The organism is Pseudoalteromonas luteoviolacea S2607 (genome assembly GCF_001625575.1).
Classification (GTDB): domain Bacteria; phylum Pseudomonadota; class Gammaproteobacteria; order Enterobacterales; family Alteromonadaceae; genus Pseudoalteromonas; species Pseudoalteromonas luteoviolacea_E.
Window position 1 is genome coordinate 1 of sequence record NZ_AUXV01000067.1, and the last position, 57,671, is coordinate 57,671.

Below are 57,671 nucleotides of genomic sequence, written 5' to 3' on the forward strand. Positions count from 1 at the left end.
CCCTGAAGCTGGGTCCCATCGCGCATCCATACGCTCACGTCCTCATGCTGCGAAACTTTGTTTCGGTCATTCGTCACCCTTGCGCAAAGGAAACGCACTCACTGCGTTCGCCGTCGCTAACCTGACTTTAGCGCAAGGTGAAGTAAGCAGCTTTCACTTGCATTGAGAAGGACTCTCTTAGCATCATTTTAAAGTCGTTCAAAATTGAAACTTGTGGGTCACCAACCCCTCATCAGTTATTAAACCGGCTCACTTCACCTTGCGCAAAAGAAGCGTACTCACGACGTTCGCTGTCGCTAACCTTTTGCACCTATCTTGCGCAAAGGAAACGTACTCACTGCGTTCGCTGTCGTTAACCCTTTGCACGATGCTTGCAATTTTCGCGCAGAATAAAATCTCTTTATAAAAACCTACTATAAGCTGTAATCCCTATCTGTCATGACAAATTGCCAGTTAAATTATGAATGAACACAAAATGTTAAGAAGATCATTGCGCTTTTAATTGAACTGTATATACTCACAGTAAATGTACTGTATGGAAAACCAGTTATATGCGACCTTTAACTAAACGACAAGAACAAGTTTTTGAACTCATCAAGGTATTTATCAAAGATACTGGCATGCCCCCTACGCGAGCGGAGATCGCCGACTCTTTAGGGTTTCGTAGTGCAAATGCTGCTGAGGAACACTTAAAAGCGTTGGCTAAAAAAGGCGTTATTGAAATGGTTCCTGGCGCTAGTCGTGGTATTCGTTTAGTCGAAGCAGAAGAGCCTGAGCAGCTAGGTTTACCGCTGGTTGGTAGAGTTGCGGCAGGTGAGCCGATCTTGGCTCAAGAGCATATTGAAAACCACTGTAAAGTAGACCCAAGTATGTTTCAGCCCAATGCAGATTATTTGCTGCGTGTTAATGGCATGAGTATGAAGAACATAGGCATTATGGATGGAGACCTATTAGCAGTACATCGCACGCAAGTTGCAAATAATGGCCAAGTTGTCGTCGCTAGAGTCGAAGAAGATGTAACCGTTAAGCGTTTTGAAAAGGTCGGTAAGAAAGTCTTTTTACATGCTGAAAATGAGGATTTTTCACCAATAGAAGTCGATTTAGAGCAAGAGACTTTTAATATCGAAGGTCTTGCAGTAGGTGTAATAAGAGGCAATTTGTAGTATTTTAGCCTATCTGTTTGGGCCGTTTCAGGCCCAAAATGACAACCACTCCCTTTTCTTCTTTTCCCGCTCCAAAACATATAAAGTCAAAATTTTAGTTAGTAAATACGACTAAAGCTCAGTAAGTTAGCTATGCTATAAGCGCTAAACTAAAAATTCTAATTATTTTTGCACTATTTAAGTTAGCTAAGGTCTTAGCTACTCGTCTTGGTATGTAGTCTTCATTAAATGTGTAATTTTGAATTACATTTAATATCAAATGAGAACAAAGCCTATTTGGGCTATGTGATACAACCAAAGGATTACTAATAATTATGGAGCTGACAATGACTTTGTTGCGCACTTTATTGATTTTACTCGCTGTATGTTTCGTCACTGCTTGCAGTTCAACTGGTAGAAATACACAATCAGGATTTTTGCCAGACTATCAGAGTCTTAAGCCCTCTAATGAATATCAAGATACCAATCTATATGTTGATAACTCATTTGGGAAAGACGCGTTGTCAAAGGTTGAAACCTTGTATTTACCTCGCTTCGAAGTCTGGGTAAATGTAAAGCAAACTGAGTTTTTGAATATTAACCCGCAACATGTGGCCAAGTTAAGTCATTACATGCAGTCAGAAATGATCAATAAACTGAAAGGTCATTATGCAGTTGTAACAGAACAACCAGACAAATTAGATAATACTGTTTTGACGATTAAAGGTGCATTTACGGATGTTGAGTTTGAGTCTACAGAGCTGGGTGTTAGAGATTTTGTGCCAATTCGCTTGGTTTACAATGCTGGCAAATCAGCTTACTTAGCGGCAACAGAACAAACAGAAGCCGTCACACATGTTTCCCTTGAGTCAGCTTTCTACCTTGGCGATAAGAAAGCGCCGGTGGTAATGATGACAGCGCACAAGGAAATAGACACAGTAGTTAAGGTTGATGGCACCGAAAATATTAAAGCGGTTAGAGAAATTTTAGATATTTGGGTAAATAACTTCGTTACTGCGATGATAAAACATCGTGATACAGGGCAAAATTAAGGAGCTTTCATGAAAACAATAAAAATTAGGTCGTTTGGTGTAACAGCTGTTTTCTGCGCTATATTGGCTGGCTGTGGAGAGCCTCAGTCTAATGCAAAAGAGTCTGAGCAACTGCGACCTGTTAGAACGCTACTTTTGTCATCACAAGTGGATGGCCCTATGGTCGAGTTTCCTGCGGTTGTAGACGCCGCATCTTCAGCAGACCTATCTTTTAAAGTTCCTGGAGAAGTGACTGAATTATTAGTGAAACAAGGAGAAGAAGTTGAAGTTGGCGATGTGATTGCAAAGTTAGATGCGACGGATTACCAGCTTTCCCTTGATGAAGCACAGGCAAATTATAATAAGGCTCAAGCAGATTTTAATCGTGCTAAACAGTTAATTAAATCTGGGACCATTTCGCAATCTGACTATGACCAATTACAGTCTCATTTTACTAGCGCAAAAAGTAAGTTAGCGAATGCACAAAACAATCTGTCGTATACGAGTTTAAAGGCATCTTTTTCGGGTGTTGTTGCCAGAACTTATATTGAGCGCTATGAAGAAGTGCAAGCGAAGCAAGTCATTGCGACATTACAGGATATCAAACACATCACTTTAAAAGTTAATGTGCCTGAGAGCCTCATGATAAAAGTATCCAAAGATGCGCCTAAGCATATCATTGCTGAGTTTTCAGGGATCCCAGATAAGACCTTCCCGCTGGACTTTGTCGAAGTAAGCACACAAGCGGACGAAGTTACAAAGGCCTATGAAGTGACACTGAGTATGACGCGTCCGGAAAACTACAATATTTTACCGGGCATGACTGCAAAGGTTCTAGCTAAGGGGGCTGACGTCAATAAGAGTGGTTTGTACCTGCCAATTAACACAGTACTCAAGGATTCGACTGGTAATTACGTTTGGACTGTTGACTCTGTGGGTAATGGTAAAGGTGAAATCTCCAAAAAATCGGTTGTCATAGGTGAAGTGTCAACACTGGGCTTTCCAGTTATCAGTGGTGTGAATGAAGGTGACTATATTGTCACAGCGGGCATGAGCAAAGTCAGCGAAGGTCAACTTGTAAAGTTTAACAAGGGGGCACAGTGAACATAACCAGACTTGCATTAGAAAACAACCGTACCACATGGGTATTGATTGCCGCTTTACTCTTTTTTGGTATTGCATCTTTTGACAAAATGCCTAAAGACTACGACCCAGGGTTTATCATTCGTACTGCTCAAGTTGTCACTTATTTTCCTGGTGCCAGTCCACAGCGAGTTGAAGAATTAGTAACCGATCAGATTGAGAAAGTTGTTCAACAGATCCCTGAGTTAGACTTTGTGAGCAGCACGTCTAAAACGGGTGTGTCCATTGTCAGCGTAAATATTAAAGAAAGCTATAAAGAAATGCGGCCAATTTGGGACAACCTAAGGCGAAAAATCCAAAGTATTGAACAAGATTTACCTAGTGACGCTCAAACCCCCATTGTTAATGATGAATTTGGAGATGTTTTTGGCATCGTAATTGGCTTGACTGCTGAAGGGTATAGCTATCGTGAGATGGAAGATGTAGCAGAGCAAGTCAGAGATACATTGCTGAGGCTACCAGAGGCTGCAAAGGTTGAAATATACGGAAATCAAGAGCAACGGGTGTTTATCGAATTTGAGAATGCACGCCTAGGTGCCTTGGGAATTTCTCCTAGCCAGCTTAAAGAACAACTTGCTGCTCGCAACATCGTAAACCCAGGTGGTTCTATTTATATTAATGACGAAACACTGGCGCTAGAGCCAAGTGGGAATTTTGAGTCAGTAGAAGATATCGCCAATACAATAATTAATGTGCCGGGCAGTGAGCAAGTGTTGTTGCTGTCCGATATTGCCGTTGTTTACAGAGACTATGTGGATCCAGCGAAATCCAAAGTACGAGTTGGTCAGCAAGAGGGGCTAACTCTGGCCATTTCTATGCGTTTAGGTGGTAATAATATTGCACTGGGTGAGCAGGTACTTGATACTCTGAATTACCTAGAGAGTGTTTACCCTATCGGTGTTGAATTTAAGTTGCTGTCCTTTTTACCAAGAGAAGTTGAACAAAAGGTCAGTGATTTTGTATCCAACCTACTTCAAGCCGTGTTAGTGGTAACATTGGTGATGCTGTTTACTCTTGGTTTGCGTACCGGCTTGATAGTAGCAAGTTTGATCCCGATGAGCATGGTGTTTGGGATACTCGTGATGTCATTTTTCGATATCAGTATCGATCAGATCTCCTTGGCCGCACTGATCATTGCACTTGGGATGTTAGTCGATAATGGGATCGTCATGTCGGAGAACATCATGGTTCAAATGGAGCGAGGAAAAGCAGCAGTTGATGCCGCGGTAGACTCTGCCGATGAGCTTAAAGTTCCATTACTGGTTTCGTCTTTGACAACCGGTGCTGCTTTCTTGCCTATCTTCCTAGCTGAATCATCAACAGGGGAGTATACGGCGTCGTTATTCAAAGTTGTGACAATCACATTGTTGTGTTCATGGTTATTGGCGATGACGATGATCCCAATGCTATGTGTGTACTTTACACGTGTGAAATCGCAAGCAGCAAGCTACGACTCTGGCGTCTATCTAGGTTATAAAAAGCTGCTAACTGTAATGATACGCTATCGCTGGATGACTATTTTAGCATGTGTCGCCGCGTTCTTCGTGGCTCTGCAAGGGATGAAGTACATTCCAAAGGTATTCTTTCCCCCTTCAGATCGGGACTATTTTAAAGTAGAGCTCGAATTACCAATAGGGACGCGGTTACAAACTACTGAGGCCATGGTTAAAGATATTGAAGCTTTTTTAAATCAGGAGCTTCAAGTCTCTAATGAACGCTCTGAAGGCGTAACTGAGTGGGTAAGTTATGTCGGTAATGGTGGTCCGAGGTTTTTGCTGACACATAGCCCAGAGCCTACCAGTGCTAACTATGCATTAATGATTGTGAGCACAACGTCTTATCACTTAATCGACGGTTTGATGAAAGACATCGAACGCTATGCGTTGAGTAGACATCCAGACCTTTTGATTAAACAAAGAAAGATAGAAAATGGCGCACCGATTGCTAACCCTGTCGAGATCAGGTTATCGGGTGACGACAAGGAAACATTAATGCGCATAGTTGATGCGTTAAAACAGCAAATGCATGCAACACCTGGGCTTAAAGCGGTAAGTGATGATTGGGGTCTACCGAGTAAAAAAGTACAAATCAAAATCAACCAAACGCGTGCAAGGCGTGTTGGTGTCTCTAGTAAGGATATTGCTAGCTCACTACAAACCGGGTTCAGTGGATTGGAGTTAACCCAATATCGTGAAGGAAATGAGTTGATCCCAGTTACTTTGCGCTCCGTAGCCGCAGATAGAGATGACATAGGTAAGCTGGAAGCAATGATGGTGTACTCACAAGCTACAGGCGCGTCTGTACCACTAAAGCAAGTTGCTGATATTGAGATTGTCTGGGAAAGTGCACAGATCTTAAGACGCGACAGATTAAAGTCGGTTGCTGTAGGGGCCCAATTAGATGGTATAACAGCAGACGAAGGGTTTGATGCGTTAGTTCCATGGCTTGAAGAGCAAAAGAAAAACTGGCCATTTGGTTATACATATGAACTCGGTGGTGAAGCTGAGTCTTCCGGTAAAGCTAATCAGTCGATTGCAGATAAAATGCCGATTGCAGTGTTTATTATTGTTATCTTGTTGATTGGCCAATTTAACTCAATTAGAAAATCAATAATTGTTCTGACTACCATTCCGCTGGGATTTATTGGCGTGATCCTCGGTCTACTAGTAGGGCAATCATTTTTTGGCTTTATGACCTTGTTAGGTATTATCTCACTGGCAGGCATCGTGATAAACAATGCCATAGTGTTGCTAGAGCGAATTAAGATTGAGCTCAACAATATGCCTGAGAATCCAGTAGAGGCGATTGTAGTAGCTGCACAGCAGCGTATGAGGCCAATACTACTCACTACAGCAACTACGGTATTTGGATTAATCCCATTATACCTTGGAGGCGGTGAGATGTGGGAGCCAATGGCGCTAGGCATTATGGGGGGACTACTGTTTTCGACCCTTTTGACGCTTGGTGTTGTACCAGTTTTGTATGCATTATTCTATCGAATAAGGGAACATGAGAGCGCCTAATTGGCGCTCCTAGTGGTTATAAAGTGATCACGAGTAAAAGCCTGTAAAGGGATGTAACCCTTAAGTTTTCGTTCAGCGATATGAGCAGATTATGAGCATACAGGCCTACGAGAGGAGTTTATTATGAAATATATCAAATATGTGATTGCAGCGATGTTCCTTCCTATGACGGCAAGTGCTGCTGAAGTAAATGTAACTTGGCTAGATTTTAAAGAGTATCGTGATGTTTTCCCAGCAAATGAGACTCGAGGCGGATATCACAAGCGTATCGCAAAAAAGTTTGAGCAGCATTTGAACAAGTTGGCTGCGGATATGCCAGCTGGTTACACGATGTCGGTCACCTTTGAAGATGTTGATTTAGCCGGTGATGTTAGGTTTAATATGAATGATATTCGAATAATTAAACCAATTTACTTTCCGCGTTTAAAGATGTCCTACAGTGTGACTGATAATACGGGAAAGGTGATAACAGAAGCTAAATCTAAAGTGTTAAAAGACTTAGGTTTTATGGATAAATTAAAAATGGGTCGAGACTCCGAATTTTATTACGACAAACGCCTTTTGAGTGACTGGTATAAAGACGAAATTGCCCCAGCCATCTGAGTAAAAAGGAGCGCATTAGCGCTCTTTTTATTTGAAAGTCGCGAGCAATTGGAGTAGCTGTTGCAATTTAAAGACGGCCTTTTTAAGTTGCTCTTCGTCTAATTGCTCAGACTTGCTCAGCGCATCGACATCGGCTGCCACATCCAATACATATGGTTTAAATCGTTTGGCTTCAAATTCAAACCCTGCGTCCTTTGTGAATAATGCGGCAAATTTTCCATGACCTTGTTGTTGCAGTTCATCTAATTTTTTATCAGCATCAAGTGCCTGACGGTAAACAACTTTTAAGTTTTCGTTGAGCTTTTCGATGATAGCTTGCATATTTTTCCTAAAGTCTGGTGTGATTCGGTCGATATTTTACTTGGATCCATCAAACTTGTCAGGTAAATGCCTATGAATATTTCCGGAAGTAACCTTCCTGCTATGTCTGGCGCCGGGCCGGGTGGCGAAGTATACAGCGCTTCTCTGGCTAAAAAGCAACAGCAAGCAGATGGACGAGCTGCCCTAGCGTTAATTGAATCAGCTGGTAACACTGCCGCAGCGCAGACGCCCGCTAAATCAGTCACAGCGTCTTTGGGTAATAACATCAATGTGTATGTGTAGTACACATTGATGTTTTGCATTTGAACTTAGCTCAAGTGCAAATCAATCGGCGTCTTACTCTGTTTGCCGCCGATTTCTCTTACCAACTTTGGTACGAGGAATCCCGGTAGTGCGTCTAGCATCTCAGTAACTAGAGCAACAGCCTCTTCCTGTGCTAAATCATAGTGACTCGCGCCTTCAACCTTGTCTAGCAAGTGTAAGTAATAAGGTAAAACGTCACTTTCAAATAAAGCCTCGCTTAATTCAATCAATGCTTTGGGTGTATCGTTGATCCCTTTTAATAACACGGTTTGATTAAGTAATGTAACACCCGCATGTTTTAATTTTTGCATAGCATGTGTGAAGTGCAGATCGATTTCATTTTGATGGTTAATGTGATTGACTAGAATCGTTTTCAATCGACTTTTATTGAGAAGCTCGCATAACTCAGTGGTGATCCGTGTAGGGATTACGATTGGTAAGCGGCTGTGTATCCTTAGTCTTTTAATTTGTGGCAGTTGCTCTAGTTTATCTAAAAGCCACGCAATCATGTTATCTTTAGCCATAAGTGGATCGCCACCACTTAAAATCACTTCATTAATTTCAGGATGATCGACGAGGTAATCAAAAATAGGCTGTAGTGTGCGCTTATTTATCTGGTTTTCCTGATAAGGAAAGTGACGCCTAAAGCAATATCGGCAATTGACGGCGCAGCCTGTTTTTAGCATCAGTAAAACACGTGACTTATATTTATGTAATAAACCTGGCACGGGCGCATCCTGCTCTTCAAGCGGATCTTTATTAAAGCCACTGGCAGCTATGAACTCTTGATGTAAGGGCATCACTTGCAATAGTAAAGGGTCTGAGGGATCGCCAAAGCGCATCTTTTCAACAAATGGACGAGGGACTCGCAAGGGGAATAGACGCTTTGCGGCTAGGTCTTTGGTATTGAAATGCCCTTCTAATCCCAGCATTTTGATGAGTGTTTCTGGGCAAGTTATGACATTTGCCAATTCTTTTTGCCAGTTAGTATGCAAATTTACTTCATTTATTTGTATCATTAGCAGGTTTATTACTCGAAATACGATGATTAGAGGATACGATGGCGAATTATAGCACCAACGAGTTCAAGGGCGGCCTAAAAATTATGATGGATGGCGAGCCTTGTACGATCCTAGAAAACGAAATGGTTAAACCAGGTAAAGGCCAAGCTTTCAACCGAGTTAAGATCCGTAAGTTGATCTCAGGAAAAGTATTAGAAAAAACGTTCAAGTCTGGCGATTCAGTTGAAGGCGCAGATGTAATGGAAACTGACTTAGCGTATTTATACGCAGATGGTGAGTTTTGGCATTTTATGAACAACGATACATTCGAACAGATCGCTGCTGATGAAAAAGCAGTTGGCGAAAACGTTAAATGGTTAGTTGAAAATGATGTGTGTACTATTACGCTATGGAACGGAAACCCAATTGCAGTGACACCACCAAACTTTGTAGAACTAGAGATCACAGATACAGATCCTGGCCTTAAAGGTGATACTGCTGGTACAGGTGGTAAACCTGCAACGCTTACTACAGGTGCTGTTGTACGAGTGCCGCTATTCGTTCAAATTGGCGAAGTGATTAAAGTAGACACGCGTACAGGCGAATACGTAAGCCGCGTTAAGTAAGTCAAATTTAACGAATACAACGTGAAAAATCTCGGCTCTTGCCGAGATTTTTTTATTATAGGTATAGCTAACTAGGTAAGAGTAAAGATGAGTAAGGCACTGTGGGCGCCGAGTGCGCAAATTGAGACGCTAAAACAAAGGGCTAGTGTACTGGCCAGCATAAGGGCTTTTTTTGCTGCTCGCGAGGTGATGGAGGTCGAAACACCTTGTTTAAGTCAAGCGTCTGTCACTGATGTTCATCTTGCTACATTTGCAACCGAGTTTATTGGCCCTAGCTACGCAAAGGGCCTGCCTCTGTATCTTCAGACCTCCCCTGAGTTTGCCATGAAACGTTTACTTGCGGCGGGGAGTGGCGCTATTTTTCAAATTGGTAAGGCATTTCGTAACGAGGAATCGGGACGCCACCACAACCCTGAATTTACAATGCTTGAGTGGTATCGGCCCGGGTTTGATGAGTTTGCACTCATGGATGAAATAGATTGCTTGATGCAAGAAATACTTTCTTGTGAACAAGCTGCACGCATTAGTTATCAAGATGCGTTTAAAACTTATTTGGGCGTCGATCCTCTAGCCATCGAGATCGACGAACTAAAATCGCTATGTGCTAAATATGGTTATGAAGAAATTGCGGCGACAGAGCAGTCCATTGATCCACTGCTACAATTATTATTCTGTATGGAAGTCGAGCCCCAAATAGGCAAAGATGCTCCGTGTTTTGTTTACCACTTTCCAGCCTCACAAGCGGCACTTGCACAGTTGAATGATGCAGATCCTCGTGTAGCGGGACGTTTTGAACTTTACTACCAAGGTATGGAGCTTGCGAATGGTTTCAATGAATTAACAGATGCAAGTGAGCAAAGTAAGCGTTTTGACGAAGATAATAACAAGCGAATAAAAATGGGGTTGCCCAAAGTCGACAAAGATCAACGCTTCTTGGCTGCACTTGAGAGTGGCTTGCCAGCATGTGCAGGTGTTGCATTAGGTATTGATCGTTTAGTTATGTTGGCAACGGGAAAAAGCTCGATTAAAGAGGTGATAGCCTTTGATGTGGAACGGGCTTGATTGAGTCTATAGGCCCAGCAGAGGCTGGGCCTAGTCCTATACAAATCGCTGTAATTCTTTTTGCGTGGTCGCAGTGAGCTGGTGGGCATGTTGGCAATCATGCAGCGCGGTATCTAATTGCGATTTAGCCGACTGGCCTAATGCAACAATTTGTTGAACCGCTTGATGCGTGTGGTTTTGCGTATCTTCTAATTGGTGTACTGCACTGACGATTTCTTCGAGTTGAGACTGATTACGCTCGAAGTCTTCACTCATATCTGCAAACCCTTTTGATGTGTCACTAATTGCTTTTTCAGCGCTGCTAGAGTGCGAAATCAATTGTTCGGACTCTTGGTGTGTTTCACTGACTAAATGGTCCATCTGGTTAATAAAATCACTTATTTGGCGAGTTGCGTCATTTACTTTGACTGATAGATTACGGACTTCATCCGCTACTACTGCGAAACCTCTACCAGCCTCACCGGCGCGAGCTGCTTCAATAGCCGCGTTGAGCGCGAGTAAGTTGGTTTGGTCTGAAAACTCTTCGACCATTTTTAGGATATTACGGATATTGTCGCTGTTTTCTTTCAGGCCTGATACGGTTGTCGAGAAGTTACCTAACAGGGCAGTTATTTGTTGCACTTCATCGACTAGTGTCATCAAGGACTGTGATGAACCTCTAACAAAGTGCAGGCTTTCGGTGTTTGCTTGGTAAACGTGATCCGTATTACTGACAATACTTTGCAGGCTATGTGTAACCTGATCACTGGCCGCAATAATATTATCACCTTGGCTAATTTGCTGCTCACCCGCAGTAACGGTGTTGGTCATAGAGTGCGTGACCTGTTGATTACTGAGAGTTGCCGCCTCTGCACTTTTATACGTATTGCCTAATAGCTCGCTTAGGTGCATTGTGAAGGTGTTGTATTGGTCGCTGAGCTCTCTGAATTCATCGTAAGTAAATTGAGGCAATCGAGCATTGAGGTTGCCATCTTGGTGATTAACTTGCTCTAAGGCGTCTCGCATCGCTTGCACGGGCCTGACGATCAAGTATCGCATATAAAAAAAAGTGAACACAAATGCAAATACAGAAGTAACGGCTAACAGCCAGAAGCCACCTAACTCAGTACCTGAATCAGAAAGGTGTGTGTACAGCCACCCTAAAGTAAGGAGCTGGAAAACAAACAAAAAGCCAAGATTGCCGAAAATTTTTCTCGTAAGGGTAAAAAAGAGAGATTCTTCAAGTAAATTATATATGCGCATGTACAAACTCATCATAGGCTTATCACTCGCCAGTTAATGTAAACGCGAGAATTGGATTCCAAGCAATTCTCACAATTTACGTCAATTACTATTAAAATATACCATTTAGTAGAATTATTTAAGCAATCCAATCGGTTTATCGCGAAATAGCTAATTTGTCAGAACCAAAGAGAAAAAATACTCACTAGGCTCCTATCGTTTCATTGAGTTTATTAATTGCCATTTTGGCATGGCATGGGTAGTTGCTAAAAATCCCATCAACGCCCATGTCGAGTACTAACTCAATGTCCTTTTGTTTATCTACTGTGTAGGCGTATACGTTCAATCCTCTCTGCTTTGCATCCAAAACAAACTCATGATTGATAAAATTTTTATCCATATGAATACTATAGGCATGCAGCTTTTGTGCAAAATCAGCGTAATTGAGTGGAATAGATGCGGTCAAGGCGCCGATCTTAACCCACGGCAATTTTTGCTTTAGCCAAACGAGCTGGTGGTGGTCAAAAGAGGAGAGGATGATCTGGCTCCGTTCAACGACACCTGCATTGACGTTTTTTTCGATATATTGAACAAACTTGTCTAAACAATAAGTATGTTTTAGCTCTAAATTAATAGTTGCTTTTGTGCCTATGAGGTTAAAAACATCCTGCAATGTCGGTATGCCCTCACCGTTGCCCGCATCAAGGGCGTTTAACGCTTGTCGAGTCGCATCTCTGACCATACCACGGCCATTAGTCGTTCTGTCTAGCCATGTGTCATGGATGATTGCGTAGTCATCACGACAGCTTTGTACATCAAGCTCAATACCGTCCACACCTACATCTAAAGCTGCGCTAATTGCACTTAGCGAGTTTTCAGGGTGATTTCCGCTTGCACCACGGTGCGCAAATACTAGGGTCATCGTTTGTTCCTTGTTATTGACCACGTTTCAAAACAGGCTGCACTTACAACTAAAATGCCGCCAATCAGTGTTGTCATACTGGTTGTCTCTGATAACAGCATATAAGCCAAAACAGTGCCATACAAGGGTTGTAAACAGGAAATTAACCCAGCTGTTGTAGCGCTTAAGTAACGCAAGCTATTCGCGAACAGAGAGTGAGGTATAGCGGTAAACACGATGCCAGCTAAGATCAAATAGTACATATCCTGCAAAGGCAAAGCTTGAGGTGGTGTGTCAACAAAAATGGACAGAACGCATGCCGCTGTCAAAGTTTGATATAGCATTGTGTGTGGACCACCGTAACCAGAAAAGTATTTTCTTTGTAGTAGGTTACGAGAAGCAAAGAAAACACCCGAAATCACCCCTGTAAAAATGCCTAGGGTGACCTGGTTACCTAAGTCTGCATCGGGTACCATCAGATAAATACCTAAAATGACAACGAGTGAATTAAATAGGTCGGTGGGCTTTAATTTGGTGCGGTTAAACAGTGGTTCGAGTAATACTGTTACAACTGGGTAAGTAAAAAATGCAATAATCCCTGTAGCGATACCTGCCATTTGCATTGCGGCAAAATAGGTCACCCAATGCATACCAATGATGACGCCAAGACCCACAACAATAAAGTAGTCTTTGAGATGATTGAGGCGTAAGTGCTTCTTTTGTAGCTTCAGAATAACGGCGATTGCTAGAAACGCGATTGCTGTTCTGTATACAGTAATATCGAGAGCAGACAAGGCAATAAGTTTAGAGAATAGCGCCGTGCCACCAAACATGAGTACAGCGATATGTAATTGTATAAGCGCAGATTGATTTTGTTGCATAGTCGTTTTTAATTGTGAGAGCAGCAAGTATCGTATTTTATTACATGTTAGGGTGACACTTGTCACTGCGTGATTGATGCTGTTCATGGTAGGGTAAAACGATAAATAGAGATAGGCCTTTTTAGGCCCTAAGAGAGAACCCGATGAGTAGTGTGACACATACCATGCAGCTGGCCAGAAAAGGAAAACACTTTTTTTGGAATTATGGCCCGCTGGTGTTTTCTGTATTCTATTTTTTCCCCATGATACGCAACTATGGTACGTATTCGGTCTCTGAAGTTGTCATCCAGTTTTTAGCTTATATCGGTTTTATCTTTTGCTATCACAAAGCGTCAACTAAGCCGGCCAAAGACGCGACCAACTTTATTGCGCTCATGCTGCTAATTTGTGTCCTTATGACGCAGGTGACTTCAGGAACAAGTACGCTATTTGGTTATGTTGGGTACTTCATTGGATTTTGTTTCTTGGGCACTGTGCGCTGGTTGATGTTAGCTGTGTTGATGTGTGCGATTACTTTGGTGGCAACTTTGCACATTTCCCCGAACTATTGGCCTTACTTTATTGGCCCGGCTGCGGTCATTTCTCTCGGATTATTTGGTTTTGGTGTGGTCGAGTATAAAGAGCGAATACATCGCAATGAGTCAAAACAAAGTAGAGAGCAAATACGCCAATTAGCGAAAATTGCGGAACGAGAGCGTATTGCTCGTGATCTACATGACTTACTTGGCCATTCGCTGAGCTCTATATCATTAAAATCGGAGCTCGCTGGCAAATTCATTGATGCCGGGTGTCATGACAAGGCACGACACGAAACTCAGGAGGTTGCAGAGTTAGCAAGAACAGCACTGTCTGAGGTGAGAGAAGCCGTATCGGGTATGAAACAGTTAGGGCTTTATGCACAATTAGAGGTAATGGCATCGAGGTTGAAAGACAAAGGCTTACTGGTTGAGCCTGATATTCAACAGCTAACACTCACACCTGAGCAAGAGAGTTGCCTATGTTTTGTTGCAAAAGAAGCGATTACTAATGTGCTTAAGCATAGTACCGCCAGTAAGGTGTCCATCTCACTAGGTGCAAATAAGCAGTATCATAAGCTTGTCCTTAGTGATGATGGCGAAGTACACAAGGTTGTATGGGGCAATGGTTTAAACGGCATTAAGTCGAGAATTGAAGAGTTAGGCGGCTCTTTTAATCTACGAACAGAAAATGGACTAATGCTGGTGGCATTGTTACCTCAAAAGGAGATATAGAAAGTGAAAGTACTAGTAGTAGAAGATCAAGCCCTAGTTAGAAATGCCATCGCAGCGTTATTATCATTGGAGCCGAATATAGACGTTGTCGGTGAAGCCGAGGACGGTCAACAAGCTCTTGAAATGTTAAACCATTGCGATGTCGACATAGTATTAAGCGATATAGAGATGCCTCACATTACTGGGCTTGAACTGGCACAAATCGTTGAGACACGGTATCCACATATTAAGTTTGTTATTATGACTACATTTTCACGAGCAGGGTATATTCGTCGTGCTATGGAGTCCAGTGTTAAAGGGTTTATTCTAAAAGAGGCTCCGAGTGAGTACCTGATTAATGCATTGAAAAAGGTCTCTGTTGGACAAAAAGTCATTGATCCGGAACTTGCCATGAATGCGCTTGATGAAAAAGATCCGCTTTCAGATAAAGAGCGTAAAGCCTTGAGATTAGCAAGTGAAGGGTTGAAAACGAGTCAAATCGCTCAGCAGTTATTCTTAAGTGATGGCACAGTGCGAAACTATCTATCAGAAGCCATTGCTAAACTTAATGCAACAAACCGAGTGGATGCTGCGCGTATTGCTAGGCAAAAAGGGTGGCTATAAGCGCTAATTTTTCTTAGTAAGTGTATTTCCCTATTTATTCATGTATACAGTTAGTAATATAATACTAGTTAATGATTAACATATTGTAATCTTTCTTGATGGGCGACCCAAAACTCCTACTCAAAATATTGGCATTGACGACCTGTGTATGTGCTGTGTTTATGATGGTAAATTGGCTGATACATAAGCGGATAGCTGGCACGCGATTGTGGTTTGGGTTTGTGCTAAGTGCTGCTGTTGCCTGTATCTTTCAGTCTTCGCAGACGCTGTCTCCTGTTTGGTCAATTATGATTCCTAACACATTAATTTTGTTAGGGTTGTTTATGTTAACTCGCGGAGTTGAAAGGTTTTTTGTTGTGCGGGCACACAACTGGCCTTGGTATTTGCTCGCATTTGTATTCTTTCCCAGTTTTATTTATTTCACCTTCTTTGATGCCAGCTTTTTAGTGCGTGTTGTTGTTAATTACCTTGTCTGGTTATTGGCTATGACGCTATGTTTACGTGCGCTTTGGGTTGGGCAAGGTAAATCGTTTACGGGCTTTTCGCCTGCACATTGGACTTTTGCACTGGCCTGCATTTCATTATTGAGCGTGTTTACTTTGCGACTCAGTATGCTTGGTAATTATGAGCACAGTGACACGTTAGGGACGAACAATTGGATGAACCAATTTTTTTCGTTGTCTGTTATCGTGATGCCACTCATTTTGTGCTTTTCTTTATGTTTATTGTGTAGCTGCAGAAAAGAGCAATTACTGGCCAATGTGACTCAAAGAGCCAAAGAGGAAACACAACAAAAAGAACAGTTTTTAACCCTGTTAAGTCATGAATTAAGAACCCCGTTAAATGCCATTGTGGGGCATGCAGAAATGATTAAGCAAGCGCCGCGAGAGCCACAAAAGTATGTGCAGTATTGTGATGTGATCATCTCAACGGCCATGTCACTGGCTGATTTAGCTAATCAAGTATTACTGAATGCGCGTGGTAAGGCATCAAGACAAACAGCGACGGCATTACCTGATTTTACCGAACAATTAATAGGACAGTTTAAGCCACTCGTACAAGATAAAAATGTTGTGCTTGAAGCAAGGACCACCGGTGTGACGCCGGCAGCACAGTATTTGGTCGACCAAGATACGCTAGGTTTGGTAATCAAAAATTTATTATCAAATGCCATTAAATATACACACCAAGGCAAAGTAACACTGGCAATAAGTTTGCTGCGCAAGAAGCCTCAAAGTGCAGTACTGAGATTTGAAGTCGCGGATACTGGTGAAGGCATGAATAAAACTCAAATTGAGCAACTATTTAGGCCATTTGATTCAGCAGATCCCGCACTTCCTATTGCTCAAAGCGCTGGAGTGGGGTTAGTGCTATGTCAGCAATTGCTGCAGACATTAGACTCAAAGCTGGGGGTGAAAAGTGAGCTTGGGCAAGGTAGTTTGTTTTATTTCGATATTGAGCTTTGTAATGTGTCTGAGCAAGCAATGGAGCAAAAGCCAAAAGGGCGTGAGCAACTGCCAATTTCACAACTTTCAGGAAATATATTGGTCGTAGAGGATAATCTCTTAAATCAAGAGATCATCAAACATTTTTTATCTTCATTGACGTTAAACTATCAGATTGCCTCGACTCTTGCGGAAGCCGAACAGGCATTGAAGGTTATGCACTTTGATCTGGTTTTCTTGGACATGCATTTGCGTGATGGCCATGGGTTAGATTGGTACCGACAAGTGTTTAAACCATTGAATTTACCATTTCCACCGAAGGTAATAGCCCTGACCGGAGATGTGGATGAGCAGGCTCAGCAAGCATATTTTTCGTCAGGGATAGAGTACTTTTTAGCTAAGCCTATTGTTTTACCACAATTAGAAAAGCTGTTGTCTAATCTTCTTCTACCAGCCAAGAGCGTCATGACAGAGCAAGATTTGCTAGACCTTGCTGTTATTCAGCAGTTAGCTGGGACTATAGAACCGCAAATACTCGCCACAAAGCTGATGTATCTGAGCGATCGATTAGACTATGAATTTGCGCAACTAAGAGGGCTGGCAGACATTCAAGCGCTGGAAGCGCTGGAAGAGAAGCTAATTCACTTAGAAGAAGAAGCTTCTACCTTAGGAATGCGCGCACTGCATGTGGCATTACAAGATGTGCGCTTATCTATGTTTGATTCGACCAATATTGACTGGCAGGCGCTACATGGCATAGCTAAGCAAAGTGCGAAAAGGTTATCTGAGTATCATTCTAAAGTTGTGGCTTAAAGATTTAGGCATAAATAACAGTATTTTAATTGGCAAGTACTTGAGTCTTGTTTATGGAAGCAAAGTCATCATACAACAAGCACCCTCCGCTTTTTCAACGGCTTACTTCAGGCCGCGTATTTTTTGATTTATTAAAAATGGTGCATTTAATTGCAACTTCGGTCAACTGTGAGCGAAAACTGAACTAGTCATTGGTTAGGTGATTTCTGGAGATATTCAGTGACACACTTGACTAAGGTTATAAGCCAGTCTGACAATCGTTGCAGCTGATAAAATTGAGCGTCGTATCGTGACAGTGATTGTTGATGCAGATTTAACTCATGCAATCCGCTTTAAAATAACCCTCAAGCGGGCGGTAGAGTGTCTTGGGTAAGATGCTTTTCGAAGTGGATCAATACGACATGATAGATCCTGCCAATGCTGATCTAGACAATATCACTGTCAAATAAGTGGTTTTAAATAAGCTTGATCTGGTGGTAGATCTTACGCGAGTTTGACGTTACTAACTTAATAGGATCTTATGCTGGTGGCTATATTATCATACGGATCATTAAGTGATATTGGCATTTGATCAGGTGTTAACAGCAACACCGTCAAAGTATTGCTTGCACGGATCCAATATCTGAAGTCTGTTTTACCGCATGCCCAATGGTGAAGAGTATGGTATCAAGTACTTGTCGATTTCAACCGCGGTGGCGATCTTCAAGACAGTAACTTTGCGATCGAAGGAATTATGCACTGACTAAGTCGTCAGGATCTACCGTGGTGAAGCGGTTGATCTTATTACGAGAACTGATGACAAAGACGCATTTAAATTTATAGATCGACTTTTGCTTAGCGAGTTGACGATATGATCATGCGCGGCAATAGGCTCCTTGGTGATAATATCAGATCTAGTTGGCTTTCAAATTGAGATCAAGGGCTTCTTTGCCAGAATTATCTCAAACAGAAGCATCATTTTTTGCCCAGCAGCTACACGCTGGTGCGAGTCTAGAGATTGGTTTATGCAGATAGTAATATCAATGGTATTTGGTTTGTCGACGAAAGTGGGCTAGAACCTAAGTTACCCTGCGTTGATATGCCAAAAAATAGAGACACGGAAAAACAAGCAAGAGATCCTTACTTTTACAAACTTGGTTGACCAAGTGTTAGTGAACTTGGAAAGGATCTTCTCTGGGCACTGGGTGACAAAATGTGTGGTCATACGGTGTCTTTTATAAGCTTTTAATCTTAAAAATCGCGCCTTTTGGGGTTAGGTCATTATGCTGTTTTGCGTTAGAATAAAGCTATAACTCCTTTACACAGATAATGCATGCCAAAGCAGGATCCCTATCTCTCAAGAGAACAAGAAAAATACGATAATCCGGTACCTAGCCGTGAATACATACTCGAACACATCAAAGCCAGCACCAAAAAAACCAGCTTTAGTCAGCTGTGTCAGGCACTTAATGTGTTTGACGAAGAAAGACAGATTGCCTTTAAAAGGCGATTACGCGCTATGGAACGAGATGGTCAACTGCACTTTAATAAATTTAAGTGTTATGTCATTCCCTGTGATGACGGTCTTGTTAAAGGCAAAGTAATTGGTCACAGAGATGGCTTTGGCTTTTTAGAAGTGGAAGGTGAGAAAAAGGATTGGTTCATCACTCGTCATCAAATGGACAAAGTGCTTCATGGCGATCTTGTGCTTGCCAAAGCCGCTAGCCGCGGCTCTGGTGGTAAAGTAGAGGCACGCATTGTCAGGGTATTAGAAGGCGAACGGGCTCCGATTATCGGGCGCTACTTTGTAGAGCACGGCATGGCAGTTGTGGTGCCAGAAGACCCGCGTATAACACAAGATATCGTTATTTTGCCGGGCAGTGAGAAAGGTGCTCGCCACAATCAAATGGTCCAAGTGCAAATTACCCAGCGCCCAAGTAAACAAATGAATGCAGTGGGCAAAGTAACCGATGTGATTGGCGATCATATGGCACCGGGTATGGAAATTGAGGTCGCACTGAGAAACCATGATATTCCTCATATGTGGCCACAAGCTGTTGAAGAGCAAGTCAGTAAACACGGCGAGCAAGTATGTGAAAGTGATAAGCAGGGTCGTATTGATCTGCGTCATCTACCCCTGCTGACGATTGATGGTGAAGATGCCCGTGACTTTGATGATGCGGTTTACTGTGAGCGAAAACGTGCTGGTGGTTGGCGTTTATGGGTTGCGATTGCAGATGTATCTCACTATGTGGAGAAGAATAGCCCACTCGATAAAGAAGCGATTGAGCGTGGCAACTCGGTATACTTTCCTGAGCAAGTGGTACCTATGTTACCAAAGGTACTTTCAAATGGACTGTGCTCATTGAATCCAAAGGTAGATAGGCTCTGTATGGTGGCAGAGATGACGGTGTCTGAGGCGGGGCGTTTATCAGGTTATCGCTTTTATGAAGCTGTTATGAATTCGCATGCGCGAATGACATACACCAAAGTGCACCATATTTTGCAAGGTGACGAGAAGCTGCGAAGTGAATATGCTGAAGTGGTACCGCACTTGAGCGAATTACACAATATGTACATGGCGCTTAAATCAGCTCGTCAAGTGCGTGGTGCCATTGAGTTTGAAACATTAGAAACGCGTTTTGTATTTAATGCCTATCGCAAAATTGAGTCTATCGTCCCTGTGGTGCGTAATGATGCCCACAAACTGATTGAAGAGTGTATGATCTTGGCTAATGTCTCTGCGGCAAGATTGTTGGAGAAACATGAAGCAAGTAGTTTATATCGTGTGCATGATGAACCAGATCCTGAAAAACTTAGCCACTTCAGACAGTTTTTACAAGACTTAGGAATTGAGAGCATTATAGGGCATGAGCCGACCCCACTGGAACTTACAGAAGCATTAAATGCACTGGGTGAGCGCCCAGAAACTGAGCTGATTCAAACCATGCTATTACGCTCAATGAAACAGGCAGTCTATCAACCCGATAATATTGGTCATTATGGATTGGCATTAAAAGCGTATGCTCACTTTACCTCGCCAATTAGACGTTACCCTGATCTAGTTGTGCATCGTGCAATTAAGGGCATTTTAGCGAAGCAAGGACAGCAAGTTTCTGGTGCTTATGTCTATTCTGACGATGAAGCAGATCAGTTGGGTGAACAATGCTCTATGACAGAACGTCGTGCCGATGATGCAACCCGCGAAGTTGCAGATTGGCTTAAATGCGAGTTTATGCAAGATCACGTCGGTAATGAATTTTCAGGGGTTATTTCGTCAGTAACCAATTTTGGGTTATTTGTACGCCTAGATGACTTGCAGATTGATGGCCTCATCCATGTCAGTAATTTAGGTCATGAGTATTTCCACTTTGATGGCGCAAAGCATTGTTTAGTGGGTGAGCACAGTAAAACGGTTTACCGCTTAGGCGATAAGCTCAGTGTTGTAGTGGCATCAGTGAGCTTGGACGAAAGACGTATTAACCTTGCTTTGGCAGACGAAGCTGAGCCAGATCGTTACGCGCGTCGACGTAAAAAGCAGAAGCTGGAAAAAGCTGCCAATGGCAGTGTGCGTACCCAGTTAAAGGCAGGAAAGATACCGAACGAGAAGCCTGCAAAGTTAGAAGAAAGAACAGAAAAAGAGAGTAAAAAAGCGAAAAAACGCAAAAAGACCACGCCAAAAGGGGTGGTGAAAAAGGGTAAAAAAGCGAGCGCCTCAGGTGTGAAAAAGGCGACGAAAAAGAGCGTAGGCAAAAAGTCTACAAAAGCGAAACGACCTGGGAAAAACGCCCGCAAGCGACAAAAGAACAGTGCTGGAGCATAAATTTTGAGTAATGAATTGATTTTTGGGTTTCATTCTATCGAAGCTATTTTGGCAAAAGAGCCAGAGCGATTTTTAGAGATCTACGCGCTTAAAGGGCGAGATGATAAGCGTTTAAGTGCTGTCGTTAATGAAGCACGCAAGTTCGGGATCTCTGTGCAGTTTATGCAGAGAAAAGCGCTAGACAATAAGGCTAAAGGTGAACAGCACCAAGGTATCATTGCCAATGTTAAGGCGCCAAAAGCGCTGAATGAAAATGATTTAAAGGCCATTATTGAAGCAAACAGTGCACCATTTTTTCTGGTATTAGATGGCGTTACTGATCCTCATAATTTGGGTGCATGCCTACGCAGTGCTGATGCTGCTGGTGTACACGCTGTGATCGTCCCTAAAGATAAATCAGCGAAGCTTAATGGCACAGCACGTAAAGTGGCATGTGGCGCTGCAGAAACGGTACCGCTTATTCAAGTAACGAATTTAGCGAGAACATTGCGTGAAATTAAAGATGCAGGAGTATGGGTTGTCGGTACTGCAGGTGAGACAGATAATGAAATTTTTACGTCTGATCTGAAAGGACCTGTTGCTATCGTGATGGGTGCTGAGGGAGATGGAATGCGCAGATTAACCCGAGAGCACTGCGACTTATTAGTCAAAATTCCTATGGTTGGCACAGTCTCTAGCTTAAATGTCTCTGTGGCAACGGGGGTGTGCCTGTTCGAAGTGCTTCGTCAACGTAGCCTTTAAACCTTAAATACTACAGACTCTAGCTAAGTAGGAGAGTCTGTAGTGCATTCAATGAATTTACCTGATAAGTCGGTTTTATATCTTCCGGACACACTTGCCCTTCGTGCTGTAACCAGCAACTATCTATACCAAACCGATTGGCGCCCAGAATATCGCTTTTTGGTGTGTCACCTACCATTAATACCTGATCTTTATTTGGATTACCTAGTAGTTCAATAGTATGTTCAAACACTTTCGGGTCTGGTTTAGCTACGCCTACTTGCTCAGAGATCACCACTTGGTCAAAGAAATGGCTGAAGCCTGTCTTATTCAAACGCTTTTGTTGTAGCGCGCTAAAACCATTTGTAATGATGCTCATAGAGGTTTTTGGGTTTAATGCTTTTAACAGAGACTCTGCACCTGGAAGTGGTTTGCAGATCTGTGCCATTGAATTTAAAAAGCCGAGGTTTAGGGTTTCAGGTGATACTGAGAGTTTATCCCCCCATGCTGTAAAACGTGTAACCTGTAACGTCTGTGCGTCAATTTTCCCTTCTTGATATTGAAGCCATAAGGGCGCATTTACTCTCTGGTATTCATTGAAGTCCGTACGAGTGAATTCAACATCATACTCAGCAAAGAGCGTTCTAAGCCCCTGATAAGCATCGAAATGAAACAGAGTTTCATCCGCATCAAATAGTATGTGTGTGTATTTCATGATTTATATAATTCTTGATGTATAAAAGGAGCCATTGCAAGTGTGAGCGCTTGTGTATATGAGCTCTCTCGCGTTGCCAGATTATTTGTCAATAAACCGATAGCCCCTCCTTTTTGTTTGATATTGGTAGTGTTAAAGACTCGGTCCATGACATGACCTAACTCTTCACCTTGCTCAAGCGCATCATAGATTTTAGTGGGTAGTGGTAGGTTACAGCTGCGCCCCACAATCGACTGCTCGTGATTTGCAATCACCACAAATGCGAATGTGGCTGCACCATAATCGAATTTAGCTGCACCGCCTTCCATCGCGCAATAGTAGTCTGCGATGTGGTTAGCTTTTAGATATGACACCCGATTTTCAGCCCCCGCCCGTGTATCGGCTTCGCCAAGGGGTTGATCTGCGACGCCACTTGGTGCATGTAGACCTTCACAATGAATTTCGCTGGAGGGGAAATAGCGTTGGAATATGGTTTTAGCAGCGTTTATTTTTACAGGGTTTTTGGAACCTACAAGCACCTTAATCATAGCGTCTTCTTATATTTCTATTTTGATCGCTAGTGTACTGATCTCTGCAATGAATACGCAAATTAAATTGGTAAATCTGTTGGCGCTAAGTTTTCGTATGCGCGTTTTTTAATGAGCAGATCTTTGATCAGTGGTGTTAAAACTAACTCCATGGCGAGGCCCATTTTTCCTCCAGGTACCACAAGGGTGTTAACCCTAGACATAAAACTCCCTTCAATCATTTGTAAATAATAAGGAAAGTCCACATCATCGATGCCTCTAAAGCGAATTACTACGAAGCTTTCATCTAATGATGGAATGTCTTTGGCGCTAAATGGGTTTGATGTATCAACCGTTGGCACTCGTTGAAAATTGATATGGGTACGAGAAAACTGTGGGGTAATATGATTGATATAATCGTCCATACTCCGGACAATCGATGTCATAACCGCTTCTCTTGAATGGCCTCTTTCATGGGTGTCGCGAATTAATTTTTGGATCCATTCCAAATTAATAATGGGTACCATGCCAATAAGTAGATCTACGTGTTTGGCAACATTATGCTCTTCAGACACCACACCTCCATGTAGCCCCTCATAGAAAAGCATATCTGTATTTTGCTCTAGATCTTGATACGGTGTGAAGGTTCCGGGTAATTGGTTGTAGGGCACAGCGTCATCAAATGTGTGTAAGTACTTACGTATCCTTCCATTTCCTGTTTGTCCGTAGCTAGAGAATAACGATTCTAAGGCCTCAAAGTCGTTAGCTTGCTGTCCAAAATAGCTCAGGTGTTTGCCTTCTTGCAGTGCTTCTCGTTTTAGCTTATCCATTTCAGGACGAGTATAGCGATGAAAGCTATCCCCTTCTACAAATGCTGCTTTGGCATCAAGACTTCGAAATATGTGTTTTATCGCATTGGTTGTGGTGGTTGTGCCCGCGCCAGAACTTCCTGTAATCGCTATTATGGGGTGTTGTTGTGACATCGAAACCTCAAAATTTATCAAAAATGGTTCTACTTTAGGTAGTTACATACATTCTCTAAATACATATCCGGATGAATGAGGGGCGTGTGAGTCGTTGTTGTCACACAACCATCGCCTTTCGATGTTACTGGAAGGGGAGAAATTCGCAAGCGCTTTGAAAAAGCCCTTAGTGATGTCTTCTCACTTAAATTACTAAAAGGTACGTACAAATCATTGGATTTATGCTTTGGCCTAGGTAAGATCAAAAATAAAAAGGACTCACCAATGATAAATAAAGTTCTCAAGGTGCTGAGCATTAGCTGTTTCATAACCGCGTTAGGCGCACAAGCTTCAATGCCAAAGAGCCAAATTTGGCTGGCTAAGGACTCTACCGAAGGGTTCGTTGTAAAGCCTGTAACGGGCTCAGATGCTTATCACAATCAACCACTGCTTACTCAACAAGGGTTATTTTATACCAAAGAGTTGAAGTCTGATTCGGGGCCACAGACGGATTTATTTTTTTATAACTTTGCAAAGGATGAGCACTCGAACATAACAAACACACCTGTATCCGAATATTCACCCACAATATATCCTCATGACGACGGTGTTTCTGCAATTGTGGTTGAGCCATCTGGAAAGCAGAAGCTCTGGTTCTATCCAAATGACAAAAATGTATCGCCATCACGTATCTTCGACCATATTGAACCCGTTGGTTACCATGTGTGGGGGAAAAATAAAGATGTAATGATGTTTATTTTAGGTACACCACATACATTACAGTTTACGGACATCAATGGCCACCTACCTAAGCTAGTAGCAAAAGATATTGGGAGAAGTCTTGCTTACAACCGCACGGCTGACGTTTACAGTTTTACTTATACTGAAAACAATACGCATTGGTTTGCAACGTATTCAGAGCAATTAAAGTCGGTAAAAAAACACTTTGCCTTGCCTTCTAAGGTGAGGGATTATACTTGGTTTGATGACAAAACTATCGCCTATGCGGTTGGAAATCGAGTCTTTACACGAAACTTCGAAATGCCAAAAAAAGTAGTTTTGTGGAAAGATCTTCAGGATTATTGCTCAGCAAATATCACACGCTTAAGTTATAATAATGAAGTTCTGGCTTTTGTTTGTAGTGAGTGATAGTTTACTGTTTTTGAAGTGCTGTAAGCTATATGGAAAAGCATTTAAATTATTGATATAGGTAATAAAGTATGGTTGTTTTGGTAACTGGCGGCGCTGGTTATATTGGGTCTCACACCGTTGTTGAACTTTTAATGCAAGGAGATGAAGTCATAGTTATTGATAACTTGGCTAATTCGTCTGAAATTGCACTAAAGAGGGTTTCTGAGATAACAGGGAAGCAGGTCACGTTTTACCAAGGTGATATCTTAGACAGGGAGTTTGTCGACTCTGTCTTTGAAAAGCACAGAATTGATCAAGTAATTCATTTTGCTGGATTGAAAGCGGTTGGTGAGTCTGTTTTAAAGCCTATTGAGTATTATCAAAACAATGTACAAGGTACTTTGACGTTATTGGATGCTATGCGTGCTGCTAACGTATTTAAAATAGTCTTTAGCTCTTCGGCAACTGTGTATGGCGATCCTGCTAGCCTACCTATTAGAGAAGACTTTCCTACAGGGGCAACAACAAACCCTTACGGCACTTCCAAATTAATGGTTGAACTTGTTCTTAAGGACTTAGCTCAGTCAGATCCTCGTTGGTCTATTGCTATCTTGCGCTATTTTAACCCAGTAGGCGCACATGCTTCGGGGTTAATTGGAGAAGACCCCAATGGTATTCCAAATAACTTATTGCCATACATAACTCAGGTAGCGGTGGGTAAATTAACGAGCTTAGGTGTGTTTGGCAATGATTATGATACGCCGGACGGTACCGGTGTACGTGACTATATTCACGTTGTCGATTTGGCTTTAGGCCACCTTAAAGCGATGTTAAAAATAGCATCAGATAATGGGGTGCATATTTATAATCTCGGTACTGGGAATGGCTACTCGGTTTTGGAAATGGTAAAAGCTTTTGAAGATGCATCCAAAGAAGCTATTCCATATCAGATTAAGCCTCGTAGAGAAGGGGATATTGCAGCGTGTTATGCGGACCCTAAAAAAGCCCATCAAGAGCTTGGTTGGAAAGCGATGAGAGGTATCGCTGAAATGATGGCTGACTCGTGGAATTGGCAGAAAAGCAATCCACAAGGTTATGGGCTGTAAATTAACCAACTGTACTAATGAATCTCAGTTTTGAGGGTTGATTGTTGAGCATCGTAAAAGAGACTACTTACGGTGCTTTTTAATTAACGATATTTGCCGTAATGCGCTTTTACTTTTTAGATTGATTCAACTATCGATAATAAAAAACTTCAGTGGTGCTTCTCAAAATTTACTCATTATTACGATAAAGCACAATAATTCCCCTTTCTACTTTTCAGTTCATCACTTATCATTATTCTGTCTATTTCAAATACATGCTGGATTGAACTCCGCAGTAATATGAGTTAACATCGATGCAACAATGTTTGCTGTAGACTATTAAAAAATTCATAAGGATAGGTTATATGTTATTGAAAAAAATTAAGTTTATGCAAATGTTTGAGAATGGTAACACATCATTAATTGGAAACTTAGATTCCTCTTTGGGTGTAGAAGATCAAAAACGCAAAAATCAAAAAAGCATCCGTGGTCTTTCGAATTGTCAAATAATGATGGTTGAAGGGGGGACAGGTGGCCTTGGTGGCGGGCAAGAACCTCCAATGGCCTCACAGTGGCACAAATAAGAGCATAAAGCTACTAAACTAGATCGCGCTGAAGGAACAACATGAATGAATTGCTAGCAGTAATTAACTGGGGAATTATAGGACTGGAAGTATTTGTCTTTGTCTTTCTTGTCGCTAAATTTTGGGCGTTAAAATTTAGCTTATTTTTTGGCGGAAAAGATAGCCTTAAAACAATTGACGACCATGAACTTCATTCATGTTTTTTGACCGCGCTTTGTGTTCTAACCTTTCATTTTATTGGCGCAGGGTTAACCGATTTATTAATGTCTCTTGAGTTAGAAAAAATGAAATTGCGGCAGCTGTTTTACTGCGTACAAATTGCAAACTGCGCAGCATTTGCAGTGGTGCTTTATTTGTTGCACAGCATCCGTCACTGCTCATTTTCAAGAGCAGCAGTATATAGTATGTATATTACATTGCTCTCAATGACGATTGGTTTGATTCAGATGGTTGCAAGGGGTTATTTAGACTTTAATGGTTTACAGCCTTTATATAGTACTATAGCGGTAATCTGTAACATACTAGCTTTGGTAGTTGTAGCTAAGTACCCATTAAGCCAAATTATAGGCTTAAGACGAAGGGATGAAACTTAGAATAACAAAAGTCTAGATGTGTGCGTTTATGTAATGTAGTATCGAACGCACATTTTTTACCTATACACGCTTCTTCACACCAATACCTGATCTAATTGTATAATCGCTCATAAAGCAGCAATAGGCTGATGCAAAAAACTTTTCGCTTTTGCCATTAATATCGACTTTTAAGCTACAAATTAGTCTTTTTTAACTGACTGACCCGCCCTAAATAGCGTTGACACTTTTACTGAACGTTTAGCTTTCATTGTGTATAATCTTCACATTAGATTTTGCATGTCCACGGTATTTATAAAAGATTGCTCCGCCTGTTTTTTTACGTTTTTCGACAGCGTAAAAAGCTATGAATTGGGGGCCTGATTTTATATTCCTCCTACCTTGACGGAGTACTGATAGGGACACCGTAGGTAAATAGCGCAAAGCAAATGAATTTATGGCGAAATGATGAAGACAGAAAATATAGATAAACCAGGCTTTAGCCCAGTAAATACAGGCGATTCAGCGTTTCGCCGCTTCTCCGTTGCACCGATGCTGGATTGGACGGATCGACATTGTAGAACTTTTCACCGTAAGTTAAGTAAACATGCTGTGCTGTACACAGAAATGATTACAACCGGTGCAATTATCTATGGTAAAGGCGATTACTTGGCCTTTGGAGAGCATGAAACGCCAGTTGCTTTGCAGCTTGGAGGCTCAGATCCTAAAGCGTTGGCTGAATGTGCCAAGCGTGCTCAAGAATACGGATATAACGAAGTTAATTTGAATGTAGGTTGCCCGTCAGATCGCGTTCAGAATGGCCGTTTTGGCGCGTGTCTTATGGCTGAACCCAAATTAGTTGCCGATTGTATCGCAGCGATGAAGGCTGAGGTAACTATACCAGTTACCGTAAAGACTAGAATTGGTATTGATGAGCAGGACTCATATGAATTTTTGACAGATTTAATTGAAGCGTCACATGAGATTGGGTGTGATGATTTCATTATTCATGCTCGAAAAGCGTGGCTTCAAGGCTTGAGTCCAAAAGAAAATCGTGAGATCCCACCTCTTGATTACCCGCGAGTTTATAAGCTGAAACAAGACTTCCCTCATCTTCATATTAGTATTAATGGTGGAGTAAAAACGCTAGAAGAGTGTCAGCACCATTTAACACACATTGATGGTGTTATGATCGGGCGCGAGGCATACAGCAATCCGTTTTTACTCTCTCAAGTAGATGAAGCGCTGTATGGTGCTGCGCCTTTTAATCTTACTCGACATGAAGTAGTACGAAGCATGTACGATTATTTTGAGCAGGAAATGAGCCGAGGAGCAAATTTCTGGCATATCGCGCGTCATATGTTGGGGATATTTCAAAATCAGCCTGGTGCGAGAGGGTTTAGACGTCACTTGTCTGAGAATGGGCATAAAAAAGATGCAGATATTAGCGTGATGGAAAAAGCGCTCACTTTTGTACCTGAAAACAAATAAACCAAGGTCATTTAATAACCTAATTTTTAGTGAATTTCACTAAAAGTTCGTTACTTAACGTATAACGTAGCTGCTAGATTTTTTATAAGCTCATGAATGTAAAGCGTTTTTAATTCTGGCACAATGATTGGAACTGTAAAGCCATTATATGTCTTAAAGGAACATGTTATGGCTTTACTTAATCGTATCGAAGATTTTATCAAATCTGAATTTAATGCACTTTTGGACAACTCACAGCGTCCTAATAATACCTCTCAAGCATCATACCAAGCGCTACAAGAAGCATTGACCTCGTGCCGAGAGCTAGCTGTAAAATTGATTCGCGAAAAAAAGCTGTTGCAGCGTCAAATTGATGTCAATACAGACAAAACACAATGTTGGTATGAAAAAGCTCAATACGCCGTTGAAAAAGAAAGAGATGACTTGGCTAGAGCGGCACTAGAAGAAAAGCATAAATGTGAGCAATTAATTGAACAATTGAATGCAGATTTAAGTGAAGTTTGTTGGGCTCTTGAAGGTGTTGAAGGTGATATTACAACTCTGAAAAGCAAAATAGACAGTCTGTTAGGCAGCGGAGAGCCGCGATCTATGCAGGAAGATGCTTTGTTAGCAAGGCTCAAAATTAAAGAAATGCTCAACAGCCCTGCAATCCAGAGTCTTTACGCTCAGTTTGAAATGCTTGAGCACAAGCTGATAAAGGCTGAGTCAAAGAGCGAGTACAGCACGGACACAGACACTCAACGACACAAAACACAACATGCATTTCAAGAGTTGCTCAAAAATGAAAAAGTTGACTCAATGTTGCATTCGTTAAAAAGGAAAGTTTCTTCAAGAACATCACAAGAATCTACAGCTAACTAGGGGGCCATATGGACTCAGAATTGTATCAGTCTCAAGATAAAAGCGTGTCAAAGAAAAAGATCGGTGGAGTCTGTATTCTGCTCGCTAGGCGGTTAGACTTACCTGTATGGTTGGTACGTGTTTTAGTCATTTTACTCGCCTTGAAATTTACCTGGCCATGTATTGTCGGCTATGGAATTGCTTGGTTATGCATGTCGGAAGACAAATAGGAGATGTTATGAAAGCAGCAGTGGCTATCGTATTTTTATTACTGGCATTATCGGCAATTTCTTGGCTATCATCCCCAATTGCGCTTTTAAGTATGCCTGACTTTGTTTATGAAATGAGTTGGGTTGGTATGGAGATAGGCGGATTTTTAGCTTTGATCCTGATCTTTTTTGCTTTTGTTGCGCTGCTCAGTATAGGAATGCTGGGTGTGGGGTTAGTGGTGCTCATTGGGCTAGTATTAGCACTTCTTTTTGGCTCAGTAATAATCGCATTGCCACTTTGTTTACTGATTTTATTTGCTTGGTTGATAAGTGACGAGTGGTCTCTTTGTTAAAATGAGACGGTGAAGCGAGGCGGAGGAAGTGCGTATTTTGCTGTGAATTCAGTACGTAACAACGGTATACTAAGCGTATCCAATACTGGTTTAGTCAGAATTATAGGAATCCTATCATGCTTAGAACTGTTGCACTCATTTCGCTTCTTTCATTCTCTAGTTATAGCGCTGCACACAACCATCAACATGATGGTCATCAGCACGGCTCACATCAACATACAAGCCATAATTCAGCAAGCCTTCAGGTTTCAAACGCAAAGATCCGAGCGTTTTTACCTGCAGCGAAATCTACAGCAGGCTACTTGACCCTAGATAATAAAACGAAAAAGCCGATTACGATTGTCAAAGCTAAAATTGAAGGGTTAGGCCGTGTTGAAATTCATGAACATATACATAGTAACGGTATGATGAAAATGCAGCCTGTGAAGAACTTAGTCGTACCAGCAAATGGGCAAGTGGAGTTTAAACCAGGTGGTTATCATTTGATGGCGTTTGAGCCAAAAGTAAAGTTAAAAGTAGGCGAAACTCGTAATCTCACACTATATTTTTCAGATGGTGAGAAAGTTGAAAACAAAATAAAAGTAGTGTCTTTAAAAGATGCATTTTCTTCTGAGTCACACCATCATCATCATTAGGAGCTAGGATGAACGAACATAAGGGCAAGATATTTGCTTCACTAGCAGGGGTATTGTTTTTAGGATACTTCCTTGCGGTGTACTGGAGTTTTGAGCCTAAACAGTTTGATGTCGTTGAACGAGCCAAATCACATGCACAAACGCAAAATGCGAAATTAGTAACGGGCTATGTGACAACCAACACTTTAATTGAAGTGATGCAAACATTATTAGATAAACCAGGCGGGTATTTATCAAATGATGTACTACCACCTAGCGTAATAATGGATAATATGCCGGCTTGGGAGTTTGGTGTGTTAGAAATGTCCCGTGATTTGGCTCTATCGATGCGTAAGGACTTCAGTCGGTCACAATCACAGTCGACAGAACATCCAAGTTTGAAGAAAGCACAACCGAAATTTAATATCAGCTCAACCGCTTGGATTTTGCCAAGTGCTGAAGGTGAATATCAAGTTGGTATTGATTATTTGAGAGATTATCAAGACCAGATTGCCAACCAAGCAGAACAAGGCAGTCAGTTTTACGCGAGAGCCGACAATTTGAGAGGTTGGCTGAAAGAGGCTGAAAAGCGCCTGGGAAGTTTGAGCCAGCGGTTAAGTGCGAGCGTTGGGCAGGAGAGAATCAACACCGATCTGGCAGGTGATTCGGCAGCTTTGCAAGCTACTGCTGGTATGGAGCAAACAGTAGTAAAAACTTCATGGTGGCAGATTGATGACGTTTTTTACGAGTCTCGGGGTGCAACTTGGGCGCTCATACATTTTTTAAAAGCTGTAGAACATGACTTTTCTGATGTGTTGGAAAAGAAGAATGCTAAAGTTAGTTTACAGCAAATAATTCGCGAGCTTGAAGCAACTCAGGAAACTGTGTGGAGCCCGATGATTTTAAATGGTAGTGGATTTGGTTTTGTAGCTAATCACTCTTTAGTGATGGCTAATTATATCTCAAGGGCAAATGCTGCTCTTATAGAACTCAGTGAACTTTTAGCGCAAGGATAAAAAAATGAAAAAGTATTGTTTAGCGGCAGCGTTGTCTTTGGCTTGCCTTACACCTGCAGCACATGCTGATACTTTGTTAGGTTTGTATTTGGGAGCCGAAGGCTGGCAAAGTGAACCAGAAGGTAGCTTTGCAGAAAAAGGCAATCTGCAGGAGTTTAACTTTGAAGATGAAACGTACACAAGTTTATATGCTTCATTGGAGCACCCAGTTCCTTTAGTACCCAACGTAAAGTTAAAGTACACTGAATTAGAACTGACAGGTAATACGACATTGTCTGATACCTTTGAGTTTGGTGATAGCAACTTCACCGTTGGTACGACAGCAAACACGGTTGCGGACTTAACTCATATTGACTATATCTTGTATTACGAGCTATTTGACAATGACTTAATTTCATTCGATTTTGGTATTAATGCCAAGCAGTTTGATGCTGATGTTACCGTGACCGGTGAAGTGAATGGGACCCAAGTAACAGAAACTGTCGACTTCTCTGGATTTGTACCACTTGGTTATTTACGCGCAGAAGTAGGGTTGCCTTTAACTGGTCTGAGTGTATTTGCCGAAGGCAGTTTATTGGCAATTGACGACAGTAAAATTCAGGATTACCAAGTTGGTATCGCTTGGGAGTTTATCGATAACTTAGCGGTTGATGTTGCTATCAGAGCAGGCTATCGTTCGCTTGTATTAGAAATTGATGACATCGATGACTTTGATTCTGATATTGATGCTTCAGGTCCATTTGCTGGATTGCAAGTACACTTCTAATTTAAACGTATCGTGTCGACCTCACCACCAATTGATAAGCTGAGGTCGGCAATCTACTTCTTATTCCCAAGTTAAATTAAATTCTTCTTCTAGTGTTTTGCTGAGCAGTTGTTTATATGCTTTGTTCAAGGGGGTGTTAATTAATTTTTTTAGTTCATCGCCAGTTTGAGTTAGTTTGTAGTAACTAAGCACCAGATCATTGCTTTTTGCTTCAAAGTTAATGCGTTTATTTTGGTATACAAGTGTTAACGATTGCCCTTTCTGTAAACTTGCAGATTCTATCTCTTGTCTGTACATCAAGTTTATATCCATAAGAGTTAGGATCTGTGGAAAACTGAGGCCTGCTTGTGACAAATTTATGGTTTCGGTACTTCCTTTGCGCAATAAATCTAATATAGAAGGCTTTTTGTAGAACCCGAGAATGATCAGATAACTGTCTTCTTTTTCCAAGTACCCACATAGAGAGGCGCATTTCTGCAATGCTTCGGCTTCTCTTTGTGTCATTAACTTAAGTGTTTGCAGGCATTTTATTGAAAACGTACCCGGTGCTATGGACTCACCAACCAAAATCTTAGCCCACAACTTTTGCATGGTCTGGTTTGCTATGTCTTCTGCGAGAGTTATGAAATGCTCTAGCCAATCTGGGTCTGGTCTACCTCTACTGGTTACATCTGGGCACAGAGATAGAGACATCCCCATTATGCTTTCGATATTTTGTTGTCGTTGTATACGTTGTAATTGACCTCGTTTCAATGCTCTTTTCAATGTTCCGTGAGCACTTTGAACGAAAAAGCTGTTTTGTGGAGTGTTTGCAGAGTACCGACCGCCAGACGAAACAGGCTTGGCCTGTTTTGTCATGGCATAGCCTAACTTTTCTTCAATCAAGAGGGCTAAACTGGATCTTGCTTGCGCATTTTTAATGGTCATTGTTAGGCTCTACCTGTTGTAACCTGAGTTCAGACATCATTTCGTTGGTTGCAGTTTGCAGTATTTGTGTCAAATAGTGTTTGGTAAGTAATGCGATTAAACTCCCTATAATGGGAGTGAGTACTTCGCCATTTACACTAATACTGACTTGATTTATCTCTGGTTGCAATGCTATTTGCAATCTTGCTTGGTGCTCCTCGTTAAAGCGAAGATGAAATTGAACTTCGTTTTTTTGTCGTGATACTAAGGTTGCGTCAACTTTTCCTCTTGCGTGCTCGAATGCGACAAAACCGCCAACATTCTCACTGTTTTCAAGAGATATCAAATTAATATTATTGGGTTGTAAAACATGAATTGCCTGCACCCAGTGTTTAGTTGATAACATGAATTCACTTTTCTGGGGTGAGTGTTCAGTAAGCGGTGCCGTGATTGATATATGGTAGGTAGTTGGCAGTGTATTGATAGTTAGTAGCATGAAAAGTATAGCAAAAGCCACGAACTTTAAGGCTGTCTTAAGTAACTGCAAAACCCCATCCTTGTTGTTTTATTTGCATATGAAGCAAGCGCAAGTATTTGAACATCGTCTATAATATTACTTAGGTGTTAATGAATGCTGATCGTGATAGTAAAAATCTATCATATTTTATAAGATGAACCATAGAGAAAGCTGCTCTTGCAGATAGTGATGTGATTTAGCATAAGGTGGATAATGGCGTCTGAGCAAGAAGATTTTTTGTTTGCAGATCAAGATGTGTCTCATGAGGCTCAAGAAGCTGCTACAAGCTTTTGGGATGTATTGGTTGTGGATGACGACCCAGAGATCCATTCGGTAACCAAACTGGCTTTATCTGGTGTGGAATTTTGGGGTCGCACTTTGCGATTCCATCACGCTTACTCTGGTCAAGAAGCTGTAGAGGCGCTGCAAAATAACCCAGATGTATGCGTGCTTTTACTAGATGTTGTTATGGAAAGTGATGATGCCGGCCTAAATGTAGTTAAGCAAGTTAGAGAAAATATCGGTAATCACGCTGTACGTATTATTTTGCGTACTGGTCAGCCGGGTTATGCGCCTGAAGAAAAAGTGATTCGTGAATATGATATAAACGATTACAAAATGAAGACGGAGTTAACCAGAGGAAAGCTTGTAACTTCGTTGATGACTGCCATCAGGTCATATCAACAAATTTGTGAACTTGAACAGCAAAGTGTAGCGCTAACCAATATTTTAGAAGCATCGCAAGCAATCTTAGGTCACACAGATATGGTGTCGTTTAGCCAAGCGGTTGTTAAACAGATAGCGAAGATTATAGGTGCGCAAGAAAACGGTATTGTTGCCGGTATTACTAGCAGCTCGCGAGTCATTATCTTTGGTGGGACGCAAAACTATGCTGAGTTTTTTGGCGATGGTCTTGAACAGTTAGATAATGGCCGTGTGATAATGCAAGTCCAAAACTGTTTTGATCGCGAAGTTCATCAGCACACCGAACATGATATTACGTTTTTATTACAAGGTAAAAGCCGCAGAGCGGCAATTTATATTGAAGTGGATCATTCCCCTAGCGCTGCTCAATTACAATTTGCAGAGATATTTTTAGCGAATGTGAGTGTTGGTGTAGACAATATAAAGCTGATTAACGAATTACGAGATGTTGCTTATAAAGATACACTGACAAGATTACCAAATAGGGCAAATTTCATAGATTCCATTGCTAAATATTACCAACCGGACAATAACTCCCTGGTATTCGTATTGCTCGATATTGCTCAGTTCTCTGATATTAATAATGGTTTGGGTCAAGAAGTTGGTAATCTACTATTGCTGGCGGTGAAAGAGCGATTGTGTATTGAATTTCCGGATTGCCAGCTACTATCTCGAATAGGGGCTGATGTATTTGGCTTGCTTTTACCAGCAGGCACTTTTGATGAACAACGTTTTGTTGATGCGATTACAGTGCCCTATCAAGTAGGGGAACATGTGCTAACTATGCATTTCCATATTGGCGTGTGTGATCAAGCCGATTTCCATTACGTAGGGTTAGAGACGCTCAAACTAGCTTATATCGCGTTAAATCAGGCAAAACAAGCGCGTAAAGTAATTGATAGATACACCCCTGATTTAGAAGAAAAAATGGCTTGGCGTTTGGGGCTAATTCGGCAACTAAGACAAGATTTTGAATTGAATAAACTAGAGGTGTGGTATCAACCTCAATTTAGCCTGTCTTCAAACAAAGTGATTGGATGCGAGGCATTGCTGCGTTGGCCGTCTGGTAATGGTGATTATATATCCCCCGGGATATTTGTACCATTGGCTGAAGACTCGGGGCTAATCGTTGATATTGGGCAATGGGTTTTAGAGCAAGCCTGCAAATTGCAGCAAACATTTATAGAGCGTAGTTTGGACCTGAGTGTTGCGGTTAACGTGTCCGTACCGCAATTTAAAGTAAATAACTACGCTGAACAAGTCAAAGAAACTATTGTAAGTCATAACGTGGACCCAAGCAAAATTGAACTGGAGGTCACCGAAAGCGTTGTTATGGATGAAATAACAACGGTAATTGAAACCTTAGGTGAACTACAGTCCTTTGGTGTAGAAGTCGCGATTGATGATTTTGGCACGGGGTTTTCTTCGCTGAGTTACCTTCAACAATTGCCTTTAGCACGTTTGAAAATAGATAGGGCCTTTGTGAAAGGAATACCAGACACGGACAGTGGCGCTATTGCTGAGCTGGTAATTTCGCTAGGTCGTCATTTAGGACTGAAGACAATAGCTGAAGGCGTCGAAACGCAAGAGCAAGCACAGTTGCTTAAAGATCTCGGCTGTGATGAAGTACAAGGGTTTTTACTCGCCAAACCAATGCCTGAAAAAGAACTTCTACAGTTTTTAAATGATAACGAATAATAAAATCTTAATTTAGGTGTTGGCATTCGCTGCACCTTCTTATTATATCCCCATCAAACTTTTTTTAATTATTTATTCTTTTTATTCACCAATGAAATTATAAATTTATTTATATGGCAATCGTTTGAATAAGCAGATGTATATAAATATTTTTATTTTTTGCAATAATCTTTATTTTTTTTAAAGTGCATTTCTGCGCTGTTTTATACGTTTACAGGTTTTTTTAAGTAATATATGTAATGTACCCATTTACATGCTGTTGACTGTGAGAGTCTAAATTAGTAACTTCTATAACGTGGGATGAAGATATTTCACATGTACTATAAAAAAAACGTAATTTTTTAATAAGGAAATATCAATGAGATACTCTAAACTGTCTCAATCGATCAAGACCTCGTTAATCGCGGGTTCTATTTTAACAACAGGTTTTTCACAATTAGCAGTCGCTGAAGAAGCCGGTGCTGAAGGCAAGGTTGAACGTATTGAGGTAACCGGAAGCCGTATTAAACGTATCGCAATGGAAGGGGCTAGTCCAGTCACAACCGTTACTGCTGAAGATATTAAAGTTGCGGGTATCACACGTGTTGAAGACATGTTAAATGATATGCCTGCAGTGTTTGCAGGCCAAACATCTGGTACAGCGAATGGTGCAACTGGTACAGCAACGGTTGATTTACGTAACTTAGGCCCTGAACGTACTTTGGTTTTATTAAACGGTCGTCGCTTACCAGCTGGTTCTCCATCAGCAGGTGGTATCGGTGCGGATTTGAACCAAATTCCAGCGGCATTGGTTAAGCGTGTTGATGTACTAACGGGTGGTTCATCTGCAACCTATGGTTCTGATGCGGTCGCAGGTGTTGTTAACTTTATTCTTAAAGATGACTTCGAAGGCTTCCAGTTCGAATACCAAGGTAGTTTATATCAGCATAATAACGACCATGGCGATATGCAGCGAGCTGTAAATGAGCGAGGTTTTGCTCTTCCTGAATCAAACGTTTCTGATGGTCAAGCTGATGATTTCACCGTTATTGTCGGTGCAAACTCAGCTGATGGTCGCGGTAATGTGACAGCTTACGCTTCATTCCGTGAAATAGAGGCCATTACTCAAGATAGCCGTGACTACAGTGCGTGTGCTATGAATATCAATGATGAAGGCGTGCGCCAGTGTGGTGGTTCAGGTACTATTCCTGAAGGTCGTATCATCGCTGGTGATGCAAGCTTAATGATGGATGGTCACACTTTCAAAGACTACGATGGTACTTTGTACAACTATGGTCCACTGAATTACTTCCAGCGTCCGGATAAAAGAAAAACGTTTGGTTTACTAGGTCACTATGACTTGTCTGATAACCATACTTTTTATACTGAAATGAGTTATATGGACAACAGAACAGTTGCGCAGATAGCCCCTTCAGGTTCATTCTTCCGACCAATTGATTTAGCATGTAATAACCCGCTACTTTCAGAACAACAAGTTCAAAAGCTATGTACAGATCAAGGTTTTGGTGCTGACCACGTATTCTCTGGTGATAATGCTGCGTTGGCTGTAAAACGTAACGTTGAAGGTGGTCCTCGTCAAGATGATAGACGTCATACCTCGACTCGCTTTGTATTTGGTGTGCGTGGTGAAATTAATGACTACTGGACATACGATGCTTACATGAACTTTGGTGAAGTAGCTTACGTTCAAACATATGATAATGATCTTTCTATTCAGCGCATTACACGTGCATTAGATGCTGTTAGAGATAATGATGGTAATGTTGTATGTAAATCAGTGGTTGATGGTAGCGATCCAAACTGTGTACCTTGGAATATTTTTAACAGAGACCAAATAACTCAAGACCAATTAGATTACCTAATTGTACCTCTTTACTCTCGTGGTGAAACTAAGAATAAACAAATCAGTGGTTTCGTTTCAGGTGATTTGACTGACTACGGTGTCGTAGTACCAGGTGCTACTACAGGTGTTGGTATTGTTTTAGGTCTTGAACATCGTCGCGAATTTATTTCATTACGTCCTGACCAAAACTTCCTAAGTGGTGACGGTGCAGGTCAAGGTGGCCCTACTACTGGTGTAACTGGTGAGTATGACGTTGATGAATTCTTTATGGAATTAAATGTTCCTGTAATTGAAGACACGTCTTATGTTGATTATGTTACTCTAGAACTAGGTTATCGTTACTCTGATTATTCAACTGACAAACAAACTGATACTTACAAGTTTGCGGTTGACACAAGAGTTAGTGAGGACTTTGGTTTCCGTGCAAGTTACCAGCGAGCAGTTCGTGCAGGTAACGTACGCGAGCTATTCCGCCCAGCAGGCATGAACTTATTCAACTGGGATGAGGATCCGTGTGGACCTGGAAAAACGCTCACTCTTGCAGAGTGTCAACGTACTGGACTTCCAGCAGGTCAATATGGTGCGGCTATCCTAGACAACCCTGCAGGTCAGTACAACACAATTGAAGGTGGTAACCCAGCTCTAGAGCCGGAAGAGTCAGATACTGTTTCATTTGGTTTGTTATATTCACCTTCATTTGTTGAAGGGCTAGATATCACTTTAGATTACTTCGATATTACAGTGGAAAAAGCGATACAGAGCATTCCTGCTGCTACTATTCACGACAAGTGTGCTAAAGGTGTAGACGAGCTATGTGATCTAATCAATCGTGGTTCTGGCCGCGGTGACTTATGGATTGGTACATCGGCTATCACAGCTACAGATACTAACATCGGTTCTGTAAAGACTTCAGGTATTGATATCAACACTACATACAACTATTCTCTAAACGATATGGGTAATTTACGCTTTGCTCTTATCGGTACTTACTTAGAGAAGTATGAAATTGAGAATATTCCTGGCGACAGACCTGATGATTGTGCTGGTTACTGGGATCGTGCTGTTTGTGAAGTTCCAGCTCCAAAAGTACGTGCAAACCTAGTTACGACTTGGTCAACACCATGGGATACAAACATCACAGCTACTGTTCGCCATTACGGAAAAGTAGACGAATATACGGTAGTGAATAACACTGTTGTAAATGGACCGACTACTTTAAACGGAAAAACTTATTTTGATTTAGCTGCTACTTGGAATGCAACAGATCATCTTACGTTTAGAGCGGGCATCAAGAACCTATTTGACGTAACTCCGCCTCTAGTACCAAATGGTCCTTCTGGTGACGCAAATGGTAATACGTACCCAGGTCAATATGACGCACTAGGTCGCTATCTATTTGCTGGATTTACATTTACGATGTAATTCGATTTATAGCCAAAAAGCCCAGTTTATATACTGGGCTTTTTTGTTCTCGTAAATCATAAAGAGCAGACTGAGGCATATTCTTATATGTTATGCGATTATTTAAATGGTGAACTATGATAGATAGCACATTCGGCAGGCTGCTGCGGTATAGGAAGTCTAATTAAATGTTTGGGAGGGTTATGTTTGGAAAGAGCTATAGTTAAAAAGTAACGAAAATATAGCTCCTAATTATTGAACCGTTAGCCGTCTTGCTGCCCCACACTCGTGCTTCTTGTACGTAGCATTTCTTTAGCTTCAGCTTCATCACGTTCAATTTGCTCTTTCGTACGGCAGCGCTTTTTGGTAAAGCGAGTGCCTGTGACCGCTTCTCTGTCACAAATTAGTCCGCTTCTTGCATTCGAATTCTTTTCAACCGATGATCGTGTATCTGAAGACGTCGAGCTACAACCCGCCATTAGAGCTATTAATATTGATATAGGTACTATTTTCATACCAAATTCCTTCTATATTTGTAATTGTAGTTTATTTAGTTATGACCAAAAGAACTATTGCTAAATCCTATCAGGACATTGTTCTACCATAACTAGATTTTTGGACTATAACAACCAGATAAACACCAAGGATAAGTATCCTCGATATTTACATTAATTTGTTCATATACAATTGTGTGATCAAAATTGTACACAGGTAGATTGAGAGCGCCGTTTTAGATGCCAATTTACTAGGCTGTGAATGTGAATATAAATTTATTTATTAGGCGAGAGGCGTGTTGTAGCTAAGAAGCTAAGAAAAAAGTTATGTGAGAGATGCCCCATTCGAGATATAATCTGGATCTTTTTCACTCAGAGCCGTCACTCTATGAACACTTCTAAAGCTGCACCGCTTCAAGCTGAGCGTTCGCTTTTTTCTTACCCTAAATATTGGGCCGAATGCTATGGACCCGCGCCTTTTTTGCCGACTTGTCGTGCCGAAATGGATGCACTTGGCTGGGATAGCTGCGATATTATTATTGTCACTGGAGATGCTTATGTCGATCACCCTAGTTTCGGCATGGCAGTGATTGGACGAGTGTTAGAAGCGCAAGGGTTTCGCGTAGGAATTATTGCGCAACCAGACTGGTCAGACAAAAGTGCTTTTGAGTCTCTAGGTAAGCCTAATTTATTTTTTGGCGTGACTGCTGGCAATATGGACTCAATGATAAACCGTTATACGGCAGAGAAACGTATTCGTCATGATGATGCTTATACCCCAGGTAATATTGGTGGTAAGCGTCCAGATCGCGCTGTTGTGGTTTACAGCCAAAGGTGTCGAGAGGCATTCAAGGATATACCAGTTATTATTGGCGGTATTGAAGCAAGTTTACGTCGCATTGCTCACTATGATTACTGGCAAGAAAAAGTGCGCCGTAGTGTCATTTTTGATGCAAAAGCCGATATCCTCATCTATGGTAATGCAGAACGACCTTTGGTCGAAGTAGCGCATCGTATTGCCAATGGCGAGTCTATCGAAACGATTCAAGATGTGCGTGGCACAGCGGTTATTCGTAAACAGCCGCTGGAAGGGTGGCGCGGGAGCGACTCAACGGCGATTGATAAAGTTGGTAAAATTGACCCAATTCCAAATCCGTATGGCGCGGATGACATGGGGTGCAGCAAGTCTGAATTTGCTAAAGCAGGCATAGACTTAAAAGCAGATTTAGCTAAGCCCATAACCGTACAGCCTCCGCGTTTAAAGCCTTGGGAAAAAGTCTATGTTAAGTTGCCTGCTTTTGAGCAGGTGAGTGTCAACAAACCTTTATATGCACATGCATCGCGTATATTGCATCAAGAAACCAACCCCGGCTGTGCAAGGGCGTTATTTCAACGTCACGGCGATCGTTCGGTGTGGGTAAACCCTCCTGCATTTCCGCTTGAAACCGAAGAGATGGACTATGTATTTGGCTTGCCGTATCAGCGTATTCCACACCCTGTTTACGGGGAGGATAAAATACCAGCATATGACATGATCAAAACTTCGGTGAATATTATGCGCGGATGTTTTGGAGGCTGCAGTTTCTGCTCTATTACGGAGCATGAAGGGCGTATAATTCAGAGCCGCTCAGAAGAGTCTATCATAGAAGAGATTGAGCAAATTAGAGACAAAGTGCCGGGCTTTACAGGGGTCATCTCTGATTTAGGTGGGCCGACAGCCAATATGTACAAATTGCGCTGCAAAAGCAAAAAAGCAGAAAGCACTTGTCGGCGTTTATCATGTGTTTACCCCGATATCTGTAAACATATGGATACTGACCACACGCCAACCATTGAGTTGTATCGAAAAGCGCGTGATGTCGAAGGCGTAAAGAAGATCTTAATTGCATCAGGTGTTCGTTACGATCTTGCAATTGAAGATCCTCGCTACGTGAAGGAGTTAGTTTCTCACCATGTCGGCGGGTATTTAAAAATTGCGCCAGAACATACCGAGACGGGGCCGCTATCTAAAATGATGAAACCAGGTATGGGAGCTTATGACAAGTTCAAAGAGCTATTTGATAAGTACTCTAAAGAAGCAGGGAAAAAGCAGTATTTAATACCATACTTTATCTCTGCCCATCCGGGTACAACGGACGAAGACATGGTCAATATGGCGCTATGGTTAAAAGCGCATGACTTCAAATTAGATCAGGTGCAAAATTTTTATCCGTCACCGATGGCTAATGCGACAACCATTTACCACACGGAGATGAACTCACTGCGTAATATTAAGAATAACCACGAGGAAGTACCTGTACCGAAAGGCGCACGTCAGCGTCGCTTGCATAAAGCCATTTTGCGCTATCACGACCCCGCTGGTTGGCCTATGATCCGTGAGGCACTCAAAGAGATGGGTAAAGCACATCTAATTGGAAGAAGGCCTGAATGTTTAGTGCCAGAGGAAAATAGCAGGGAGCGACATAGTAAAGGTGGCAATAAGCGCAGTAATAGGGCATTGACCAAACACACTGGTTTTAGCCAGTTTAATAACGCGAATACTAAGCCAAGAGTAGGGAAAAATAAGCGTAAGCCAAATAATAAAAAACCGACTCAGCACTGATAAAAAAGCCGCTTTTATAAGCGGCTTTTTCTTTGTAAGCAATGAGTATTTACTCTTCAGGACGATGTGCTTTACCCGATGTGATCCACTCGGCAGCTGGCATGCCACGCAAGTAGTGGTCGAAGTACTCCATCATTCGAACCGAAAAGTCGACCTGATTAGGAAACTTTTTCAGGTGGTGCGGCTCACCTTCGTACTGTAAGAAAATCGCGTCTTTGTCATGACGTCTCAGTGCTAAGTAATATTGAATGCCTTCTTGCCATGGTACGGCACCATCTTTATCGCCAAACATCAGCAAGATAGGCGTGTTTACTTTATCTGCGAAAAATACCGGCGAGTTTTCAATATACAACTCCGGTGCAGCGGTCAGCGGCTGACCAATACGGCTTTGTCCTGACTCGTATTGGAATTGTCTGGCTAGGCCTGTTTTTAGTCGAATACCACTGTATGCTGATGTCATGTTCGAAACTGGAGCGCCAGAGACAACGGCTTTAAACATATCAGTTTGTGTCACTGCAAATGCACTTTGATAGCCAGCCCAAGAGTGGCCTTGAAGACCAATTTTATCTTTATCAGCAATCCCTAAATCAATTAACTTTTGAGCTGCGTTGATTAGTGTTTGCGTTGATGAAGGTCCTGGTTTGCCGATCTCAAAGCGAATGTCCGGCAAGAAAATGGCGTAACCGTTGGATGTAAACATCGGGAAGTTAGGTCTGTGGTTTAGCTCCATTTTTGGGAAGTCATACATACGCTGACTCATATAACGGTAAAAATAGATGACCACGGGGAGTTTTTGGCCTGGTTTGTAATCTGCAGGTTTGATGAGTACACCTTGGAGAGATTCGCCATTGTAGCCTTGGTATTGAACAAGCTCTGGTTTTTGTCCCCAAGCGAAATTTTTAACTTGAGGGTTGAGGTTAGTGATTTGCTTAGGAGCATTGAATTGGCTGTTGGTTTGCCAATAATCAGGAAATTGATGATAAGTTTGCTTGGTAAATATCAGCTTATCAGTATGTTTGGCTTTTTTTACTAAATCGAAGCGTGCTTCACCATTTAGCACAGTGCTAAGCTCGCCTGTCGCAAGATTAAGTTTAGCAATATGGGTTTGCTTGTTTTGTAAGTTATGTGCTGATAAAAATAAGGTTTCGTCGCTGGCAAAGCCGACTTGTTTTTTATCTAGCTTAATCACGCGATATTGCGTATTTGTTTCTTTACCTTGTGTAAGTCTTTTTGCTTCACCTGTTTTGGCCTCAAATGCCCAAATATCAAACTTACTGTAGGCATACAGCGTGCTACCATCTCGCTGCCACCCTGCAAAACCATAACCTGGATTCGGTTCTGGGTAATCGTGCTTATCATCGGCAAAAATCGCATCGCGTACAGCTTTACTAATGACTTGCTCTTTCTGTTGGTGTAAATCTTTTAACCATAATTGGTCATGTAAAAAATAAGCTGCGTGTCGTCCCGTTGGTGATAGGCTTGGGCGATTTGGCGTGTCTTTTACAATATAGCCTTTTGCACCGGTGCTGACTTTAACGGCATAGTAGTCGGCATAAAAGCCATCATACATTACTTTTTTCAAATAAGGCTGTTCATTGCGCCCCAACAAAAAGTCAGCTTCTGTATTGAGTGTGACATCGCGTACGGTTTCGTCAGCCAGCTGAACGACCCTTTGAGACTCGATATGGTAAACGGCTTGATACTGGCGATCGCGGTTGGTCTTTTTCCATGTGTGTTGCTCACGGGGTTTTATCTCTGGATCATTATTGTGCCAAAGTTTAAGGCCTGATTGTTCGCGGATCGTATCAAAATCACGTAATGATGTTTCATCGCTATACTTACGTGCTTTTACTTTATCGGCAAGCAGCGGACGATTCTCAAAGTACAGCCTTTCACCTTGCTCAGACCACTTCAATTTTGATGACTTGGCACTATACCAACCGCTGGGGTTTGACACTTTTGTGAGCTTTGTTGTGTTTGCATCCCACAAAGTCACTTCATAGCTGCGGCGGCGTTTATCTTCATTAATATAATTACTGAAGTTAAACGCGACGATACTAGAGTATGGATGCCATGCAATAGTGCTCACTGTGACACCCGGTTCATTGAACAGCACGTCGACTGATTGCGTATTCAAATTTAAATATTGAACTTGATTATTAGCTGTCGCTGAATCATGTTGGCTAAATAACACGCCGTATTCTGCTGGGCTCAACCCATAAGAGACGACATTTTCAAAACGTTGCTCTTGGCGCGAGTGCAAATCTAACACAATTAAAGTCAGTGGTTTGTCCTGTTTATCAGCCTTTATCGCAGCGGTGTCTTTTGCCGATTTTTCTTTAGTTTCTTGTTTTTTGCTATCTTCTCGATAGGCAAGCCAGCGTCCATCATCGCTCAATTGATAGTCTTTAACATTGCTAAAGCTTTGTTTTTGACCATTTTTTGTATTGACTAAAATTAAGTGCTTTTTAAGCTGTTTACGTTCTTTTTTAGTTGCGGTCTCGAATTCCAACAAAGAGGCTACCTGAGTAAAAGCAACCCAAGTTGAGGCTCTGTTGATGTGGGCTTTGGTACCTCGCTCCACACTAGCAATAAGTTTATTGCTAGTTAGATCATATACTTGACCTTGTGCGTCCCCGCGATAAGGCTTAGTGCTGAAGGCTAAAAACTTACCGTCTTCTGCAAGTTGTGTCGAGTAGGCGTATTTAAAATCGAAAACATCGTCAAATTTTAAAGGCGCTTTGTTGGCCATAACTTGGCCAGAAAACAAAGCCGCTGCGACGAGCGAGTAGGCTAGCTTCATGGTTTATCTATTCTTGTATTTTAAAGTTGCTTCTTTTTAACACTTTTAATAGATAAACAAAATCTTGCTGCGTTGTGTGGAAGTGAAAAACAGATAAAGCGGTTATAGTACCGCTTTACTATAACCAAATCCTTTGTAGTTCCTGCCATTGACTGGCAAAGGTTGAAGTTGGTTTTGCTTTGAAGTCGCTGCGCACAAATTGGTTCATTTTGCCTTCTACATGCGCTAGAAACAGGTTAGCCAGTGCTGCTTCGTCACTGTTGAAAGTTTTACCCTCTCTGAGCTTTCTTTCTCTCAATACCTGCTTAAACTGTGTCTCAAGTTTTTCAAATAGGCTTTGAACACGCTCTCTTAATCGCTCTTGTTCACCTTGCAATGCATCGCCCGTAAGAATGCGCGTGATACCTGGGTTTTTTTCTGAGAAAGTAAGCAGTAGAGCGAGGATGTTATAAATACGACTTTGCGTATCTTTTTCATTCTCTAAAATTAAGTTAATGCGAGAAAGTAGTGTGTCTTCAATAAATTCAATGAGCCCTTCAAACATGCGCGCCTTGCTAGGAAAGTGGCGATATAGGGCTGCTTCAGAGACACCGACTTCAGCGGCTAGCTTTGCAGTGGTGATTCTTTGACCTGGGCTAGTTTCAAGCATTTGCGCAAGAGATTGAAGAATTTGCTCTTTGCGATTACTGCGTTTAGTCGCTGGCATGAACTTTCCTTTAATAATTATCGTTATTCTGGTCTGTATGGTGTATTTTTATTAGGTCCATACTGAGTAAGGACCTATGTTAATGTTTTATTCAGCTTCTTTCCAGCCTTTTAACAACAACTCAATCAAGTTTACTTGCAATTGCTTTAACGACAGTGAGTGCTAACTCCTTTTTGTCCGAAGTTGGCAGAGAAATCTGCTCATTAGGCCAAAATAACGTTAAAGCATTGTTATCTGAGTTAAAACCTAGCCCCGCTTGTGATACATCGTTAGCGCAAATCATATCGAGATTTTTGTTTTTTAATTTACCTAGGGCATATTGCTCAACATTTTGTGTTTCTGCTGCAAAACCAACTGTATAGGGGCGATTCTGAGTGAGAGAAGCAACCTCTGCAATGATGTCAGGGTTTTTTACCAGTGTTAAGGTCATCTCATCACCTTGTTTCTTTATTTTTTGTTCAGCAATATCAGCAGCGCGATAGTCAGCTACGGCTGCACAGCCAATAAAAATATCGGAGTCAGCAGCGAGGCGCAGCGCCTCGTCTCGCATCTCGATGGCACTGTTGACATGACTGAGATTGATGCCCTTAGGTGCACTGAGTTTTACAGGCCCGGAGATTAAATTAACGGTTGCACCGAGTTTTTTCGCTGCTTCAGCAAGGCCATAGCCCATTTTTCCGGAGCTGTGGTTACTGATAAAGCGAACAGGGTCCAAAGCTTCTCGTGTCGGGCCTGCCGTGATAGTCACGATTTTTCCTAATAATGGTTGCTCAGATGGCGTGAGTACTGATGCGCATAATTCAACGAGCTCATTAGGTTCAAGCATTCGGCCTTTTCCGATGTCACCGCAAGCTTGCTCACCTTGTCCTGGCCCCCATATCGTAATCGTGTCACTGGCCAGTGTTTTTAGATTGCGCTGTGTGGCCGGGTGGGCAAACATTTGTTGATTCATGGCAGGTGCAACTGCGACTTTAGCCGGGGTTGCTAGTACCAGTGTGGTGAGCAGGTCATCTGCAATGCCCGCCGCCATTTTTGCAATAATATTACTCGTCGCCGGTGCAATAAGTATTAAGTCGGCCCATTTGGCAAATTCTATGTGGCCCATTGCAGCTTCAGCACTCGGGTCGAGGAGCGAATCAGATACAGGCTCTCCAGATACAGCTTGCATTGTGAGTGGCGTGATAAACTGTTTGGCTGACTCTGTCATGACCACTTTTACTTCGCAGTGTTGATCTTTCAACCGTCTTACTAATTCAGCACATTTATAGGCTGCAATACCACCACTTATTCCCACAACTATTTTTTTGCCAGATAGGTTCATCTTCACAATTCTCACGACTCAAACTGCCCCTAAGATATCATAGCCATAGGTCAGTTTTGAAATATTGATGGTGGCACTAACTATAAATTGCACAGCGACTGGTATTAATGAGCGGTTTTTTTATCACAATACATGGTAAATATGAGAGCGTTGCTGGCTTTAGCTTAAAACAAGGAGTGAACATGCAATTGAGAGCATTACCAGAGCAGTCCAGACCAAGAGAAAAGCTGTTGGCATTAGGACCAAACTCTCTCAGCGATGCTGAGTTATTAGCGATTTTCCTGCGTACGGGTGTCAGTGGCATGAATGCCATTGAGCTGGCTGAATCATTACTTGCACAAAGAGGCTCATTACAACGCTTGTTCAACAGCACACAACATGATTTCGTGCAATTAAGAGGGGTAGGTGACGCAAAGTATGTGCAATTTCAAGCTGTACTAGAACTATGTAAACGCTACTTAAAAGAAGGCTGCCATCGAGAGGTATGCTTTAGCAATCCACAGCGTGTTTATGACTATTTGAGTATTCAGTTGAAGGGCCTGGAGCATGAAGTGTTTATGGCGCTTTATCTCGATAGTCAAAATCAATTGATTAAAGATGAGGTGTTATTCAGTGGAACAATCAATGCCGCGTCAGTTTATCCAAGAGAAGTTGTCAAAGCTGCATTAAAATACAATGCTGCTGGGATTATTTTCGCGCATAATCATCCATCCGGAGTGAGTGAGCCGAGTTATGCAGATAAAGTTTTGACTGAGAAGTTACAAAAAGCGTTATCACTTATAGATATCAAAGTGTTAGATCATATCATTGTGGCGGGTAATCGCTGTGCCTCTTTCGCTGAAATGGGCTTGCTGTGAGCTTTTTATCGACACTTTTTGGGCCGCAAGCCTTTATTGTGCTTAAAAATTATAAAATAGTTTAATTTAAATGCAGTTTTTACTTTCCACATGGCCCGATGATCATTATAATTGGCCGCTATCAAATTTACCCATGAGCTGACTAGGATATCATCAGATCCTTGATCTCTGCCTGCAGATGCTGTATAAAGAGCGCCCTTTGATTTTACCCGGGGCACACCAGTGTAAGGCCTAAGGGGAAATTAAGCTCGAGCGAAGTTATTGGAGATACATAGACATGTCTAAAGTCTGTCAAGTTACAGGTAAGCGCCCGGTTGTTGGTAACAACCGTTCACACGCGCGCAACGCAACTAAGCGTCGTTTCCTACCTAACCTACAAACACACCGTTTCTGGGTTGAAAGCGAAAAGCGTTTCGTTACTCTACGCACTACTACTAAAGGTATGCGTATTATCGATAAAAAAGGCATCGACGCGGTATTAGTAGATATCCGTGCTCGCGGCGAAAAAGTATAAGGAGCTTAAATCATGCGTGATAAGATCCGTTTAGTTTCAACTGCTGGTACTGGTTATTTCTACACTACCGACAAGAACAAGCGTAACATGCCTGAAAAAATGGAGATCAAAAAGTACGATCCTAAAGTACGTAAACACGTGATCTTCAAAGAAGCGAAAATCAAGTAATTTCGCTTTTCGAATTGAAAAACCCAGCTTAGTGCTGGGTTTTTTATTGCCTAATTTCTTTTCGAACGACATCAAGTTTTCTTTTAAATCAATTTCAGGGCGTTTTTTGGGTTAATACCAAATTGTCTTTTAAAACTGCGACTAAAATGTGCTGAGTCAGAAAAACCTGCGTTTACAGCGGCCTCAGTAATATTTTTTTGTTGTTGTAAATACTCAATCGCACAAATAATTCGCCTCCATACCAAATAAGGCCGCCAAGCTATCCCCATTTGTGCCCGAAATAAGTGGAGAAATCGACTTTCAGAAAGGTGCAGTTGAGTAGCCACCTTAGATGCTCGCCAGTGAGAAGCTTCCATGTTTATCCTATTCTTAAAGTTACTATCAAGTAGCTCTAGTAATGCAGCGATACGCGGGTCTAGGCTTGTATTGTGCACAGGGTAATTCAGCTTTAGGGACAAGATAAGCGATTCTAGAGGGGTATCTTGTTCTAACTTTGGTGCCTCTTCCAGAACTTGAGGGTGGCATGAGCGATAACTATTCTGGAGTTGTTGACCGATATCAGAGAATGGCTCTATGAGTATTATCCAGCCCTCATCCATGGTGAGTCTATGTGAACAGTTACTTGGGATAATGTGTGGCCCTGTCAACAATCCGTTTTTGTATAAGAGGGTGCAATTACCAGCTGGTAAGGTAAGTTGGATTTGATGATGCCGGTGTGATTTGGTATCTATGACACCTGTGTATGCGGCGAAAATACCGGGCTGAATATACATAAACAATAAAGCCGGGTACGTCCCGGCTTTTCAATTGACGCTTATGCAAATGCGTCTTGTAACGGCGGTACTACTTGTTTTTTACGACTAAGTACGCCGTCAAGCCATACACGGCTTTGCTCAGGAGCTTCACCATATGCTTTTTCGATGATGCCTTCATCGTCTGAGGCGATCAACATTTGTGAACCTTCTTTCATAATATCTGTAAGAAGCAATAACACTGAATGGCGACCACCTTCATCTTTGAGCTTTGCAATGTCAGCTTCAAGGTCAGCTTTAATTTTATCGAATACCGATAGGTCGATAACTTCCAATTGGCCAATACCAACTAAGTTGCCGTTCATATTGAAGTCTTTGAAATCACGCATAACAAGATCACGTGCTGGTGTACCTTCAACCGCAGATTTTACTTTAAACATTTCCATGCCAAATGCTTTGTAATCTTCAATACCAGCAATTTCAGCGAGTACTTCAACGCATTTAATATCTGCTGTCGTACAAGTTGGTGATTTGAAGATCACCGTATCAGACAAAATCGCGCCGAGCATTAAGCCAGCGATATCTTTAGGGATTTCAACACTGTAGAAATCGTACATCATCTTGATAATCGTATTACTACAGCCTACTGGGCGGATCCAACACTCAAGTGGTGTAGAAGTTGTTAAGTCACCCAATTTGTGGTGGTCTACGACACCAACAACCGTCGCTTCATCAATATCATCTGGTGCTTGAGTTTTTTCAGTGTGGTCAACAATATATACGTCTTCGCCTGCGTAGCTCATTTTTAGTTCTGGCGCTTCAAAGCCAAAACGATCCAGAATAAATTGTGTTTCAGGTGATATATCACCTAGACGAGTTGGGATTGCCTCTTCGCCGATTTGATTTTTAAGATAAGAAAGTGCAATTGCACCACAAATTGAATCTGAATCTGGGATTTTATGACCCACTACATACATTGCCATTGACGGACTCCTCAAAATTTTGCCGCCTAGTTTAGCAAAATTTAAGCACATTAATACAGTATCAAAGCGGTATTTTGGATCTTAACAAATAGTCTAACAAATTTGGATTCTGCTATAAAACGTAGGGTTTTTATAGCTTGAAGCTGTGGTGATGTCTTGAGTAAGGTATAGTAGGGTGATCTAGAAAGCAAAAAAGTCAGTATCATTGGAGCTTGTATGGGATTGAGCAGAAAAGCATGGAATAACGTGGTGATATTTTCCATGCTCATCATGATCTTTTTCTTGAATGGACTACATCACAAACTGAACCCTCCTGAGGAGGAGCTGGGCAGTGTGCTGGTGCTTCCAGAGCAAAGTTTTGTGTTGGCGCTAGCATACCCAGGTGTCAAAATTGAGCGTATCGGCACATCGTGGCGTATAGAGTCAGAGTTGCCAAGTGAGAGCCGAAAGACCTATACCGAACAAGAGCTAGTTTCAATTGTAAGGCTTTGGCAAAAAAGTGAATTAAAGATGATAACTCCGCCCCAAGTGAATGCTGAGCAAGCAGTTTCTGTTGCGACATTTTGGTTAGCAGCAGAAGAGTTACCGCTCAGTTATCAGCTGTATGAAATAAATGGCGAATATGTTTTATTTGCCAAACGAAGTCACCGCTGGTTGCAATTAACTCCGCAGCAAGCTCGGCAATTATTTAATCCGATAGAAGTATAATTATGCCTGAATTACCAGAGGTCGAAGTAAGTCGACTGGGAATTGAACCTCATATTAAGCAAAAAGTGGTTGCTGAAGTACGCATTCATAATGGCAGTTTACGTTGGCCGGTCCCTGATGATGTGCAACTCTTATCTGGCAAAAAGATTGACGCGGTGCATCGAAGAGCAAAATATCTGTTACTCGAAAGTAAAGTCGGCTCCGCTATTCTGCATTTAGGTATGTCGGGAAATCTACGCGTGGTTGAAAAGTCAGAGCCTTTAAAAAAGCATGATCACGTAGAAATTATCTTTGATAACGGACTCGCATTACGGCTCAATGATCCGCGCCGATTTGGGGCGTTTTTGTGGCAAGCGCCTGATGAACAGCATGCTGTATTTGCTAAACTTGGTCCTGAGCCTTTGACAGATGAGTTTGATGCTAAGCATCTTTATGAACGTAGCCGAGGAAAAAGAGTTGCGGTTAAGCAGTTTATTATGGACAACCATGTGGTCGTCGGTGTTGGCAATATATACGCAAATGAGTCCTTGTTCAAAGCGGGTATTCACCCAAAACGCGAGGCGGGTAAAATTTCTTTAGCGCGTTATCAAAAGCTTACTCCGATTATAAAGGACACTTTAGCGGCTGCAATCTTACAAGGCGGTACGACCCTTAAAGACTTTGCTCAAAGCGATGGTAAGCCTGGATATTTTGCACAAGAGCTTATGGTATATGGACGAAAAGGTGAGCCTTGTGTCCAATGTGGTACGCAACTTCAAGAAATACGCTTAGGTCAACGCAGCACTATATTTTGTACAAAATGCCAACGCTGACCTTTGGTCAATTACGCTTGACTGACGGGCTGTTTAACTTGTTGTGAGCGATAACAAAGCTGTGACAGGATGGCTGTCATTTGATCAATACGCAGCTCAAAGCTCGATTTAAGTGCACGCTCGTTTGCTGTGTGATCACCATCACCATATGGCCCAAATCCATCAAGCGTAGGTGTGCCTGTTGAAGCTGCGGTGTTGGCATCAGACACCCCACCACGATGTTCGACGGGTTGTTCTTGGCCAAGGATCTGGTTAATGGTAGTGAGTAGGTTTTGTTGCTCATCACTGGGGGCCATTACCGTGCGTTGCAAGCCCCCTTGGATAGTCACCTTAACCCCTGTAATTTCTATTGCCATGCAGATATTTTCAATTCCCTCTAGCAAACGCTGTTGCTCCGACTGATTGGTAAAGCGAGCTTCAACTTGCATCGTTGCTTTACCTGAAATCGTATTGGCACCGATACCACCTTGTACTTTACCTACGTTGACGGTGCTGCCCTTTTTCAAGTCAGTCAATGATGTCATTTCGAGCAGCATATTTGCCATGGCGAAGTTGGCATCAATGCCATCTCTGTAGTGATTGCCTGCGTGTGCTGGCTTGCCAGACACCGTGATGTGGTAAGTCGCGATCCCTTTTCTGGCTACGACGAGTTGATGATCTTTGCCAGCTGCCTCAAATACAAAGCACGCATCGTATTGTTTGGCAATTTTCTGAGTTAACGATTGACTATCGTCACTGCCGATCTCCTCGTCACTTACCAGCAACCAATCAACATTCGCCAACTGACCAAACTTCTTTTTCAGATTTCTCAGTACGTTAAGTGCAACCCAGTTGCCTCCTTTCATATCGCAAACACCTGGCCCGTAAACATAAGATTCGTCTTCATGAAATTCCGTAAAGGTGTCTTTAGGGAAAACCGTATCTAAGTGCCCCAGTAGAAGGATCCGTTTACCGCCTGTACGTGCGGATCGAAACAAAAGGTGATCGCCAATATGCTCGCGCTGATATCGTGTAAGTGAGTATCCCAATGGCTCGATCAATGCGATCATTTGTTCGCCATGTTGATCCACCCCTTGTTTATTTTTACTGTGCGAGTTACAGCGTATTAAGTCTGCTAATTCTGCATAGTCCAGATTCATCCCAATCTTCTCCCTGCTAAGGTTTGGCCACATCGTGGCGTTTTTCGGTTGCAGTTCAGTGAAGCTTTTATGAACAGTTTTAAGATCATTCAAAGGATCAAAATACTGTCACACAGATGTTCTTAACTATTGTGACAGTTCAAAAATCAAGCACCTAATTTAGAACCAAGGAGAATTCTATGACAGCCGTATCGCAGGCGCCTCATGTTGGTATTTGGATGTACGAAAATGGCGGAGGAAGAGAAATTGAACAACAATTGGTACACGCGCTTGCTGAGCGCGGTATCTTAGCCAGTACAGGACTAAACCTACGTGATGCCAGAGCCCGCGACGGTGGGATCGAGTGTAATGGGGTAGCGATGGAGCAACTAGACGCTTTTTTGAGTTATAACGCTGGTCAGCAAACCCAATACCAGTTGTACCTGTATGAAACCTTGAATGAAACCATTCCAACTCTAAATAACTATCGTGCATTTGCATTGGCGGAAGATAAGTTTCGTACTGCCCATTTACTCAATAGTCATGGGATCTGCACGCCAGATTATCGCTTGTGTCACAAAAATGATATGGCGGGCTTAAGATCTGCGCTGAAAGATTTTGGTGGCAAGCTTGTCTACAAACCAACGGATGGTTGGGGTGGCGTTGGCATTGTAAAAATTGAAGGTGAGCAAGCGTTAGATATGATTATGCCATTTCTGAGTCGCACGGATCTGCGCTACTTTTACGTAGAGCGCTTTATCAATTACGACAACACTGACTTTCGTGTCGATGTGGTCGACGGCGAATTTGTGGGCTGCTATGGCAGAAAGGCCCCAAAGGATGACTGGAAAACCAATGTAACAAGCGGTGGGACCGTTTTTGTGCGTGAAGCCAATGATGAAGTGGTAGAGCTGGCATTGCGTGCAACGAAAACATTGGGATTAGAAATTGCGGGGGTTGATCTGATCTACGATCGCGAGCGTGAGCAATACGTCGTACTAGAAGTGAATACCATTCCTGCTTTTGCAACGCCAGAGCAAGAACAATTGGGGATCATGTTCAATCAAACAAAGATCCGAGCGATGGTGGATTTGATCGAAAAAACCGTCGCAAAGAAAACTTCATTTCAATCAGCCAAGGTGGCTTAGGTCTATGACAACTCAAACCAAACTACCCAAAATAGGGTTATTGTATCTCGATTATGTACTGCGTTTTTTTGATAAATCTAATTTTAAAGGTTGGCCTGATAAAATTGAAACTGTGGTTTATCATTGGGGTAATGATAAGGCGCGTTTTATTGCTGAGGTGAAAAGAAAAAAAATAGAAGTCTTGATAGGAAACATCCCTGCGACGGCATATGAATCATTTAGAGAAATAGCACGTGCATTGCCCAATGTACGTTTTTTGCCTTCACTTGATAGTCAGTTTTCAAATAAGTCTAAAGAGAACGTGACCCACTTTTGTCGCAAATACAAATTGCCGGCTCCTCACACAGAAATTTTTTATATTCCGGAAAAAGCACAGCAGTATCTAGCCAAGGCGCAATATCCGAAAATCATTAAGCGCTCATATGGCCCGTCAAATTATGGCGGTTATTTTGTGCATAAAGTGGATAGCTTCGAAGAGGCCACGAGTTTACTTGGAGAAAAAAAGTACTACCCAGTCTATGTACAAGACTTTGTGCCCATGGAGGCCGATATTCGTGTAATGCTCATTGGTCATAAACCGGTCTGTGCATTTTGGCGACGTCCTCCTGAGGGAGAGTGGTTAACGAACACGAGCCAAGGTGGCAGCATGGATTATCAAGCTGTGCCAAAGTCCGTGTTAAAGCTTGCAACAGCTGCATCAAAAGCGGCCAATGCTGAATATTGGGCATGCGATATTGCATTAGGTAAAGATGGAAAATTACGCATCCTAGAGTGTGCCACTGCATTTGCTGCCTTTCCATATATCCGCGATTGGATAGGCCAATATCTTATGTGGCTATTGTCAGATGGCTATTTTAAAAAGCCCAATATTCCACTTTATAACTGGGAAGAGCTTGGCAAAATTGATTCTCGAATGCTGCGTACGATGCGCCACATTGGGTTTTCAAGTTATACGCCCAGCCAAGATGCTGGTGAGCTATTCAGTCAGCTGGATGAGCAGAGTTTTCCAATTCTGGATACCGCGCTTAAATGTGGTGAAGAGTGGCCAAGTGAAGTTTGGAATTTACAAGACAACTTTGCACTAAACGCCAAGACTATGTCTGCTAAAACATTACAACCAGTTCCTGCTGGAGATGAGCAAGGGGTCGACTTAAATAGCTATCAAGCGCCAGTGTTTGATGAAGCGCAGATCCGCATGATTTTGAGTGGTGTGCGTGGTATTGGAGAGAAAATGCTTGATGATATTATGTCAACGTTTGGTGCTCATGGTGTGGTGGAGGCACTTAACACTGATCCTCAAAAGCTTTGTGTTGTAAAAAACCTCAAAGATAAGAAGCTCGAGAAAATAGTCGAGCATTGGCAAAGCCATATTACGCATATCCATTAGTACCCCGAACACTTATCAAATCCATTGGGCGACAGCTTGCTGGTTGTCGCCAAGACCAACTGAGAGTTAACCTGCATGAAAATTCAATACGCTTCTTATCAAGATACAATTGATGCGCTGCAATGCGCTATGAATGAACATCCGCATTTAATTCGTTTGCAAAGCATTGGAGAAACTTGGGAAGGGCGACCGATCATGCTGGTCACGGTGTCATTGGATGTCACTTACGCAGATGACAAACCGGCACTCTTATATACGGGGTCAATTCATGCGCGTGAGTGGATTGGCAATGAGCTGGCACTTAAGTTTATTCAGTATGTAATTGATAACTACAGGTTTAATCCTAAATTGCAGACGGCGTTAACAAGAAACACGCTATACATGGTGCCTTGTTTAAACCCTGACGGATTTGAATATTCGCGCAATCATTTTTCTTTTTGGCGTAAAAACCGTCGTAATAATGGCGATGGTACTTTTGGGGTTGACTTGAATCGAAATTTTGATGCGAAATTTATGCGCAATCAAAATACGGGCTCTAATACATATGGTGGCCCACATGCGTTTTCTGAACCCGAAACATGTGCCATTAGAGATTTTGTAGAAGCCCACGATAATATTCGCATAGCCTTAGATTATCACTCACAAGGTAATGTGTTTTTCCCCGCGCATAAGTTCAATCATGAAGTTGAGATTGAGGGCACAGACTTAAATATTTTATGTGCGAATATGAATTACGAAATTAAAAAGGTCACGGGCAGACAGTATGGGATCCATCGTGGTAAACCGCCAGCGCAATTGATCCATGGCAGTGGACGAGAGTATTACTATCGTAAGGGCATTATTGCCACTGTGGTTGAAGTGGGAACGCGCAATATTCCAGATTATATGAAAAATATGTCTGAGAGTGTTGCTGAAAATATACCAGCCGTATTACATGCACTCAGTGAAGCGATTAACTACTCTCCGCTCGCGCCGCTTAGAGTATCTGAGTTCACGATTAAGTCGGTGGATCACGACGGCGTTGAACTAGAGTGGCAATATGCGGATAGGGATGATATTTACTTTGAGTTGTATCGCAGTGAAAACAACAAAAGCCCATGTGGTGAAGAAAGTCTGATTGCAATAACAAAGTCACTGTCTTTTAGGGATTCCCAATTAACTAGTGGACAAAGTTACTTCTACAATATTCGCGCGGTGGACAAGGTTACAAAAATTAAATCGCCATTCAGCCCAGAACTTAGATTGAAAACACATTTAGCGCGACACCAAAGTGCGCGCACACTGTTCCCATCGAAAGAGCTGGTGGGCTATTTGTCTGAAAACTATTTGAGTAAAAATAAAGAACACTTTGGCTATAACTCAATGTTTATTGGTGTAGATAAAAAGCGCGGCATCAGCTTGGGAGTTGTACAGTTTGATTTAAGCAGTTTGCCAAGTGGTTCTCATATTGAGCGAGCTGAATTCTTCCTATATCCGATGAATCGCGTTGCAGCCAA

52 protein-coding genes (1 of these 52 running past the window's edge) are annotated in these 57,671 nt (G+C 42.0%); 35 read left to right on the forward strand and 17 right to left on the reverse strand.

Annotated elements, in window-relative coordinates; genetic code table 11:
* Positions 1-551: 551 nt before the first annotated feature.
* The 5 genes from lexA (at position 552) to N480_RS20260 (ending at position 6,942) form a co-directional block, all read left to right on the forward strand.
* The gene (gene lexA, locus N480_RS20240; protein WP_063374262.1) at positions 552-1,163 is read left to right on the forward strand and encodes a transcriptional repressor LexA; all 612 of its coding nucleotides are present in this window, start codon (positions 552-554) and stop codon (positions 1,161-1,163) included.
* Between the two features lie 326 nt (positions 1,164-1,489).
* Positions 1,490-2,194, forward strand: a complete 705-nt coding sequence (locus N480_RS20245) for a DUF3313 family protein (protein WP_063374263.1) — start codon at positions 1,490-1,492, stop codon at positions 2,192-2,194.
* Between the two features lie 9 nt (positions 2,195-2,203).
* Entirely contained in the window at positions 2,204-3,277 is a 1,074-nt protein-coding gene (locus N480_RS20250; protein WP_063374264.1) for an efflux RND transporter periplasmic adaptor subunit, read from the forward strand.
* Positions 3,274-6,339: an efflux RND transporter permease subunit gene (locus tag N480_RS20255; protein WP_063374265.1), complete on the forward strand. Its 3,066-nt coding sequence runs from the start codon at positions 3,274-3,276 to the stop codon at positions 6,337-6,339. Before N480_RS20250 ends, N480_RS20255 begins: the two co-directional genes overlap by 4 nt.
* Positions 6,340-6,462: 123 nt before the next feature.
* Positions 6,463-6,942 (forward strand): DUF3016 domain-containing protein, encoded by a 480-nt coding sequence (locus N480_RS20260; protein ID WP_063374266.1) that lies wholly within the window; start codon positions 6,463-6,465, stop codon positions 6,940-6,942.
* Between the two features lie 27 nt (positions 6,943-6,969).
* Here N480_RS20260 and N480_RS20265 read toward each other — a convergent pair whose 3' ends face one another.
* Complete coding sequence (locus tag N480_RS20265) at positions 6,970-7,263, reverse strand: hypothetical protein (protein WP_063374267.1); 294 nt, start codon at positions 7,261-7,263, stop codon at positions 6,970-6,972.
* Between the two features lie 72 nt (positions 7,264-7,335).
* On the opposite strand from N480_RS20265, the gene N480_RS20270 reads away from it, so the two are divergent.
* Positions 7,336-7,545, forward strand: a complete 210-nt coding sequence (locus tag N480_RS20270) for a hypothetical protein (RefSeq protein WP_063374268.1) — start codon at positions 7,336-7,338, stop codon at positions 7,543-7,545.
* 26 nt (positions 7,546-7,571) lie between these two features.
* Here the strand turns inward: N480_RS20270 and epmB are convergent, their stop codons facing one another.
* Positions 7,572-8,585 (reverse strand): EF-P beta-lysylation protein EpmB, encoded by a 1,014-nt coding sequence (gene epmB / locus N480_RS20275; RefSeq protein WP_063374269.1) that lies wholly within the window; start codon positions 8,583-8,585, stop codon positions 7,572-7,574.
* Positions 8,586-8,626: 41 nt separating this feature from the next.
* Between epmB and efp the strand changes: the two genes are divergently transcribed.
* Both efp and epmA read left to right on the forward strand, forming a co-directional pair.
* Entirely contained in the window at positions 8,627-9,193 is a 567-nt protein-coding gene (gene efp, locus N480_RS20280; RefSeq protein WP_063374270.1) for an elongation factor P, read from the forward strand.
* An 87-nt stretch (positions 9,194-9,280) separates the two neighbouring features.
* Complete coding sequence (gene epmA, locus N480_RS20285; protein ID WP_063374271.1) at positions 9,281-10,255, forward strand: elongation factor P--(R)-beta-lysine ligase; 975 nt, start codon at positions 9,281-9,283, stop codon at positions 10,253-10,255.
* Between the two features lie 36 nt (positions 10,256-10,291).
* Here the strand turns inward: epmA and N480_RS20290 are convergent, their stop codons facing one another.
* The 3 genes from N480_RS20290 to N480_RS20300 all read right to left on the reverse strand — a co-directional run bounded on the left by N480_RS20290 (position 10,292) and on the right by N480_RS20300 (position 13,258).
* Positions 10,292-11,497: a methyl-accepting chemotaxis protein gene (locus N480_RS20290; protein WP_063374272.1), complete on the reverse strand. Its 1,206-nt coding sequence runs from the start codon at positions 11,495-11,497 to the stop codon at positions 10,292-10,294.
* A 184-nt stretch (positions 11,498-11,681) separates the two neighbouring features.
* Complete coding sequence (locus tag N480_RS20295) at positions 11,682-12,398, reverse strand: glycerophosphodiester phosphodiesterase (protein ID WP_063374273.1); 717 nt, start codon at positions 12,396-12,398, stop codon at positions 11,682-11,684.
* The gene (locus tag N480_RS20300) at positions 12,395-13,258 is read right to left on the reverse strand and encodes a DMT family transporter (protein WP_063374511.1); all 864 of its coding nucleotides are present in this window, start codon (positions 13,256-13,258) and stop codon (positions 12,395-12,397) included. Before N480_RS20300 ends, N480_RS20295 begins: the two co-directional genes overlap by 4 nt.
* A 143-nt stretch (positions 13,259-13,401) precedes the next feature.
* On the opposite strand from N480_RS20300, the gene N480_RS20305 reads away from it, so the two are divergent.
* From N480_RS20305 to rlmB, 5 genes are all read left to right on the forward strand, one after another.
* The gene (locus tag N480_RS20305; RefSeq protein ID WP_063374274.1) at positions 13,402-14,508 is read left to right on the forward strand and encodes a sensor histidine kinase; all 1,107 of its coding nucleotides are present in this window, start codon (positions 13,402-13,404) and stop codon (positions 14,506-14,508) included.
* A 3-nt stretch (positions 14,509-14,511) separates the two neighbouring features.
* Positions 14,512-15,111: a response regulator transcription factor gene (locus N480_RS20310; RefSeq protein WP_063374275.1), complete on the forward strand. Its 600-nt coding sequence runs from the start codon at positions 14,512-14,514 to the stop codon at positions 15,109-15,111.
* 161 nt (positions 15,112-15,272) lie between these two features.
* Complete coding sequence (locus tag N480_RS20315) at positions 15,273-17,369, forward strand: ATP-binding protein (RefSeq protein ID WP_196761530.1); 2,097 nt, start codon at positions 15,273-15,275, stop codon at positions 17,367-17,369.
* A 1,312-nt stretch (positions 17,370-18,681) separates the two neighbouring features.
* Positions 18,682-21,171, forward strand: a complete 2,490-nt coding sequence (gene rnr, locus N480_RS20320) for a ribonuclease R (protein ID WP_063374277.1) — start codon at positions 18,682-18,684, stop codon at positions 21,169-21,171.
* 3 nt (positions 21,172-21,174) lie between these two features.
* Positions 21,175-21,912: a 23S rRNA (guanosine(2251)-2'-O)-methyltransferase RlmB gene (gene rlmB / locus N480_RS20325; RefSeq protein WP_063374278.1), complete on the forward strand. Its 738-nt coding sequence runs from the start codon at positions 21,175-21,177 to the stop codon at positions 21,910-21,912.
* A gap of 19 nt (positions 21,913-21,931) precedes the next feature.
* Here the strand turns inward: rlmB and yjjG are convergent, their stop codons facing one another.
* The 3 genes from yjjG to N480_RS20340 all read right to left on the reverse strand — a co-directional run bounded on the left by yjjG (position 21,932) and on the right by N480_RS20340 (position 24,095).
* Entirely contained in the window at positions 21,932-22,606 is a 675-nt protein-coding gene (gene yjjG, locus N480_RS20330) for a pyrimidine 5'-nucleotidase (RefSeq protein WP_063374279.1), read from the reverse strand.
* Positions 22,603-23,133 (reverse strand): inosine/xanthosine triphosphatase, encoded by a 531-nt coding sequence (gene yjjX, locus N480_RS20335; protein ID WP_063374280.1) that lies wholly within the window; start codon positions 23,131-23,133, stop codon positions 22,603-22,605. The genes yjjG and yjjX overlap by 4 nt, the downstream gene beginning before the upstream one ends.
* A 62-nt stretch (positions 23,134-23,195) precedes the next feature.
* Positions 23,196-24,095, reverse strand: a complete 900-nt coding sequence (locus N480_RS20340; protein ID WP_063374281.1) for a phosphoribulokinase — start codon at positions 24,093-24,095, stop codon at positions 23,196-23,198.
* A gap of 264 nt (positions 24,096-24,359) precedes the next feature.
* Here N480_RS20340 and N480_RS20345 point away from each other — a divergent pair, with 264 nt between their 5' ends.
* From N480_RS20345 to N480_RS20395, 11 genes are all read left to right on the forward strand, one after another.
* Positions 24,360-25,223 (forward strand): hypothetical protein, encoded by an 864-nt coding sequence (locus N480_RS20345; RefSeq protein ID WP_063374282.1) that lies wholly within the window; start codon positions 24,360-24,362, stop codon positions 25,221-25,223.
* 71 nt (positions 25,224-25,294) lie between these two features.
* Positions 25,295-26,311 (forward strand): UDP-glucose 4-epimerase GalE, encoded by a 1,017-nt coding sequence (gene galE, locus N480_RS20350; RefSeq protein ID WP_063374283.1) that lies wholly within the window; start codon positions 25,295-25,297, stop codon positions 26,309-26,311.
* A gap of 344 nt (positions 26,312-26,655) precedes the next feature.
* Positions 26,656-26,874, forward strand: a complete 219-nt coding sequence (locus tag N480_RS20355; protein WP_063374284.1) for a hypothetical protein — start codon at positions 26,656-26,658, stop codon at positions 26,872-26,874.
* Positions 26,875-26,915: 41 nt separating this feature from the next.
* On the forward strand, positions 26,916-27,467 hold the full coding sequence (locus N480_RS20360) for a hypothetical protein (protein ID WP_063374285.1): 552 nt from the start codon (positions 26,916-26,918) through the stop codon (positions 27,465-27,467).
* 444 nt (positions 27,468-27,911) lie between these two features.
* Positions 27,912-28,934, forward strand: coding sequence for a tRNA dihydrouridine(20/20a) synthase DusA (dusA, locus tag N480_RS20365; RefSeq protein WP_063374286.1), 1,023 nt, complete (start codon positions 27,912-27,914; stop codon positions 28,932-28,934).
* Positions 28,935-29,102: 168 nt separating this feature from the next.
* Positions 29,103-29,795: a PspA/IM30 family protein gene (locus tag N480_RS20370; RefSeq protein WP_063374287.1), complete on the forward strand. Its 693-nt coding sequence runs from the start codon at positions 29,103-29,105 to the stop codon at positions 29,793-29,795.
* A gap of 8 nt (positions 29,796-29,803) precedes the next feature.
* Positions 29,804-30,004 carry a PspC domain-containing protein gene (locus N480_RS20375; protein ID WP_063374288.1) on the forward strand — a complete coding sequence of 67 codons (201 nt, stop codon included), beginning with the start codon at positions 29,804-29,806 and terminating at the stop codon, positions 30,002-30,004.
* Positions 30,005-30,012: 8 nt separating this feature from the next.
* Entirely contained in the window at positions 30,013-30,336 is a 324-nt protein-coding gene (locus N480_RS20380) for a hypothetical protein (protein WP_063374289.1), read from the forward strand.
* Between the two features lie 116 nt (positions 30,337-30,452).
* On the forward strand, positions 30,453-30,971 hold the full coding sequence (locus N480_RS20385) for a copper chaperone PCu(A)C (protein ID WP_063374290.1): 519 nt from the start codon (positions 30,453-30,455) through the stop codon (positions 30,969-30,971).
* A gap of 8 nt (positions 30,972-30,979) precedes the next feature.
* Complete coding sequence (locus N480_RS20390; RefSeq protein ID WP_063374291.1) at positions 30,980-31,966, forward strand: DUF2333 family protein; 987 nt, start codon at positions 30,980-30,982, stop codon at positions 31,964-31,966.
* Between the two features lie 4 nt (positions 31,967-31,970).
* Positions 31,971-32,732 carry a TIGR04219 family outer membrane beta-barrel protein gene (locus N480_RS20395; protein ID WP_063374292.1) on the forward strand — a complete coding sequence of 254 codons (762 nt, stop codon included), beginning with the start codon at positions 31,971-31,973 and terminating at the stop codon, positions 32,730-32,732.
* A 60-nt stretch (positions 32,733-32,792) separates the two neighbouring features.
* On the opposite strand, the gene N480_RS20400 is transcribed toward N480_RS20395, so the two are convergent.
* Complete coding sequence (locus N480_RS20400; protein ID WP_063374293.1) at positions 32,793-33,659, reverse strand: TIGR03899 family protein; 867 nt, start codon at positions 33,657-33,659, stop codon at positions 32,793-32,795.
* Entirely contained in the window at positions 33,649-34,044 is a 396-nt protein-coding gene (locus tag N480_RS20405; RefSeq protein WP_155732921.1) for a hypothetical protein, read from the reverse strand. Before N480_RS20405 ends, N480_RS20400 begins: the two co-directional genes overlap by 11 nt.
* A gap of 324 nt (positions 34,045-34,368) precedes the next feature.
* Between N480_RS20405 and N480_RS20410 the strand changes: the two genes are divergently transcribed.
* Positions 34,369-36,558, forward strand: coding sequence for an EAL domain-containing protein (locus tag N480_RS20410; protein ID WP_063374295.1), 2,190 nt, complete (start codon positions 34,369-34,371; stop codon positions 36,556-36,558).
* A 358-nt stretch (positions 36,559-36,916) separates the two neighbouring features.
* Positions 36,917-39,823, forward strand: a complete 2,907-nt coding sequence (locus N480_RS20415) for a TonB-dependent receptor domain-containing protein (RefSeq protein WP_063374296.1) — start codon at positions 36,917-36,919, stop codon at positions 39,821-39,823.
* 242 nt (positions 39,824-40,065) lie between these two features.
* Here N480_RS20415 and N480_RS20420 read toward each other — a convergent pair whose 3' ends face one another.
* Positions 40,066-40,317: a hypothetical protein gene (locus N480_RS20420; protein ID WP_063374297.1), complete on the reverse strand. Its 252-nt coding sequence runs from the start codon at positions 40,315-40,317 to the stop codon at positions 40,066-40,068.
* Positions 40,318-40,684: 367 nt separating this feature from the next.
* Between N480_RS20420 and N480_RS20425 the strand changes: the two genes are divergently transcribed.
* Complete coding sequence (locus tag N480_RS20425; protein ID WP_063374298.1) at positions 40,685-42,898, forward strand: YgiQ family radical SAM protein; 2,214 nt, start codon at positions 40,685-40,687, stop codon at positions 42,896-42,898.
* Positions 42,899-42,947: 49 nt separating this feature from the next.
* On the opposite strand, the gene N480_RS20430 is transcribed toward N480_RS20425, so the two are convergent.
* The 3 genes from N480_RS20430 to coaBC all read right to left on the reverse strand — a co-directional run bounded on the left by N480_RS20430 (position 42,948) and on the right by coaBC (position 47,728).
* A complete protein-coding gene (locus N480_RS20430) occupies positions 42,948-45,701 on the reverse strand; it encodes a prolyl oligopeptidase family serine peptidase (protein ID WP_063374299.1) in 2,754 nt (917 codons plus the stop codon).
* Between the two features lie 118 nt (positions 45,702-45,819).
* Positions 45,820-46,407, reverse strand: a complete 588-nt coding sequence (slmA, locus tag N480_RS20435) for a nucleoid occlusion factor SlmA (RefSeq protein WP_063374300.1) — start codon at positions 46,405-46,407, stop codon at positions 45,820-45,822.
* Positions 46,408-46,528: 121 nt separating this feature from the next.
* Positions 46,529-47,728, reverse strand: a complete 1,200-nt coding sequence (coaBC, locus tag N480_RS20440) for a bifunctional phosphopantothenoylcysteine decarboxylase/phosphopantothenate--cysteine ligase CoaBC (RefSeq protein WP_063374301.1) — start codon at positions 47,726-47,728, stop codon at positions 46,529-46,531.
* A gap of 182 nt (positions 47,729-47,910) precedes the next feature.
* On the opposite strand from coaBC, the gene radC reads away from it, so the two are divergent.
* From radC to rpmG, 3 genes are all read left to right on the forward strand, one after another.
* Positions 47,911-48,585: a RadC family protein gene (radC, locus tag N480_RS20445; protein ID WP_063374512.1), complete on the forward strand. Its 675-nt coding sequence runs from the start codon at positions 47,911-47,913 to the stop codon at positions 48,583-48,585.
* A gap of 277 nt (positions 48,586-48,862) precedes the next feature.
* Positions 48,863-49,099 (forward strand): 50S ribosomal protein L28, encoded by a 237-nt coding sequence (rpmB, locus tag N480_RS20450; protein WP_023397288.1) that lies wholly within the window; start codon positions 48,863-48,865, stop codon positions 49,097-49,099.
* 12 nt (positions 49,100-49,111) lie between these two features.
* Positions 49,112-49,267: a 50S ribosomal protein L33 gene (gene rpmG / locus N480_RS20455; protein WP_005493124.1), complete on the forward strand. Its 156-nt coding sequence runs from the start codon at positions 49,112-49,114 to the stop codon at positions 49,265-49,267.
* A gap of 83 nt (positions 49,268-49,350) precedes the next feature.
* Here rpmG and N480_RS20460 read toward each other — a convergent pair whose 3' ends face one another.
* Together N480_RS20460 and N480_RS20465 are read right to left on the reverse strand one after the other, a co-directional pair.
* Positions 49,351-50,040 (reverse strand): helix-turn-helix transcriptional regulator, encoded by a 690-nt coding sequence (locus tag N480_RS20460; protein ID WP_063374302.1) that lies wholly within the window; start codon positions 50,038-50,040, stop codon positions 49,351-49,353.
* Positions 50,041-50,081: 41 nt separating this feature from the next.
* The gene (locus N480_RS20465; protein WP_063374303.1) at positions 50,082-51,002 is read right to left on the reverse strand and encodes a manganese-dependent inorganic pyrophosphatase; all 921 of its coding nucleotides are present in this window, start codon (positions 51,000-51,002) and stop codon (positions 50,082-50,084) included.
* 216 nt (positions 51,003-51,218) lie between these two features.
* Between N480_RS20465 and N480_RS20470 the strand changes: the two genes are divergently transcribed.
* Both N480_RS20470 and mutM read left to right on the forward strand, forming a co-directional pair.
* Complete coding sequence (locus tag N480_RS20470; protein ID WP_063374304.1) at positions 51,219-51,710, forward strand: hypothetical protein; 492 nt, start codon at positions 51,219-51,221, stop codon at positions 51,708-51,710.
* Between the two features lie 2 nt (positions 51,711-51,712).
* Positions 51,713-52,522, forward strand: coding sequence for a bifunctional DNA-formamidopyrimidine glycosylase/DNA-(apurinic or apyrimidinic site) lyase (gene mutM / locus N480_RS20475; protein ID WP_063374305.1), 810 nt, complete (start codon positions 51,713-51,715; stop codon positions 52,520-52,522).
* 11 nt (positions 52,523-52,533) lie between these two features.
* Here the strand turns inward: mutM and N480_RS20480 are convergent, their stop codons facing one another.
* Positions 52,534-53,661, reverse strand: coding sequence for a M20 family metallopeptidase (locus N480_RS20480; RefSeq protein WP_063374306.1), 1,128 nt, complete (start codon positions 53,659-53,661; stop codon positions 52,534-52,536).
* Positions 53,662-53,840: 179 nt separating this feature from the next.
* Between N480_RS20480 and N480_RS20485 the strand changes: the two genes are divergently transcribed.
* The 3 genes from N480_RS20485 to N480_RS20495 all read left to right on the forward strand — a co-directional run.
* Positions 53,841-54,788, forward strand: coding sequence for an ATP-grasp domain-containing protein (locus N480_RS20485; RefSeq protein ID WP_063374307.1), 948 nt, complete (start codon positions 53,841-53,843; stop codon positions 54,786-54,788).
* 4 nt (positions 54,789-54,792) lie between these two features.
* On the forward strand, positions 54,793-56,175 hold the full coding sequence (locus tag N480_RS20490; RefSeq protein WP_063374308.1) for an ATP-grasp domain-containing protein: 1,383 nt from the start codon (positions 54,793-54,795) through the stop codon (positions 56,173-56,175).
* Between the two features lie 75 nt (positions 56,176-56,250).
* A protein-coding gene (locus N480_RS20495; RefSeq protein WP_063374309.1) for a M14 family zinc carboxypeptidase crosses the window boundary here: on the forward strand, positions 56,251-57,671 show its 5' portion. The gene runs 1,171 nt beyond the window's last position; only the first 1,421 of its 2,592 coding nucleotides appear in the window; the start codon lies at positions 56,251-56,253; the stop codon falls past the right edge of the window.

What these genes read in the sequence shown, in the direction of transcription:
- lexA (WP_063374262.1), top strand. Translation starts at nt 552, where the DNA reads ATGCGACCTTTAACTAAACGACAAGAACAAGTTTTTGAACTCATCAAG.
- N480_RS20245 (WP_063374263.1), top strand. Translation starts at nt 1,490, where the DNA reads ATGACTTTGTTGCGCACTTTATTGATTTTACTCGCTGTATGTTTCGTC.
- N480_RS20250 (WP_063374264.1), top strand. Translation starts at nt 2,204, where the DNA reads ATGAAAACAATAAAAATTAGGTCGTTTGGTGTAACAGCTGTTTTCTGC.
- N480_RS20260 (WP_063374266.1), top strand. Translation starts at nt 6,463, where the DNA reads ATGAAATATATCAAATATGTGATTGCAGCGATGTTCCTTCCTATGACG.
- N480_RS20265 (WP_063374267.1), bottom strand. Translation starts at nt 7,263, where the DNA reads ATGCAAGCTATCATCGAAAAGCTCAACGAAAACTTAAAAGTTGTTTAC.
- N480_RS20270 (WP_063374268.1), top strand. Translation starts at nt 7,336, where the DNA reads ATGAATATTTCCGGAAGTAACCTTCCTGCTATGTCTGGCGCCGGGCCG.
- epmB (WP_063374269.1), bottom strand. Translation starts at nt 8,585, where the DNA reads ATGATACAAATAAATGAAGTAAATTTGCATACTAACTGGCAAAAAGAA.
- efp (WP_063374270.1), top strand. Translation starts at nt 8,627, where the DNA reads ATGGCGAATTATAGCACCAACGAGTTCAAGGGCGGCCTAAAAATTATG.
- epmA (WP_063374271.1), top strand. Translation starts at nt 9,281, where the DNA reads ATGAGTAAGGCACTGTGGGCGCCGAGTGCGCAAATTGAGACGCTAAAA.
- N480_RS20290 (WP_063374272.1), bottom strand. Translation starts at nt 11,497, where the DNA reads ATGCGCATATATAATTTACTTGAAGAATCTCTCTTTTTTACCCTTACG.
- N480_RS20295 (WP_063374273.1), bottom strand. Translation starts at nt 12,398, where the DNA reads ATGACCCTAGTATTTGCGCACCGTGGTGCAAGCGGAAATCACCCTGAA.
- N480_RS20300 (WP_063374511.1), bottom strand. Translation starts at nt 13,258, where the DNA reads ATGCAACAAAATCAATCTGCGCTTATACAATTACATATCGCTGTACTC.
- N480_RS20305 (WP_063374274.1), top strand. Translation starts at nt 13,402, where the DNA reads ATGAGTAGTGTGACACATACCATGCAGCTGGCCAGAAAAGGAAAACAC.
- N480_RS20315 (WP_196761530.1), top strand. Translation starts at nt 15,273, where the DNA reads ATGATGGTAAATTGGCTGATACATAAGCGGATAGCTGGCACGCGATTG.
- rnr (WP_063374277.1), top strand. Translation starts at nt 18,682, where the DNA reads ATGCCAAAGCAGGATCCCTATCTCTCAAGAGAACAAGAAAAATACGAT.
- yjjG (WP_063374279.1), bottom strand. Translation starts at nt 22,606, where the DNA reads ATGAAATACACACACATACTATTTGATGCGGATGAAACTCTGTTTCAT.
- yjjX (WP_063374280.1), bottom strand. Translation starts at nt 23,133, where the DNA reads ATGATTAAGGTGCTTGTAGGTTCCAAAAACCCTGTAAAAATAAACGCT.
- N480_RS20340 (WP_063374281.1), bottom strand. Translation starts at nt 24,095, where the DNA reads ATGTCACAACAACACCCCATAATAGCGATTACAGGAAGTTCTGGCGCG.
- N480_RS20345 (WP_063374282.1), top strand. Translation starts at nt 24,360, where the DNA reads ATGATAAATAAAGTTCTCAAGGTGCTGAGCATTAGCTGTTTCATAACC.
- galE (WP_063374283.1), top strand. Translation starts at nt 25,295, where the DNA reads ATGGTTGTTTTGGTAACTGGCGGCGCTGGTTATATTGGGTCTCACACC.
- N480_RS20355 (WP_063374284.1), top strand. Translation starts at nt 26,656, where the DNA reads ATGTTATTGAAAAAAATTAAGTTTATGCAAATGTTTGAGAATGGTAAC.
- N480_RS20360 (WP_063374285.1), top strand. Translation starts at nt 26,916, where the DNA reads ATGAATGAATTGCTAGCAGTAATTAACTGGGGAATTATAGGACTGGAA.
- dusA (WP_063374286.1), top strand. Translation starts at nt 27,912, where the DNA reads ATGAAGACAGAAAATATAGATAAACCAGGCTTTAGCCCAGTAAATACA.
- N480_RS20370 (WP_063374287.1), top strand. Translation starts at nt 29,103, where the DNA reads ATGGCTTTACTTAATCGTATCGAAGATTTTATCAAATCTGAATTTAAT.
- N480_RS20375 (WP_063374288.1), top strand. Translation starts at nt 29,804, where the DNA reads ATGGACTCAGAATTGTATCAGTCTCAAGATAAAAGCGTGTCAAAGAAA.
- N480_RS20380 (WP_063374289.1), top strand. Translation starts at nt 30,013, where the DNA reads ATGAAAGCAGCAGTGGCTATCGTATTTTTATTACTGGCATTATCGGCA.
- N480_RS20385 (WP_063374290.1), top strand. Translation starts at nt 30,453, where the DNA reads ATGCTTAGAACTGTTGCACTCATTTCGCTTCTTTCATTCTCTAGTTAT.
- N480_RS20390 (WP_063374291.1), top strand. Translation starts at nt 30,980, where the DNA reads ATGAACGAACATAAGGGCAAGATATTTGCTTCACTAGCAGGGGTATTG.
- N480_RS20395 (WP_063374292.1), top strand. Translation starts at nt 31,971, where the DNA reads ATGAAAAAGTATTGTTTAGCGGCAGCGTTGTCTTTGGCTTGCCTTACA.
- N480_RS20400 (WP_063374293.1), bottom strand. Translation starts at nt 33,659, where the DNA reads ATGACCATTAAAAATGCGCAAGCAAGATCCAGTTTAGCCCTCTTGATT.
- N480_RS20405 (WP_155732921.1), bottom strand. Translation starts at nt 34,044, where the DNA reads ATGTTATCAACTAAACACTGGGTGCAGGCAATTCATGTTTTACAACCC.
- N480_RS20410 (WP_063374295.1), top strand. Translation starts at nt 34,369, where the DNA reads ATGGCGTCTGAGCAAGAAGATTTTTTGTTTGCAGATCAAGATGTGTCT.
- N480_RS20415 (WP_063374296.1), top strand. Translation starts at nt 36,917, where the DNA reads ATGAGATACTCTAAACTGTCTCAATCGATCAAGACCTCGTTAATCGCG.
- N480_RS20420 (WP_063374297.1), bottom strand. Translation starts at nt 40,317, where the DNA reads ATGAAAATAGTACCTATATCAATATTAATAGCTCTAATGGCGGGTTGT.
- N480_RS20425 (WP_063374298.1), top strand. Translation starts at nt 40,685, where the DNA reads ATGAACACTTCTAAAGCTGCACCGCTTCAAGCTGAGCGTTCGCTTTTT.
- N480_RS20430 (WP_063374299.1), bottom strand. Translation starts at nt 45,701, where the DNA reads ATGAAGCTAGCCTACTCGCTCGTCGCAGCGGCTTTGTTTTCTGGCCAA.
- slmA (WP_063374300.1), bottom strand. Translation starts at nt 46,407, where the DNA reads ATGCCAGCGACTAAACGCAGTAATCGCAAAGAGCAAATTCTTCAATCT.
- coaBC (WP_063374301.1), bottom strand. Translation starts at nt 47,728, where the DNA reads ATGAACCTATCTGGCAAAAAAATAGTTGTGGGAATAAGTGGTGGTATT.
- radC (WP_063374512.1), top strand. Translation starts at nt 47,911, where the DNA reads ATGCAATTGAGAGCATTACCAGAGCAGTCCAGACCAAGAGAAAAGCTG.
- rpmB (WP_023397288.1), top strand. Translation starts at nt 48,863, where the DNA reads ATGTCTAAAGTCTGTCAAGTTACAGGTAAGCGCCCGGTTGTTGGTAAC.
- rpmG (WP_005493124.1), top strand. Translation starts at nt 49,112, where the DNA reads ATGCGTGATAAGATCCGTTTAGTTTCAACTGCTGGTACTGGTTATTTC.
- N480_RS20460 (WP_063374302.1), bottom strand. Translation starts at nt 50,040, where the DNA reads ATGTATATTCAGCCCGGTATTTTCGCCGCATACACAGGTGTCATAGAT.
- N480_RS20465 (WP_063374303.1), bottom strand. Translation starts at nt 51,002, where the DNA reads ATGGCAATGTATGTAGTGGGTCATAAAATCCCAGATTCAGATTCAATT.
- N480_RS20470 (WP_063374304.1), top strand. Translation starts at nt 51,219, where the DNA reads ATGGGATTGAGCAGAAAAGCATGGAATAACGTGGTGATATTTTCCATG.
- mutM (WP_063374305.1), top strand. Translation starts at nt 51,713, where the DNA reads ATGCCTGAATTACCAGAGGTCGAAGTAAGTCGACTGGGAATTGAACCT.
- N480_RS20480 (WP_063374306.1), bottom strand. Translation starts at nt 53,661, where the DNA reads ATGAATCTGGACTATGCAGAATTAGCAGACTTAATACGCTGTAACTCG.
- N480_RS20485 (WP_063374307.1), top strand. Translation starts at nt 53,841, where the DNA reads ATGACAGCCGTATCGCAGGCGCCTCATGTTGGTATTTGGATGTACGAA.
- N480_RS20490 (WP_063374308.1), top strand. Translation starts at nt 54,793, where the DNA reads ATGACAACTCAAACCAAACTACCCAAAATAGGGTTATTGTATCTCGAT.